At 62.4% G+C, this 56,821-nt stretch carries 52 protein-coding genes, 2 tRNA genes and 1 riboswitch; of the genes, 27 read left to right on the top strand and 27 right to left on the bottom strand.

What is annotated here, in order from left to right; all coding sequences use genetic code 11:
• Positions 1–398 precede the first annotated feature (398 nt).
• Genes DWV48_RS01570 through DWV48_RS01560 form a run of 3 tightly spaced genes read left to right on the top strand, consistent with a single transcriptional unit; the run spans position 399 to position 3,156 of the window.
• Positions 399–734, top strand: coding sequence for a PTS lactose/cellobiose transporter subunit IIA (locus DWV48_RS01570; RefSeq protein ID WP_233546032.1), 336 nt, complete (start codon positions 399–401; stop codon positions 732–734).
• 14 nt (positions 735–748) lie between these two features.
• Positions 749–1,657, top strand: coding sequence for an N-acetylmuramic acid 6-phosphate etherase (gene murQ, locus DWV48_RS01565; RefSeq protein WP_118652777.1), 909 nt, complete (start codon positions 749–751; stop codon positions 1,655–1,657).
• Positions 1,651–3,156 (top strand): glycoside hydrolase family 1 protein, encoded by a 1,506-nt coding sequence (locus DWV48_RS01560; RefSeq protein WP_118652775.1) that lies wholly within the window; start codon positions 1,651–1,653, stop codon positions 3,154–3,156. Before murQ ends, DWV48_RS01560 begins: the two co-directional genes overlap by 7 nt.
• A gap of 284 nt (positions 3,157–3,440) precedes the next feature.
• On the opposite strand, the gene serS is transcribed toward DWV48_RS01560, so the two are convergent.
• The gene (gene serS / locus DWV48_RS01555) at positions 3,441–4,733 is read right to left on the bottom strand and encodes a serine--tRNA ligase (RefSeq protein ID WP_118652773.1); all 1,293 of its coding nucleotides are present in this window, start codon (positions 4,731–4,733) and stop codon (positions 3,441–3,443) included.
• 172 nt (positions 4,734–4,905) lie between these two features.
• Here serS and DWV48_RS09240 point away from each other — a divergent pair, with 172 nt between their 5' ends.
• Positions 4,906–5,073 (top strand): DUF6724 family protein, encoded by a 168-nt coding sequence (locus DWV48_RS09240; RefSeq protein ID WP_199588828.1) that lies wholly within the window; start codon positions 4,906–4,908, stop codon positions 5,071–5,073.
• On the opposite strand, the gene proC is transcribed toward DWV48_RS09240, so the two are convergent.
• Positions 5,070–5,858, bottom strand: coding sequence for a pyrroline-5-carboxylate reductase (gene proC / locus DWV48_RS01550; RefSeq protein WP_118652771.1), 789 nt, complete (start codon positions 5,856–5,858; stop codon positions 5,070–5,072). The genes DWV48_RS09240 and proC overlap by 4 nt on opposite strands.
• A gap of 150 nt (positions 5,859–6,008) precedes the next feature.
• Here proC and DWV48_RS01545 point away from each other — a divergent pair, with 150 nt between their 5' ends.
• Positions 6,009–7,073, top strand: coding sequence for an acyltransferase family protein (locus tag DWV48_RS01545; protein ID WP_118652769.1), 1,065 nt, complete (start codon positions 6,009–6,011; stop codon positions 7,071–7,073).
• A 168-nt stretch (positions 7,074–7,241) separates the two neighbouring features.
• Here DWV48_RS01545 and DWV48_RS01540 read toward each other — a convergent pair whose 3' ends face one another.
• Together DWV48_RS01540 and DWV48_RS01535 are read right to left on the bottom strand one after the other, a co-directional pair.
• A complete protein-coding gene (locus DWV48_RS01540) occupies positions 7,242–7,661 on the bottom strand; it encodes a hypothetical protein (RefSeq protein WP_118652767.1) in 420 nt (139 codons plus the stop codon).
• Positions 7,662–7,795: 134 nt separating this feature from the next.
• Entirely contained in the window at positions 7,796–8,776 is a 981-nt protein-coding gene (locus DWV48_RS01535) for an SPFH domain-containing protein (protein ID WP_199588826.1), read from the bottom strand.
• A 225-nt stretch (positions 8,777–9,001) separates the two neighbouring features.
• Here DWV48_RS01535 and DWV48_RS01530 point away from each other — a divergent pair, with 225 nt between their 5' ends.
• Entirely contained in the window at positions 9,002–10,060 is a 1,059-nt protein-coding gene (locus DWV48_RS01530; protein ID WP_118652765.1) for a hypothetical protein, read from the top strand.
• Between the two features lie 223 nt (positions 10,061–10,283).
• Here DWV48_RS01530 and DWV48_RS01525 read toward each other — a convergent pair.
• Positions 10,284–10,368 (bottom strand) — tRNA-Leu (locus DWV48_RS01525).
• A 394-nt stretch (positions 10,369–10,762) separates the two neighbouring features.
• Here DWV48_RS01525 and DWV48_RS01520 point away from each other — a divergent pair.
• Positions 10,763–10,849: transfer RNA gene (locus DWV48_RS01520), tRNA-Leu, on the top strand.
• 284 nt (positions 10,850–11,133) lie between these two features.
• Here DWV48_RS01520 and DWV48_RS01515 read toward each other — a convergent pair.
• From DWV48_RS01515 to DWV48_RS01505, 3 genes are all read right to left on the bottom strand, one after another.
• A complete protein-coding gene (locus tag DWV48_RS01515; RefSeq protein ID WP_118652763.1) occupies positions 11,134–12,117 on the bottom strand; it encodes a hypothetical protein in 984 nt (327 codons plus the stop codon).
• A gap of 8 nt (positions 12,118–12,125) precedes the next feature.
• The gene (locus tag DWV48_RS09320; RefSeq protein ID WP_233546031.1) at positions 12,126–13,199 is read right to left on the bottom strand and encodes a septum formation initiator family protein; all 1,074 of its coding nucleotides are present in this window, start codon (positions 13,197–13,199) and stop codon (positions 12,126–12,128) included.
• Positions 13,200–13,287: 88 nt separating this feature from the next.
• Positions 13,288–13,857, bottom strand: a complete 570-nt coding sequence (locus DWV48_RS01505; protein WP_158574789.1) for a TetR/AcrR family transcriptional regulator — start codon at positions 13,855–13,857, stop codon at positions 13,288–13,290.
• Positions 13,858–14,034: 177 nt separating this feature from the next.
• Between DWV48_RS01505 and DWV48_RS01500 the strand changes: the two genes are divergently transcribed.
• Complete coding sequence (locus tag DWV48_RS01500) at positions 14,035–14,529, top strand: HsmA family protein (protein WP_118652759.1); 495 nt, start codon at positions 14,035–14,037, stop codon at positions 14,527–14,529.
• Positions 14,530–14,557: 28 nt separating this feature from the next.
• Complete coding sequence (locus DWV48_RS01495) at positions 14,558–15,010, top strand: hypothetical protein (protein WP_118652757.1); 453 nt, start codon at positions 14,558–14,560, stop codon at positions 15,008–15,010.
• Here DWV48_RS01495 and mazG read toward each other — a convergent pair.
• The 5 genes from mazG to DWV48_RS01470 all read right to left on the bottom strand — a co-directional run bounded on the left by mazG (position 14,976) and on the right by DWV48_RS01470 (position 19,346).
• On the bottom strand, positions 14,976–15,848 hold the full coding sequence (mazG, locus tag DWV48_RS01490) for a nucleoside triphosphate pyrophosphohydrolase (protein WP_118652755.1): 873 nt from the start codon (positions 15,846–15,848) through the stop codon (positions 14,976–14,978). The two genes, DWV48_RS01495 and mazG, sit on opposite strands and share 35 nt — an antisense overlap.
• Before the next feature lie 34 nt (positions 15,849–15,882).
• A complete protein-coding gene (yfcE, locus tag DWV48_RS01485) occupies positions 15,883–16,443 on the bottom strand; it encodes a phosphodiesterase (RefSeq protein WP_118652753.1) in 561 nt (186 codons plus the stop codon).
• 227 nt (positions 16,444–16,670) lie between these two features.
• A complete protein-coding gene (gene larC / locus DWV48_RS01480; protein ID WP_118653033.1) occupies positions 16,671–18,065 on the bottom strand; it encodes a nickel pincer cofactor biosynthesis protein LarC in 1,395 nt (464 codons plus the stop codon).
• Between the two features lie 5 nt (positions 18,066–18,070).
• The gene (gene larB / locus DWV48_RS01475; protein ID WP_118652751.1) at positions 18,071–18,835 is read right to left on the bottom strand and encodes a nickel pincer cofactor biosynthesis protein LarB; all 765 of its coding nucleotides are present in this window, start codon (positions 18,833–18,835) and stop codon (positions 18,071–18,073) included.
• Positions 18,836–18,986: 151 nt separating this feature from the next.
• Positions 18,987–19,346, bottom strand: a complete 360-nt coding sequence (locus DWV48_RS01470) for an arsenate reductase family protein (protein ID WP_118652749.1) — start codon at positions 19,344–19,346, stop codon at positions 18,987–18,989.
• A gap of 66 nt (positions 19,347–19,412) precedes the next feature.
• On the opposite strand from DWV48_RS01470, the gene DWV48_RS01465 reads away from it, so the two are divergent.
• Positions 19,413–19,973 carry a Gx transporter family protein gene (locus tag DWV48_RS01465; RefSeq protein ID WP_233546030.1) on the top strand — a complete coding sequence of 187 codons (561 nt, stop codon included), beginning with the start codon at positions 19,413–19,415 and terminating at the stop codon, positions 19,971–19,973.
• Positions 19,966–21,003, top strand: coding sequence for an FAD:protein FMN transferase (locus DWV48_RS01460; RefSeq protein WP_118652747.1), 1,038 nt, complete (start codon positions 19,966–19,968; stop codon positions 21,001–21,003). The genes DWV48_RS01465 and DWV48_RS01460 overlap by 8 nt, the downstream gene beginning before the upstream one ends.
• Before the next feature lie 229 nt (positions 21,004–21,232).
• Here DWV48_RS01460 and DWV48_RS01455 read toward each other — a convergent pair whose 3' ends face one another.
• The 3 genes from DWV48_RS01455 to DWV48_RS01445 all read right to left on the bottom strand — a co-directional run bounded on the left by DWV48_RS01455 (position 21,233) and on the right by DWV48_RS01445 (position 23,298).
• Entirely contained in the window at positions 21,233–21,571 is a 339-nt protein-coding gene (locus DWV48_RS01455; protein WP_118652745.1) for a PTS lactose/cellobiose transporter subunit IIA, read from the bottom strand.
• 9 nt (positions 21,572–21,580) lie between these two features.
• Positions 21,581–22,261 (bottom strand): GntR family transcriptional regulator, encoded by a 681-nt coding sequence (locus DWV48_RS09440; protein ID WP_158574788.1) that lies wholly within the window; start codon positions 22,259–22,261, stop codon positions 21,581–21,583.
• Between the two features lie 113 nt (positions 22,262–22,374).
• Positions 22,375–23,298 carry a haloacid dehalogenase-like hydrolase gene (locus tag DWV48_RS01445; RefSeq protein ID WP_118652741.1) on the bottom strand — a complete coding sequence of 308 codons (924 nt, stop codon included), beginning with the start codon at positions 23,296–23,298 and terminating at the stop codon, positions 22,375–22,377.
• Between the two features lie 344 nt (positions 23,299–23,642).
• On the opposite strand from DWV48_RS01445, the gene DWV48_RS01440 reads away from it, so the two are divergent.
• Positions 23,643–25,325 (top strand): PTS lactose transporter subunit IIBC, encoded by a 1,683-nt coding sequence (locus DWV48_RS01440; protein ID WP_118652739.1) that lies wholly within the window; start codon positions 23,643–23,645, stop codon positions 25,323–25,325.
• Positions 25,326–25,453: 128 nt separating this feature from the next.
• On the opposite strand, the gene murB is transcribed toward DWV48_RS01440, so the two are convergent.
• Positions 25,454–26,404, bottom strand: coding sequence for a UDP-N-acetylmuramate dehydrogenase (gene murB, locus DWV48_RS01435; RefSeq protein ID WP_118652737.1), 951 nt, complete (start codon positions 26,402–26,404; stop codon positions 25,454–25,456).
• A gap of 132 nt (positions 26,405–26,536) precedes the next feature.
• Positions 26,537–26,685, top strand: a riboswitch (FMN riboswitch).
• An 8-nt stretch (positions 26,686–26,693) separates the two neighbouring features.
• On the opposite strand from murB, the gene DWV48_RS01430 reads away from it, so the two are divergent.
• From DWV48_RS01430 to DWV48_RS01405, 6 genes are all read left to right on the top strand, one after another.
• On the top strand, positions 26,694–27,239 hold the full coding sequence (locus DWV48_RS01430; RefSeq protein WP_118652735.1) for an ECF transporter S component: 546 nt from the start codon (positions 26,694–26,696) through the stop codon (positions 27,237–27,239).
• Positions 27,236–28,873, top strand: coding sequence for an ABC transporter ATP-binding protein (locus DWV48_RS01425; protein ID WP_118652733.1), 1,638 nt, complete (start codon positions 27,236–27,238; stop codon positions 28,871–28,873). The genes DWV48_RS01430 and DWV48_RS01425 overlap by 4 nt, the downstream gene beginning before the upstream one ends.
• Positions 28,857–29,657, top strand: a complete 801-nt coding sequence (locus DWV48_RS01420) for an energy-coupling factor transporter transmembrane protein EcfT (protein ID WP_118652731.1) — start codon at positions 28,857–28,859, stop codon at positions 29,655–29,657. The genes DWV48_RS01425 and DWV48_RS01420 overlap by 17 nt, the downstream gene beginning before the upstream one ends.
• 135 nt (positions 29,658–29,792) lie before the next feature.
• Positions 29,793–31,016, top strand: a complete 1,224-nt coding sequence (locus DWV48_RS01415; RefSeq protein WP_118652729.1) for a CHAP domain-containing protein — start codon at positions 29,793–29,795, stop codon at positions 31,014–31,016.
• 162 nt (positions 31,017–31,178) lie between these two features.
• The gene (gene galE, locus DWV48_RS01410) at positions 31,179–32,234 is read left to right on the top strand and encodes a UDP-glucose 4-epimerase GalE (RefSeq protein WP_118652727.1); all 1,056 of its coding nucleotides are present in this window, start codon (positions 31,179–31,181) and stop codon (positions 32,232–32,234) included.
• Positions 32,235–32,388: 154 nt separating this feature from the next.
• Entirely contained in the window at positions 32,389–33,456 is a 1,068-nt protein-coding gene (locus DWV48_RS01405) for a polyprenyl synthetase family protein (protein WP_118652725.1), read from the top strand.
• Between the two features lie 45 nt (positions 33,457–33,501).
• Here the strand turns inward: DWV48_RS01405 and DWV48_RS01400 are convergent, their stop codons facing one another.
• The 3 genes from DWV48_RS01400 to DWV48_RS01390 all read right to left on the bottom strand — a co-directional run bounded on the left by DWV48_RS01400 (position 33,502) and on the right by DWV48_RS01390 (position 37,112).
• Entirely contained in the window at positions 33,502–34,398 is an 897-nt protein-coding gene (locus DWV48_RS01400) for a TVP38/TMEM64 family protein (protein WP_233546024.1), read from the bottom strand.
• A gap of 174 nt (positions 34,399–34,572) precedes the next feature.
• Positions 34,573–36,381 carry a HAMP domain-containing sensor histidine kinase gene (locus tag DWV48_RS01395; protein ID WP_233546021.1) on the bottom strand — a complete coding sequence of 603 codons (1,809 nt, stop codon included), beginning with the start codon at positions 36,379–36,381 and terminating at the stop codon, positions 34,573–34,575.
• On the bottom strand, positions 36,378–37,112 hold the full coding sequence (locus DWV48_RS01390; RefSeq protein ID WP_118652723.1) for a response regulator transcription factor: 735 nt from the start codon (positions 37,110–37,112) through the stop codon (positions 36,378–36,380). Before DWV48_RS01390 ends, DWV48_RS01395 begins: the two co-directional genes overlap by 4 nt.
• A 419-nt stretch (positions 37,113–37,531) precedes the next feature.
• Between DWV48_RS01390 and DWV48_RS01385 the strand changes: the two genes are divergently transcribed.
• The 9 genes from DWV48_RS01385 (at position 37,532) to hypE (ending at position 47,234) form a co-directional block, all read left to right on the top strand.
• Complete coding sequence (locus tag DWV48_RS01385) at positions 37,532–38,395, top strand: PRD domain-containing protein (protein ID WP_158574787.1); 864 nt, start codon at positions 37,532–37,534, stop codon at positions 38,393–38,395.
• Between the two features lie 143 nt (positions 38,396–38,538).
• Entirely contained in the window at positions 38,539–39,969 is a 1,431-nt protein-coding gene (locus DWV48_RS01380; protein WP_118652719.1) for a PTS transporter subunit EIIC, read from the top strand.
• Between the two features lie 110 nt (positions 39,970–40,079).
• Entirely contained in the window at positions 40,080–40,934 is an 855-nt protein-coding gene (locus DWV48_RS01375; RefSeq protein WP_118652717.1) for a Nif3-like dinuclear metal center hexameric protein, read from the top strand.
• Between the two features lie 298 nt (positions 40,935–41,232).
• Positions 41,233–41,481: a hypothetical protein gene (locus DWV48_RS01370; RefSeq protein ID WP_118652715.1), complete on the top strand. Its 249-nt coding sequence runs from the start codon at positions 41,233–41,235 to the stop codon at positions 41,479–41,481.
• A 2-nt stretch (positions 41,482–41,483) separates the two neighbouring features.
• Positions 41,484–41,999 carry a nickel-responsive transcriptional regulator NikR gene (gene nikR, locus DWV48_RS01365; RefSeq protein WP_118652713.1) on the top strand — a complete coding sequence of 172 codons (516 nt, stop codon included), beginning with the start codon at positions 41,484–41,486 and terminating at the stop codon, positions 41,997–41,999.
• Positions 42,000–42,065: 66 nt separating this feature from the next.
• Complete coding sequence (hypF, locus tag DWV48_RS01360) at positions 42,066–44,666, top strand: carbamoyltransferase HypF (RefSeq protein WP_118652711.1); 2,601 nt, start codon at positions 42,066–42,068, stop codon at positions 44,664–44,666.
• An 82-nt stretch (positions 44,667–44,748) separates the two neighbouring features.
• Positions 44,749–44,988 (top strand): HypC/HybG/HupF family hydrogenase formation chaperone, encoded by a 240-nt coding sequence (locus DWV48_RS01355; RefSeq protein ID WP_118652709.1) that lies wholly within the window; start codon positions 44,749–44,751, stop codon positions 44,986–44,988.
• Positions 44,985–46,109 (top strand): hydrogenase formation protein HypD, encoded by a 1,125-nt coding sequence (hypD, locus tag DWV48_RS01350; protein ID WP_118652707.1) that lies wholly within the window; start codon positions 44,985–44,987, stop codon positions 46,107–46,109. The genes DWV48_RS01355 and hypD overlap by 4 nt, the downstream gene beginning before the upstream one ends.
• A gap of 15 nt (positions 46,110–46,124) precedes the next feature.
• Positions 46,125–47,234 carry a hydrogenase expression/formation protein HypE gene (hypE, locus tag DWV48_RS01345; protein WP_118652705.1) on the top strand — a complete coding sequence of 370 codons (1,110 nt, stop codon included), beginning with the start codon at positions 46,125–46,127 and terminating at the stop codon, positions 47,232–47,234.
• A gap of 149 nt (positions 47,235–47,383) precedes the next feature.
• Here hypE and DWV48_RS01340 read toward each other — a convergent pair whose 3' ends face one another.
• From DWV48_RS01340 to acpS, 7 genes are all read right to left on the bottom strand, one after another.
• On the bottom strand, positions 47,384–49,225 hold the full coding sequence (locus DWV48_RS01340; RefSeq protein ID WP_118652703.1) for a carbon starvation protein A: 1,842 nt from the start codon (positions 49,223–49,225) through the stop codon (positions 47,384–47,386).
• 470 nt (positions 49,226–49,695) lie between these two features.
• The gene (gene tsaD / locus DWV48_RS01335) at positions 49,696–52,131 is read right to left on the bottom strand and encodes a tRNA (adenosine(37)-N6)-threonylcarbamoyltransferase complex transferase subunit TsaD (RefSeq protein ID WP_118652701.1); all 2,436 of its coding nucleotides are present in this window, start codon (positions 52,129–52,131) and stop codon (positions 49,696–49,698) included.
• Between the two features lie 85 nt (positions 52,132–52,216).
• Positions 52,217–52,720, bottom strand: coding sequence for a tRNA (adenosine(37)-N6)-threonylcarbamoyltransferase complex ATPase subunit type 1 TsaE (tsaE, locus tag DWV48_RS01330; RefSeq protein ID WP_118652699.1), 504 nt, complete (start codon positions 52,718–52,720; stop codon positions 52,217–52,219).
• A gap of 1 nt (position 52,721) precedes the next feature.
• Complete coding sequence (locus DWV48_RS01325; protein WP_118652697.1) at positions 52,722–53,429, bottom strand: uracil-DNA glycosylase; 708 nt, start codon at positions 53,427–53,429, stop codon at positions 52,722–52,724.
• A 39-nt stretch (positions 53,430–53,468) separates the two neighbouring features.
• Positions 53,469–54,620, bottom strand: a complete 1,152-nt coding sequence (gene alr / locus DWV48_RS01320) for an alanine racemase (protein ID WP_118652695.1) — start codon at positions 54,618–54,620, stop codon at positions 53,469–53,471.
• Positions 54,621–54,623: 3 nt separating this feature from the next.
• Positions 54,624–56,231, bottom strand: coding sequence for an NAD(P)H-hydrate dehydratase (locus DWV48_RS01315; RefSeq protein ID WP_118652693.1), 1,608 nt, complete (start codon positions 56,229–56,231; stop codon positions 54,624–54,626).
• Positions 56,228–56,776 carry a holo-ACP synthase gene (acpS, locus tag DWV48_RS01310; protein WP_118652691.1) on the bottom strand — a complete coding sequence of 183 codons (549 nt, stop codon included), beginning with the start codon at positions 56,774–56,776 and terminating at the stop codon, positions 56,228–56,230. Before acpS ends, DWV48_RS01315 begins: the two co-directional genes overlap by 4 nt.
• Positions 56,777–56,821 lie beyond the last annotated feature (45 nt).

The following is a 56,821-nucleotide window of genomic DNA, read 5'->3' as shown; positions in this document are numbered from 1 at the left end:
GGGCGTACCTCCAACCTGTAAGGCCATTGTAGATAGTGAAAATTATTTGTCAGCTATAAGCATGGTACAAGAAATTTAATTTCAATTTCTGACACGAATGGGCCGTAAACGGTTGAAAATCGCCGGCTGTGGAGGACTCGCGTGACATGTTTTACCCTCAACGGCAAAAGCAACCCGCTAGCGTGCAATCGGAAAAGTCGGTGAACGATTTTGCCTATACCACCGTTTACGTGCGGTTTCGTTATGGTAGATGCCATGACGAAACATGTGAGCGCCGGATGGGGCCACAGCGTTTGACTCGCCTTCGACCGTCCTTGTCGGAGTTTTGCGCATGGTCTATCTTCAACACGAACCCGCATGCGGGATAGTAATGCACACCCCAAAGAAAGGCCCCTCACATGAACGAGCCGACCGAGACCTCCCCCGAGATGATCGCCTTTGGCCTGATCGCGCAGGCGGGCGATGCACGCAGCAAGGCCTACGAGGCGCTCGCGCTCGCCAAGCAGGGCGACTTCGCCGGCGCGAAGGAGCTCATCGAGCAGGCGGAGGCGTCGGTGCTCGAGGCGCATCACATCCAGACCTCCCTGCTCACCAAAGAGGCGAGCGGCAACCACACTGAGGTCAACGTGATGCTTGTGCATGCGCAAGACCATCTCATGACCGCCATCCTCGCCAAGGAGCTCATCGCCGAGATGATCGAGATGTATCAGGCCATGGGCAACCTCAACCAGTAAAGGACGCTCAAAAAATGGTAGACCTCTCCAAACTCACCACCGAACAGCGCAACCCGCTCACCCTTGAGCTCGACACGTTCAGCCCGCTTGAGATCGCGCAGGCCATGAACGCCGAGGACGCCAACGCGGTGAAGGCGGTCGAGTGCGTGCTGCCGCAGGTGGCGCAGGCGATCCAGTGGGCCGCCTCGTGTCTTGCCGACGGTGGCCGCATCATCTACCTGGGCGCGGGAACAAGCGGGCGCTTGGGCGTGCTCGACGCGGTGGAGTGCCCGCCCACGTTCGGCGTCGACAGCGACCTGGTGGTCGGCCTCATCGCCGGCGGCGAGGACGCGTTCGTCAAAGCCCGCGAAGGCGCCGAGGACGACACCTCCCAGGGCGAGGGCGATCTACGCGCGATCGACCTGTGCGAGCGTGACTTCGTGGTGGGCCTCGCCGCGAGCGGCCGCACGCCGTACGTGATCGGCGGCCTCACCTACGCGCGCGAGCTCGGCTGCAAGACGGCGGCCGTAGCCTGCGTGCCCACATCGCGCATCGGAGAGGTGGCGGAGCTCGCCATCGAACCCGTAACGGGCCCGGAAGTTCTCACCGGCTCTACCCGCCTCAAGGCCGGTACCGCTCAAAAGCTGGTGCTCAACATGATCTCGACCGGCGCCATGACGCTCACCGGCAAGGTGTACCAAAACCTCATGGTCGATGTGAAGCAAACCAACCAGAAGCTCCACGCACGCGCACGTAACATCGTGATCGAGGCTTGCGGTTGCACGCCCGAGGCGGCAGCTGCCGCCCTCGAGGAGGCGAACGGCAGCGTCAAGCTCGCCGTCACGAGCATCCTGCTCAACCTGCCCGCCGCTCAGGCGGCCGAAGCACTTTCCGCCTCGAACGGCCATGTTCGCCAGGCACTCGAAGGGCGCTCCGCATGCTAGCCGAGCGCGATCGCAAACTCACCTCCCTGCCTCGACCGGCGTCCTCGCGCGCACTCTTGTGGGGCGGCGCCACGGCGAGCAGTCAGTACGAGGGAGCTTTTGCCGCCGGCGGCAAGGGGCTCGACACACAGGATGTGCGCCCCTACCTGCCGCGCACGAGCGATGCCACCACGGCAACCCGCCTGCTCACTCGCTCGGCTGTCGAGCGCGCCAAGACTGATACCCGGGGCGCCTATCCTTTCCGCACGGCATCGGACGGCTACCATCATCTGGAGGAGGACATCGCCCTGCTGCAGGAACTCGGCATAGACATCTACCGGTTTTCAATCAGCTGGGCACGCCTGTTCCCCATGGGCGATGAGCCCGAGCCGAATCCCGAGGGGCTCGCCTACTACGACCGTGTGTTCTCCGCCGTGCGCAAGGCGGGCATGAAAGTGTTCCTCACGCTCACGCACTATGCCCTGCCCTTGCACCTGGTCGAAGCCTATGGAGGCTGGACCAACCGAGCGCTCATCGACCTGTACGCGCGCTTTGCGCGCGTGGTGTTCGAGCGCTGGGGCGACGCCATCGATTATTACCTGCCGTTCAACGAGATCAACGCGGGCTACTTTAGCCCCTGGAACGGCGTGGGCCTCATTAAGCCCGAGGACGGCGAGTACAACCAGTCCGACGTGTTCCAGTCACTTCACCACCAGTTCGTAGCGAGCGCGCGCGTTATCCAGATGCAGCGTGAAATCGCTCCCGCCTGCCAGTCCGGTTGCATGGTGGCCGACTTTTGCTACTACCCGCACACCTGCTCACCCGAGGACAACCTCAAGACAATCCGCGAGGAGCAGATCAACCAGTGGCTCGCGGTAGACGTCCTCGCCCGCGGGTACTACCCCGGCTACATGGACCGATTCTTTGCCGAGCACGGCATCCTCATCGAGCTTGGCGAGGATGACTTGGAGCTGCTAGAGCGCCACACCTGCGATTTTGCGAGTATTTCATACTACCAGTCGAGCGTGTGCTCCACGAGCGAGACGGCCGAGCACACCGCGGGCAACCTCGTGTGCACCGTCAAGAACCCGTATCTGCAGGCCACCGAGTGGGGCTGGCAGATCGACCCCGTGGGCCTGCGCACGGCGCTCAACAAGCTCTACGACCGTGTGCGCAAGCCGATTTTCATTTCCGAGAACGGCATGGGCGCCCGCGATGTGCTTGAGCGTGACGGCGGCGGCAAGCCCGTGGTACACGACCCGTACCGCGTCGATTACCTGGCACGTCACTTTGAGCAGATCGACGAGGCGGTCGCCGACGGCGTAGACGTGATCGGCTACATCATGTGGGGCGTCATCGATATCGTGAGCGCCGGCAGCTGTGAGATGGAGAAGCGCTACGGCGTGGTGTACGTGGATGCCGATAACCACGGCAACGGGTCCTTCGAGCGCATCAAGAAGGACAGCTTCGCCTGGTACCGCGACTTCATCCGCGCGCGACATGAGGGCACAACGCGCTAGCGAACGGGCCCCTTTTGCCCGACCTCCTTAAAGCGGGTCGCCCGGGCACGTGTTTTCTGAACCGCCTCCCATTTCTTGGACACGAGAAATGGGAGGCGTCTTCATGACGTGCGACCTGAGGGCACAATACGGCGAGGTGCTGAAGAGGAGGGGCTGCGGAGCCGTTCGCCGATGGCCACGGCCATACGAGCATCGCGGGCCTCCTTGGGGCGCCGATGCGAACGGTGAAGGGCTGGTTGCGCATATGGCGCGCCGGCGCTCCATGGGAGAAGATGGCCGCCCCCCTACGCCAGCGGCTCGATCTTCTCGATGCCGCCCATGTAGGGGCGCAGAACCTCGGGCACCGTGATGGAGCCGTCGGCGTTCTGATAGTTCTCCATAATGGCGGCCATGGTGCGACCGGTGGGCAGGCCGGAGCCGTTGAGCGTGTGGACGAAGCGCGTGCCCTTGAAGTTCTCGGGGTCGCGGTACTTGATGTTGGCACGGCGGGCCTGGAAGTCGCCGCAGTTGGAGCAGGAGGAGATCTCCTTGTAGGCGTTATAGCTCGGCAGCCAAACCTCGATATCGTAGGTCTGACGGGCAGAGAAGCCCAGGTCACCGGTGCACAGGCTGATCACGCGATAGGGCAGGCCGAGCTGCTGCAGGAGGTACTCGGCCTCGGCCACCATGCTCTCGAGCTCGTCGTCGGACTCCTCCGGACGGGCGAACTTGACCATCTCGACCTTGGTGAACTGGTGCTGGCGAATGATGCCGCGCGTGTCGCGACCGGCGGAACCGGCCTCCTCGCGGAAGCACGGGGTGCCGGCGGTATAGCGCAGCGGCAGCTGGGAGGCATCGAGCACCTCGCCGGCGTGAAGATTGGTGAGCGCGACCTCAGCGGTGGGGATCAAGAACTGGTCCTCGCCAGTGTGGTAGGCATCGTCCTCGAACTTGGGCAGCTGGCCCGTGCCGTACATGATCTCGCGGTTCACGATCACCGGCGGGATGAACTCCTTGAAGCCACGGGCGATGTGGGTGTTGAGGAAGAAGCACTGCAGCGCGCGGTCGAGCGTCGCGCCGGCACCGGAGAGCACGGTGAAGCGGGCGCCGGAGAGCTTCGCGCCGCGGTCGAAATCGAGGATACCGGTCTCGGTGCCCAGATCCCAGTGGGCCTTCGGCTCGAATCCCTCGGCGGCGAAGTCGCGGGGCTCGCCCACGCGACGGCGCTCGGGGTTCTCGTTCTCGTCCTTGCCCACGGGGGTCGCCTCGCAGGGAATGTTGGGGATGCGGGCCATGAAGTCGGAGACCTCGGCGTCGAGCTCCGAGCGGCGGGCGGCGAGACCCTCGATCTGCTCGTTGACCTGGCGTACGGCCTCCTTGGCGGCCTCGGCCTCCTCGCGCTTGCCCTCTTTCATGAGCATGCCGATCTTCTTGGATTCGGCGTTGCGGGTCGCCTGCAGGTCCTCGACCTGCGAGATGACGGAGCGGCGCTCCTCATCGAGCGCGAAGAAGCGGTCGCGGTCCCAGCTGCCCTGGCGGTTCGCCATGGCGACGTCGAGCACCTCGGGGTTCTCGCGTACAAACTTGATGTCGAGCATGATTCCTCCGTACTTCTCTCTCGTAAAGCCGTTACCGCAGCCCGGGAATCTGGACCGCAGCACGGCGATTCATCGCAGGGAAACGCGATGTGATGCATGTTGATGCATTGCAAGTATATACTGGTGCCCGTTATAACGACAGGCGACCCAGCCAAGAAAGCAGGACGTAACCATGGATGAACTGTTCAATTTTCTCTTTGGCACCCGCACGGGTGTTGCGGTCCTGTTCTTTGCCGGCGTGCTGATTTTCGCCATCGTCGCCTTCGTGCTCGAGAAGCGCACGCACAAGATCTACGTCGACCGAGGCTCCAGGCCCGACGACGAAGACGGCCTCTTCTAGCCCTCGATCACGTCGATGGCGCGGATGAAGGCCGAGCGCATACCCGCCGCCTCGAGCTCCGCCACGCCCTTGATGGTCGTGCCGCCGGGCGAGCAGACCGCGTCCTTCATGGCACCGGGGTGCATGCCAGTCGCCAGCTGCAGCTTCGCCGTTCCGGCAACCATCTGGCTCACCATCTCATAGGCGATCGCGCGGGGAATCCCATGCTTCACGGCGGCGTCCGCCAGCGACTCGATCACCATGGCGATGAACGCGGGCGAGCAACCGCCCACCGTGCCGGCAACGGAAAGCAGGCGCGTCTCGACCTCGATGGGCGAGCCGAGCAGGCCGAGCAGGGCGAACACGAGCCCGTGCTCATCGGCAGTCAACGTCGAAGCCTTCTCGCAGGCGATCACGCCCTCGTTGATGGCCACGGGCGTGTTGGGAACCGTGGACAAGTGATGGGCCCCGGGAATCACGTGCTCGTAATCCGTGCACTTCCAACCCGCCGCCACAGACAGGATCGCCTTGCCCTCGAACGCGTCGGTAAGTGGGGCGAGCACCGACTCGATCATATACGGCTTCACCGCGATGACCACGACGTCAGACGCCTCTACAACCTGCCGGGAGGTCTCGCACGCCTTCATGCCGCGCTGCTCACAGCGGGGCACCAGCGCCTCGTAGCGGCCGGCGCAGGCGCACATGTTGCCCGCCGGAACCGCGCCACTCGCGATCCAGCCGTCCGCCATGGCGCTCGCCATGTTTCCGAATCCGATGAAGCCAATCCTCGCATCGTTCACGTTCATGCCGAAAACCAATCTTGTCGTGCGCTCTTCGCGCGAGCCCGCACTCGCATGGGGCCGTCCATACACATATGCAGATATCTTACTCGCACGCCCCAGCAAGGTGCGTTCACGCTAGGATTGTGAACGCGAGGTGTCAGAAAAGGGGAATGCATGGAGGAGCACAGCTTGGCTCGCGCCAAGGCAACAGGCGGAGTCGGTTCGGATAGCGCGGATGGCGCCACATCGAGCCCCGAAGGGCGCATCGCCCTGTTCGACAACCTCAAAGGACTCCTCATCATCCTCGTCGTGCTCGGCCACATCGCCCATCCCGTGCACAACACCAATCCGGTCCTCAGCTTCGCCTTCGACGTTGTCTACCTCTTCCACATGCCGCTCTTCGTGCTGATGTCCGGCCTGTTCGCAAAGAGCGCATATCGCAACGGCAAACTCAAGATCAATCGCATCATCTCGTTTATCGCCCTGGGCTTTGCCTACCAACTCGCCCTCGCACTCATAAACGGGGCAAAACTCACGCCGCTGCGCATCTGCGCGTTCACCTCGGCGCCGTGGTACCTCATCTCCATGGGCTGCTGGTATGCGATGACACCCGTGCTCGCCCGCCTTGGGACGGTGCGCGGTATGGTGGCCTCGATTGCGATCTCCCTGCTTTCGGGCCTGGTGGACACCTCGAGCGGCTTTCTTGCCATCGGGCGCACGTGCGCTTTCCTGCCGTGCTTCGCCCTCGGTTACTACCTGCGCCCCGCAACCGTCGCGAGCCTGCATGGACGCAACATACCATGGCCCGCCCTCTGCTTTGCGGGGGTCGTGGTGGCAATGCGCCTCATCGACACGGATTCATACAGCTGGTTCTTCCCGATGGTCTATGGAGACAACCCATATGCAAACGGGCTTTTTGAGGGAATCGCCCAAAGGCTCACCGCCTTCTTGATGGGTGCCCTCATGTCACTGGCCGTTCTCAAACTCGCGCCCACCGCCACAGGTTGGCTCACCACCCTCGGCAGGCGCACGCTCCAAGTCTACGTACTCCATCGCCTCGCCCGGGCATGGCTGACCTTCCATACGCCCCTGTACGAGTTCGCATGGATGGACGACCCGTTCGCCGGCACCGCCGTGATCGTGGTCCTCACCGCCGCCACCGTCGCGCTGTGCTCGGCACCGCAGTTGGAGCGGCCGTTCGCGAGGCTCCTCTCGATCCGCTGGATTCGCGGCGAATAAACCGCCCGACGCCCCCGAGGACCCAGCACCACATGGGGAAGTCCCGATCGGCGCATCGCGGAAATCCGACATGAAAAAGGGGCGCCCGCAAACCGCGCGGACGCCCCGAACCGAACCGCCCCGGTGCACCTTAATGCACCGGGGCGGATGTACGGCGGGAATATGGCCTCAGTGCCAGGTATCGTGCTCCTTCTTGACCTTACGTGCGAAGAAGAGGATCGTGAGCGCCTCGAGCACGCCCACAACGAGCAGCACGGCATTCGGAGCGTCGATCTTAACAAAGCCCTGCCACGACCAGAACAGCACCGCAACGGCGCTCACCGCCAGTGAGCCAAAGGCCGTGACAATCGACGTGCCGCTGCGCGACGGCACGTTGGACGCGCGCATGCCCATCAAGCCCATCACCACAAAGCACAGACCCGAGACGCCGGACACGCCCATGTACAGCGGCGCGGCGTCGGTCCCCGAGATCGCCGTCCCGCCGAACAGGCCGGCGCCGGCGACCGCCAGGCCGAATGTCCACATGGCGAGTCCCGTGATGGCCGCCACGATGGCCACAAGCTTCAACATCTTTCGCGAGCTGCTCATCGCTTCCCCTCTCTCTTCAGGCGAAAGGGCCGGATCGTCGGCCCCCTCTTGCAATCATGATGGCTTATACCCAGTTTACCTGCATGCGGGTATAATGCGCCTGCCCCTTTGCGCGCCGTGCACGCACGCGCATCCTAACCCCGCGGCTCCACCGGGGGCACGGGAGGCGCTGCGGGCACCGGGGCCGAGTCGTTCGCCTGACTCGCCGCCAGCATCTGCTCGAACATGCCCGCGCTCTGCGTGAAATCGGTGGGCAGCACCACGGTGCTGGCGCGACCGCTCTTGGCGAACTCATTCATCATCTCGGTCCACTGCGTGAACATGAAGAGCTGGTTGGCCTCATCGTTGCCCACGCCCGTCTCCTGGATGGTCTCGAGCGAGTCCTTGATGCCGATGGCAATGGCCTTGCGCTGGTTGGCGATGCCCTCGCCGGCCTTCTCCATGGCCTCCGCCTCCGCCTTGGCCTCGGTGACGCGGCGGATGCGGTCCGCCTCGGCGAGGTCCTGCGCTGCGGCCTTGGTGCGCTGCGCGGCGTTGATCTGGTTCATGGAATCCTCGACCTCGGCGGGCAGCGCGATCTTGGTGATGAGCGTGCTCACCAGGGTGAAGCCGTAGGCGTCCATCTGCTCGGACACGGTGGCGTTCACGTCCTTGGCGATGTCGTCCTTCTTGGCGAAGACCTCGTCGAGCGTGTAGACGGGAATGGAGGAGCGCAGGGCGTCGGTGATGAAGTCGCGCATCTGGGCGACGGGCTGCTGGAGCATGTAGTAGCTCTTGTACACGCCGGATTCGATTGGCTGCGTGCCCATCTCGTAGCTCACGTGGTACTGCGCCGAGACCTCGAGCCCGATGGTGACGTTGTCCTCAGTCTTGACGTCGATGTCGAAGCCGTTCTTCATCGTGCGCAGAGAGACCGTCGCCGCCTTGCGGTCGACGAAGGGGATCTTGGCATGGAAGCCCGCGGGCACGATACGATGGAACTTGCCCAGGCGCTCGATGATGACGGCGTGCTGCTGCTTGACCACGAAGAACAGATTGCCGGTGACGACGCCGACGATTAAAAAGATCACCAGCAAGCCGACGAGACCGCCGAGAAAGTCGAAAATGAAGAACATGTCCGATCCTTAGAACGAAGGGTTCGTTGGGAGCATAATACCCGCTCGCCGTTCACCCCGTTCCCACATACCGCCTGTTTCCCGCGAACGGCGGGAGAGCGGCCCCCGCGGCGGCGGGCGGTATACTGGGCCAGCCGGGGGTCACTCGCCGCACCGCGCCCGCACCATCGAGGCTCGACGGCGGCACCGCCCCACGGCGCCCCGCACGCATATGAGGGAGGGCCCATGGCACGACGCAGCAAGCACGACACCCAGGTCGACCCGTTCAACGCCGGCGAACCCACCCTCCCGTGGGATGAGCCCGACGCGCCCGATCTGCTCGCAGACCGTCACCATGCCGAGGATTGCGCGTTTGGAGAAGAGCCCTACACCAGCCCCACCAAGATGCGTGACAACTACAGCGCTCCAGATTCCGACGCGCCCAAAAAGCCGAGCGGCGATGGGCTAACCCCACGCCAGCGCAAACAGGCCGCCCGGGCAAAGGCAAAAAGCGAGCGCCGCGCCGCAAAGGCAGCCCCCAAGGACACGACGAAGCCGCGCCGCGGCAAGCGATCGGTCTTTAGCCTGATCATCATCCTCATTGCTCTGGTCAATATCGTGCCATCCCTGTTCAGCACGGCATTTGACCTCGTTAGAGACGTTACGGCACCGTTGGCATCCCTCCTTGAACCCGAGCCCGAGATCGATTTCGACTCGGACCCCATTGGCCCGGATGCGCCGCAAGATGGCGACAGCTCCGGCGATGCGTCCGGCTACGAGCTCGATGAGCAGGAATGCATCGCCCTCGTAGACGAATACCTAAGTGCCGAGCTCGTCAGCGACCACACACGCGACCTGCTAGTGAAAACACTCAACGCAGATTGCGATAGCGCCCTCCTCGGCACCTGTGAAGAGCTTGGCATCGATGCCCAAGCGTGGGCGGACTGGGAGATGAGCCATCTCTCGTATACGATCGACTCCTGCTTTGTGTATACCGAGGACAACACCGCCACGGTCTATGTGAGCTACACGACGGCCGGCGGCATTTTTGAGCTCCAGGATATTTACGATGAAATCGACCGCTACCTCAAGGACATTGACGCCTGGGACGAAGAATGGAACCTCCGCCCACTGAGCGATGCAGAGAAAACTAAGGTCGGAGACATGTTCACCGAGGGAATGGCGGACATCGACGCCGAGCAGGAGACGTTCTTTGGGAGCGAGCTCGTCCGAAAAGACGGCGAATGGGCCATCGACGAAGATGCCATGGCCGAAACGATGAGCATGGTTCTCGGCGTCTGGTAAAACCACAACGGCCCCGTCACCGGGGGCCGATATCGCGCTGGTAGGGGCGGTGGGACTCCGCGTGCGGCTCCGCCGCCCGCGCCCCGCTTCGGGCCCCAGCGGCCCTCGCGAGCTCCGCTGGAAAACGGCGCGGCCGTTTCCTCAGCTCCGCGCCCTCTCGGGTTCGAGTCCCCGCAATGCGCCCAAAACCACAACGGCCCCGTCGCCGGGGCCGATATCGCGCTGGTAGGGGCGGTGGGACTCGAACCCACAATCCCGAAGGCCGAAGATTTTAAGTCTCCTGCGTATGCCAATTCCGCCACGCCCCCATGCCGGGAAAGTGTACCACGGTGCGCCTCGCACGGGCATGTACTTGGTTTCCCCTCACGCACAAACAACGATGCCGTTAACCGCCCCGCTCACCGGTTCGGAAAAATAACACCCTGTCAGGGGGTATCCTGAAGGGGACAAACAAGCCGCACGGACAGGAGGGTTTGTGAATAAGACCGGGAGCGAGACGCTGCACGGAAGCGTCTCTAGTTTTATCCGCTCAAAGATCTACGACAAAGAGCTTGCCGCAGGGGACAAAATACCATCTGAGCACCGGCCACACTTTCGTAGGCGTGGCCCGTCAGACCACCGAGGTCGGCATCGCCCTGGGGCAAAATCCGTTCTAAAAAGTTCTTGAACCGCAAAAGCACTTTCGCTAGTATGTAAATCCATGCGGGCGTGGCGGAATTGGCAGACGCGTATGGTTCAGGTCCATATGGGGGCAACCCCGTGAAGGTTCAAGTCCTTTCGCCCGCACCATAAGATTTGTGAGCCCCAGCGATGGGGCTTTTTCATGTCCAGGCACCACGCATGGACTTGAACCCATTAGGGTCGCGAGGCGTTAAGCGAACAGGCCCTTTGGCCTGTTCGTAGCCGAGCGTGTGAGGGCCGGAAGGCCCGAAGCCGCGAACGCCAAAGGCGGGCGCAAGTCCTTTCGCCCGCACCATAAGAATTGTTAGCCCCAGCGATGGGGCTTTTTCATGTCCAGGCACCACAGGATGAAAAGGCCGTCCAGGAGCCCGTCCGGCGGTGTTCCGGCGGCGCTACAAAGCGCTGAGCGTCGGCGTCCAGCCAATCACGGGGGCCTCGCCCGCCATTGCCTCGCACATCGTTGCCGCGGAACCCGCAAGCAGGCTGTTCTCGCTCACCGTCAGGCGGTCGTAGCCACCCGAGCGCATAAGCTCGCGCATAACGACCGCTCCCGCCAGAATAACCGGAGCGCGCTTTGCCTGAATTCCCGGCAATGCGGCAATTTCCTCGATCCCCATGGCTCGCATCTTGGCAATTGCGTTCTCCACCTGGGATATCGTCAGGTCACGCAAGTGCACGAAGCGGGAATCGTATACGGTCAGCTCATGTACCATCGCCACGAGCGACGTTACCGTGCCGCCAACCGCGATGAGGCGGTCAGGTCGCTCGTCCAGCGCCCGCCAATAAGCATCGAACTGGGGTCGCATCCACGCGACCGCGGCGTCAAGCTCCTCACCACGAGGCGGCAAAGCAGAGAAAAAGCGCTCCGTCACCCGACGGCACCCAATATCGAGCGAACGGGCGCACTCGAGTGCAAAAGCGTCGCCCTCAGAGCTGGGCGCATATGTCCCAACCACGATTTCGGTCGAGCCGCCGCCCGAATCTGCCACGGCGATACGCTCGCCGGGGAAATCGTGCGCAACACCGTAAAACGTCAGGCGCGCCTCGACTTCGCCCGGAATGACCTGCGGCTCAAGGCCAAGGTCGCCCAACTGTTCGAGCAGCGCGTCCCCGTTCGACACATCGCGGGCGGCGCTCGTGAGCGTCGTGCACACCCGAGACGCTCCATACGAGCGGGTCTCATCGACGAACTCCCGGCATGCGTCCATCACGCGCTCGATAGCGGCTGCAGAAAACACTCCCCGCGCATCCACGCCCTCGCCCAAATCGGTAATGACCGTGTGCTTGCGGGATTCGACGATCGCCCCATCGCGCATGGTCGCACACAACAGACGCGACGATACCGTTCCCAAGTCGATGGCAGCGAGCTTTACCATGGACACTCCTATTCCCCCGTTGAGACAACCGCCATACCGTTGACGCCATCAAAGAAGAAGATCACGTCAAGCACCTTCCAGTACCAGGCGGAATTCTCGAGAACCGCCTGTTCGGCGGCCTCCACTTCCGCCGACGTCTTGGGGTTGTCCGTGGACTTGGAGGAGCCATTGTCAGCAGATGAGGCGTCCTTACTGGCCGCATCGGCCCCCTTGATCGTGTCCTTCTCCTGCTTGGATGCGGCGCCATTGGCGTTTGCGGGATCCTCCTCGGAAGCACCGTCCGCGCCAGAGGCACCACCCGAGGCCTCCCCATCCTCGCCCTGCGCGCTGGTATCGACCACAACCGGGTCGCCGTTCTCGTCCAGACCCTCAACTGTGATGGTCTTCTCGCCGGGCATGACCATGCCATAATCCCTGCGCGCCGCGTCCTCAACGCCCTCCTGCGAGAGCAGGGACTCGACCTCTTCTCCTAACGAATCGTTATAGGTTTCGCGAATAGCCTTCTGCTCTTGCAAAATCGCCTCGGTGCGATGGGCGATGTAAAAGTCGCGCACGGGCATGTACACGCCCACGCCCACGATTGCGGCGATGATCAGATAGAACAGGTGACGGCTCGGGCCCGTGGTGAAATCGTACAGCCATCGAACCGCCCGGTTGTCCGTTGCGTACTTCATGGCAGCGCGTTGAGACGCCTGCGATTCCCGGGGTGCGCCGCCGCGGCTCCTGCGACCAACGCCGGCATGCGCTCCGCCAGCAGGCCCTCCCCCCGACGACGAGCGAAAGCCCGCGCGGTCGGAACTGCGGGAGCCCTGCTTGCGAGCATCGCGGCGCTCTTTTTTCTCACGTGCTGCGACCTCGCTCCCCCGTGCCGAACGCCGGGTGGGCTTTGCCGTCGCCGCCCCCTCGTCGCCTGCGGAGCCCGGCTTGCCGTTCATGTGCTCCAGAGCCGACGCGCGCTTGGCCGCGACTCGCGCCTCGGCGGCATGCACCGCTGCGGCCTGACGGGCAGCAGAAAGGTCTCCGGTCTTGCCGGGATCGATTCCGCGAGAGATACGTGCAGTTGTGTTCGAAGTAGATGCCATATGCGCCTTGTGCGGTTGAGGGTGTATGTGCGCTTTGTTTCCCTCATTATGGCACGCGGGGCGAATGCAGATGTGCAGGCTTTGCGAGCTACGTATAGAGCGCGAGCTCCATGAGGGCAAAAAGCGTCTCACATGACCCATCGCCCCGTTTCATCGCGTCGAGCATCGCCTGCCAGGCGAAGTCCACCACCGCATCCATTTGAACGCAATCGCGAGCCCGGCTGGTGATAGCCGCGTCCCTCTCGAATGCGTGCCTGACCGTCTCGTGCAGGTCCCCCAGACATGCTCGCTCCGCCTCCATGGTCCGCTGACGCGTCCTGCCGTCGAGCGCCCCCATGTCGCGGAGCCACGCGGTGCGGAACCCCTCGAGCGAGCTGGACAGGGCATTCGAAAGGCGACGGCAGTAGTCCAGCGCGGTCTCGGCATCGCGCGTGCACGTCTCGAGCTCCGCCGCTTCGATCGCCTCGCGCCAAAAACGCTGCAGCACCTCCGTTCGCAGCTCGGCGACGTCGGGCACATGGTTGTATATCGTGCCGGTCGCCACGCCGCAAGCCTCTGCGATGGCGCGCACGCTGAGCGACGCCAGCCCCGATTCGCGCGCCATGCCAAACGCGACCTCGATAATACGATTGCGTGAAATCGCCTTCTTGCTGCTCATGGCCCCGCCTTCCCTTCTGAACAGAAGCGTGGAACGTTCAGGGTCTTTACCAGCAAGCCAGCCCCCGACTTGTTTCCACAGTGTCATGCTCCTAATATGAACGCCGTTCATATGAACATCGTTCATATTATACACCGCCTCGCGGGGTCATAGCGACGCCGCCTGAAAGGAGCTTTCATGTCCCCCATGCTCATGTTCGCCAGCCTTGCCATCACTGGCGCTCTCATCTTGTATACCATCGGCGTGTTCAAGGAGCGTGCTGACGGTCGCCTGCGCGGGATCCACCTCGCCTTCTTCTGGTGCGGCCTTGCGTGCGACACCACCGGCACCACGCTCATGAGCATCATTGCGCGCGAAAGCGCCGCCACTACGCCCGCCATCCACGGCATAACCGGACTCGCCGCCATCGTCCTCATGCTCTTCCATGCCATCTGGGCAACGGTCGTCTACGTGCAGGGCAGAGCCCATAACGCCAGTGCCCTCAAGCGTGAGCAGACGTTTCACCGTCTGAGCGCCGCCGTGTGGATCGCCTGGCTCGTCCCCTACGTCATCGGCCTGCTTGTGGGCATCCCTTTCATCAAACTTGGCACAACGCCCTCGGTCATCCTGAGCGTGCTCGTCGCCGGCGTTGCCGCCTGTCTCGTATTTCGTCCTCATTCGTCGCGCGCGTAACCGCGGACGAACCATCTAAGGAGGCCCCATGAACCTATTCACCGTCCGCAAGCACACGCTGCTACTCATCGCGAGCATCGTCTGGCTTGCCGCGGGCATCAACATCGCCCGCATAGGCTTCGAAGCCTACGCCAACAACCACGTGACCCCGATCAACATCTTGCTTTCCGCCGCGGTGGGCGCCGTCTTCTGGCTTTTCGTGTTCGGGAAGCTCGTGGTCAAGCACACGGCGCGCATTGCCTCGTACGAAGAGGAGCGCCACTTCTTCCTCAAGTTCTTCGATGTCCCGGCATTCCTCATCATGGCGGTCATGATGACGGGAGGCATCTCGATCAGGGCATTCGGCCTTGCGCCCGAAGTCTTCATCGCCGTCTTCTATACCGGACTCGGACTGGCGCTCACGCTTGCCGGCCTCCGCTTTGGATGGATGTGGATGAGCGCCCGATCTAACCCCGCTTGGAGTGATCCCACAGCTCGTTGAGCTCGTCCGTCGTGAGGCCCTCAATTGGCATTCCTTTGCGATACGCCGCGCCCTCCATGGATTCCCAACGCGCACGGAACTTCGCGGTGCTCGCGCGCAACGCACTCTCCGCGTCGATGCCCTCTTTGCGGGCGACGTTGACGAGGGCGAAGAGCATGTCCCCGAACTCCATGGCGCGCGCTTCGCTGCGCGGATCCTCGGCCTCGAACTCGGCGCGCTCCTCGGCGACCTTTGCCCACACGTCCTCGACGGTCTCCCATTCGAACCCGACGGCAGCCGCCTTGCGCGAGACCTTTTGCGCCTCCATCAGGGCGGGAAGAGCCCTCGGCACCCCATCGAGCAAACCTTGCGGCATCTGGCCTTGGGCAACGGCGGCCGAATCCTTGTCGCTCTTCTCGGAAAGCTTTACGCTATCCCAGATCTCGAGCACTTCGCGGGCGTCCTTGGCTGCGCCGGTGTCATCGCCGAACACGTGGGGATGGCGGCGAATCAGCTTTCGATTGATGTCGCGCGCAACGTCCGTCATGGTGAAGGCACCAGCATCCGCCGCGATCTGCGCGTGCAGAACCACCTGCATGAGCACATCGCCGAGCTCCTCGCGCAGATGGACCTCGTCATTTTGTTCGATGCAGTCGACGGCCTCATAGGCTTCCTCGATCATGTTCTTGGCAATGCTCTCGTGGGTCTGTTCTCGATCCCACGGGCAGCCGTCCGGCTGACGCAGGCGCCAGATAGTCTCGACCAGACTCTGCATGCTCTCCGCCGCATCTGCAAGCGTGGACGTATCACGCGTGAGGGCTGCCAAACTCGACGAGTCCGTCTCTTTCCATTCGGCCATGGTCTTCTCCTCATTTCCGCTCGCAGTGCTGTTTTTACAACAGTACGTGGTCGAAGGCCTGATCCAGCGGTTTTTCGCTGTCGTAGGTGCCACAGCTGTTCGTTCCGTCTTTGGGGATCGACACGCTGCCAGGGTTGAATAACCACAGCCCGGAGTGTTCACTACTCGGGCCGTTCACTTTGACGTGCGTGTGCCCGTACAGCAGCGCGGAGCCCTGAGGAAGGCACGGAACACGGTCGACGCTGTTGTGCATGCCCGCGCCGAACACGTGACCGTGCGTGCAGAACAGCGTGCGGCCCTGCGGGTCAATCAGCGTGGCGCTGTCCGCCATACAGGGGAAGTCAAGCACCATCTGGTCGACCTCTGCCTCGCAGTTACCCCGCACCGCGACCAAGCGGCCGGACAAAGCAAGCTCGTTGAGCAGCGCGATCACGCGCTTGGGCGCATAATCGCGCGGAAGGTCGTTGCGGGGGCCATGGTAAAGCAGGTCGCCAAGAAGCACCACGTGATCGGGGCGCTCATGGTCAATTACGCTCATAAGGCGCTCTGCCCAATAGGCAGAGCCGTGAATATCCGATGCAATGATGAGCTTCATACCGATCCCCCATCTTTTCGTTCTTCCATGCCGACTTCAAAGACTCCTCGACGCGGCGGCAGACACCGACCCCGCAGGCATTCGGACATGTGGCGCGCCCGATTAACTAGTGTATCGTAGCCCCGCGACGCAAAATCGGCCGCGCATGCCGCAAATCGACCGTTTTTGTAACGAATCTCTCGCACAGCCAAGTAGACGGGGTTCTCAGACCCCGCTCACCTGGGGTTTTACCGCGCGGACAAAATGGCGGCTTCGACCACCTCGTGCAGCGGGACCCCACACGTGCGCGCTAAGGCGGCACAGTCCTCGTATTCAGGCTTAACGCGCTTCGTGCCGTCTGGGAGCGTCGCGCGCTTAACCGTAACGGGCCCAAAGGGGGTTTGGACCGTCGCGCGCTCACGCGCGAGAACCGTACGCTCGCATTCGATGCGCCTAATGCCGAGGGTGGGGGTTTCGGCGAAGATGATCGATTCCAGCGCTGGGACCTCGCTGGACTGACACAGCACCTGCAACTGATAAGCGGGGCGACCCTTCTTGGAGAAAATGGGCAGCCAGTGCACCTCTCGCGCGCCGGCACGAGCGAGCTCGGAGGCTGCATACGCCATCTGCTCCGATGTCGCATCGTCGATATCGCACTCGAGCTTGACGATCCTCGTCGGCGCCACGAGCTCGGCGGCGCGCGTCCAAACCCCTTCCGAATCCACCGAGGTTTGCAGCCCCGAGCCGCGCTCCTCTTCTATGAGCACCGCGCGCAGAACCGAAGGCCTGCTGTAGGTGCGTTTTCCGGCGCCAAGGCCGACGGCGCGAACGGTGTACCGCGCAGGCAAATCGAAGGCGGGGTCGAGGGCGGCAACGAGAGCAGCACCCGTTGGTGTGACGAGCTCGCCCTCCACCTCGCACGGGGCGAGCGGCAAGCCGTGCGCGGCGCAAATGTTGAGGGTCGCGGGGACAGGCACCGGGATGACCCCGTGCTGGCAGCGGACCGTTCCGTGGCCCTCAACGAGAACGGGTACGCAGACGCGGCCGATGCCGAGATAATCGACAAGCACCGACGCCGCAACGACGTCCACGATCGAATCGACGGCGCCGACTTCATGGAAATGCACCTGGTCAGCGGGAACGCCGTGCGCCTTGGCCTCTGCATCGGCCAAAATCGCGAACGTCCGCTGCGCCAACTCACGCGCCCCGGGCTCCATGTGCGCGGACTCGATGATCGCGTTGATCTCCGCAAGGCCCCGGTGCTCGTGGGCGTGCTCGTGGGCGTGCTCGTGGGCGTGCTCGTGGAGCGCATGTTCACACGCACCGTGTACGGCGTGCGCATGGCCGTGCAGATATTCCATGTCGTGATCGTGATTCTCATGCGCCTCGTCGAGGATCACATTGAAATCAAGGCACGACAAGCCCGCCTTCACCACGCGCGTCACCGCGATGTCGAATCCCTCCACATGTAGGCTCTCCAGGGCGGCCGTCACGACCGCCTCCGCCTCCGCGCGGTCCGGAGCCGCATCGAGCAGCGCCGCCACGAGCATATCGCCCGCAATACCCGCCTGGCAATCGAGCCACAGCGCGGCACTCGAGTCGCCCACGCGGAGCTCGCCGTCGTCTCTTCCCTCGCACTTCATATGCATCACGCCTCCCCGCTCGAAAGATGGTTGATTAAAGACGCCTGGTAGGCAGCACCAAAACCGTTATCGATGTTGACCACCGAGACGCCGCTCGCGCAGCTGTTCACCATGGCAAGCAGGGCGGTGACGCCACCGAGATTCGCCCCGTAACCCACGCTCGTGGGAACCGCGATGACCGGGCAGCTCGCCAACCCAGCAACCACGCTGGGCAGCGCTCCCTCCATACCGGCGATCGCGATGATTACCTGCGCGCCGGAGATATCCTCACCGTGCGAGAGGAGCCTATGAATCCCAGCAACGCCCGCATCGTGCACCACGCGTACGCGGTTTCCCAAAAACCGCGCAGTCAGCGCGGCCTCCTCTGCAACTGGAATGTCGCTTGTGCCGGCGGTGATGATGAGGACCTCCCCGTTCCCGTTGGGTTCGGGCAGCTCGCCCACCACACCGGCACGAGCGCCTTGGTGATACGAAAAGCCGCATCCAAGACCCCGCAGCCGCTCTGCCTTTTGCGCATCCAGGCGTGTGATGAGCACCCGCTCCTGTCCGACGGCAAGCATCGCGGAAACGATGCCGGCAATCTGTTCGGGTGTCTTCCCCGCCCCGTATATCACTTCGGACACACCGGTGCGAACACCTCGTTGGTTGTCAACGCAGGCGTATTCGAGGTCGGTCACCGCATCCACGCGAACCTGATGTACCAGCTCCTCGGGCGACATCCGCCCATCCGCAACAGCATGGGCAAGCCCTTCCAGTTCGTGTATCTCCATCAGTACCCCCCACAAGACCACCTATGGCAAAACGGAAATTACCTATGGCGTTCTGACGTTTCACTGTCCTCAACAAGACAATTCCCATAGACATTTTTAAGGGAGAGCCGAGGCATGGACCGACGGCGGCCCTCCTATTTCCAACAGACGCTTAGAGCAGCGCCTCCTCCCACGCGGCCTCTTTAAAGCCCGTGAGAACCGCGTTGTCGGTCACGATGATCGGGCGCTTGACCAGCATGCCATCCGTGGCGAGCAGGGCGTACGCCTCCTCGTCCGTCATGCCGGCGTCGAGCTTGGCCTTGATGCCGAGCTCGCGGTACTTCATGCCGCTCGTGTTGAAGAAGCGGCGCAGCGGCAGGCCGGAGCGCTCGTGCCACTCCGCCAGCTCCGCCGCCGTGGGATTATCCTCGACGATATGGCGATCGGTGTACTCGACGCCATGCTCATCCAGCCATTTCTTGGCCTTTTTGCAGGTAGTGCACTTGGGGTATTCGATAAACAGGACGGCCATGAGGGCTCTCCTCTCGTATTGGGTGCCAAACTCCTAACAGCGTACCCAACCCGTATAATGACAAGTATGAGAAACTCAGCTGACACATCCGATAACAGGCGACGCACGGCGCCCACGGTGCCGACCTCCCCCGGACGGCGCGCCGCGCTCTACGGCGTGCTCACCGCCGCCGCGCTCGTATGCGGCTACCTCGAACTACTCATCCCCCTGCCCGTCACCGTGCCCGGCGTGAAGCTGGGCCTGGGCAACGTCGTAATCCTCATGGCACTCGAGCGCCTGGGCGCGAAAGCGGGCCTCTTCCTCATGTTCATCAAGGTCATCGCCTCGACGCTGCTGTTCGCCAACCTGCAGATGCTCGTCTTTTCCCTGGCGGGCGGCCTGCTGTCCTGGGCCGTCATGGCACTCGCCGTGCGCAGCGGGGCCTTTTCCACCGTCGCCACCTCGGTGCTCGGCGGGCTCGCCCATAACGCCGGCCAGCTCATCGCCGTCGCCGTGCTGCTCTCCAGCCGCGTCGCGCTCGCCAACATGCCCGCGCTCGCCGTGTCCGGCGTCCTGTGCGGGGCCGCCGTGGGCGTTGCCGCCCGGCTCGTCCTGCGTGCACTGCCCCAGGAGGCATTCCATGGATAGGGAAAAGGGCACGCCGATCTCGCGGCGCGGGCTCATGTGCGGCGGCGCCTGCTCGACCCTCGCGCTGCTGCTCTCCGGATGCGCACGGCCCGGAAGCGGAGCCTCAGCCGCAAAACCCGTCACCGGGTCGACCTTCGCCTTCGACACCTACTGCACCTTCAGCGTCTACGGTGACGACGCAGCACCGGCACGTCTGGCCAAAGCATGTGCCCACTTCGACTCCCTCTTCGATCTCTATGACGAGAAGTCCGATATCGCCCGCATCAACGCGGCGGCAGGCAAACCCATTCGCGTGCACGCCGACACCGTCGACCTCCTGCTCGCCGCCAAAACGTATTGCGAGCAGGCGGACGGCCTGTTCGACATCACGATCGGCGCAGTTTCCACGCTCTGGGATTTCACCGAGGGCGTGCGCCCGGCACCCGAGACGATCGCCGACGCTTTGCCCCATGTGAATTGGCGCTGCATCGAGATTGACGAGGAGGCGCTCACCGTGCGTCTGGCCGACCCGCAGGCCAAGCTCGACCTGGGCGGCATCGCCAAGGGGTATGTGGCCGACCGCCTCTGCGATCTACTACGCGACGAGACGAGCGCCACCGGCGCCGTGCTCTCGCTCGGCGGCAATATTGCGCTGTTTGGGGAGAAGCCGAACGGCGAACCCTGGGAAACCGGCGTCCGCGATCCCAACGACCCCGGTGGCGACACCGTGGTGGGCACCGCGCGCGTCCAGGGAGGGTCACTGGTGACGAGCGGCCTGTACGAGCGCGTGTTTGAGCAAGACGGCGTCACGTACTGGCACATCCTCGACCCGCGCACCGGCGAGCCCGTCCAGACCGACGTGGCGAGCGTCACGGTGCTCAGCCCGTCCTCGACCGCCGCCGATGCGCTCTCGACCACGCTGTTCGTGGCCGGCAGCCGCCAAGGCGCCGAGATCGCCGACGCGCTCGAGGACACGGCGGCGTACTTCATCCTGCAAGACGGCGGCACCGTGGAATCCTCCCGCTGGCAGGAACTCACCGACTTCTCGTAACGGCGAGGTACGCGAACGGGCGCGCATGGGGCAGGTGCGAATTGCTCCGGTCAGCGCGGCGTTTGTGCGGCATGCGCGTGTAATGTCGAAAAAACGACGTTGAAGCGCATCAGTTTCGACATTTCACGCACGTCGTTGTGTTGTGGCAGAAGTGCCGCCGCAGCTCGTCGCGCCGTCGGCGAAAGCGTTGACCGACGCGCAATTTGCACCCAGCCCCCATCAAAATCCCTTAATCCAGTTTCGCCTCGAGGGCGGCGATGCGACGATACTCATCGATGAAAAAGCGGGTCTGCTTCTCCATCATCATGGCGGTCATGAGGGTATCCTGCGCATGGACCATGATGAACGTCACATCCATCTCGGAGCCGCCCGCCTCCTGCGACAGCAGCTTGGTCTGTGTGTCATGCGCACCGATGAGAGCCTCCTTGGCGGAGGCGTGCAACTCCTCGGCCCGATCGAACTCCCCCCTGCGCGCGCAATCCAATGCCTCAATCAGATCCGTCTGAGCATCGCCCGCGTACGCGACGATTTCGAAACCGATCATAGATATTTCCTGCTTGGTAGCCATGCGCTCTCCTTAAGAAGTAAATCTGTAATTCTGATATGACACGCGATCGGTCAGGACTCGACGCTCCACAAGGGCCACGAGCGCGCCGTTCGCGTCGGACACATATCGAGTGATCGATAGCAGGACCCCGTCTTCGACGCCAAAGGCATCTCGCTCACCCGCTGTAATCGACCGTGCGTGATAGCTTTCGCGAACGGAAGACACACGAGGGCGAATCGCCATGAGTGTGCGGAGCACCGGCTCGGATTCGCAGTCCGGCAACGCGTTGACGTCGGATCGCCGCAAGTAAATGCTCTCAAGCGCGACGACGGAACCGTCGACAAGATACCGAACGTCGGTCCTGCACACTGATGCCCTGGAGGCCCCGCCGAACATTTGGACCGTCGACATCGCGACATCCGGCAGATCACGACAAACCAGTTCGCGAACGATCTCGCCCGGCTCCACACTCTCGCACTGAGCGAGCATATCGAAATCAAGCATGGACGAGGGCTCATCGACCGACGCCTCCGAGGCAATGAAAGAACCCTTGCCCTGAATGCGATAGATCAAGCCCCTCTGCTCCAGCTCCGCGAGCGCCTGACGCACAGTCGTTCGACTCACGGCGTATTCATCGCACAGCTCCTTTTCGGTGGGAAGTTGCTCTCCCTCGCCGCCGGCAGCGACCACGTCGGAGAGCAGAGCGTCCACGAGCTGAACGTAAAGTGGCCGCTTTTCCCGAGAATCCAACACCGCTGCCCCCAATGTATCGCTCTTCCTGTGTCTTCGTCGTGGATAGTATTATACGGGCGGGACGCTCGCGCCTAGCGAATCACCGAGCGACTCGTCATGGCGAGCTGATGGCGAAGGCCGCGAATGGCGACGCCGAGCGTCCAAATGTTCTCGGGAAGGCAGCACCCGTTGAACGAGTCCCCGATGTGCTGCAGATGCGCTCCAGCCGCCTTCGCCGCAAGTCCGATTTGACGGATGGAGTCCGGGTCGCACGAATCTTGGCTTGTGCCGTTCGCCGCAAGGACAAGCACCTTCTCCTCGATGGGCTTTCCCTCATTGAACTTGTACACGTAATCGCAGATCTCGCGCAGGTCCTGCTCCTGGAAATGCGGGACGGTATACGGGGCGGGCACAAGCAAGATATCGACACCAAGCCCGATGAAGGACTTGGCGATCTCAAGGGTCATGACAGGCTCATCCACACCGGCCCCATGCATTTTGCCAGCGATGACCAGGCCGTTGAAATGCTCTTTGACAACCCTGACCGAATGAGCGATCGAGGCATTCGAAACGCCCGTGCCGGGATTGCCGGTGAGGCAGACGAAGTCGAAGCCGAGCTCATTCGCCCGCTCCAGCGTTTTGATGGAGACACGGCGCCCAACAGGAAGCTCGACGCGGGTCTCGACCATTTCGGTTTGGTCATCCACTGGCTCCAGATTCACACCGATCGCCCGTCCGCAAGCGCGCTTGACCCAAGAGATGGGGTTCTCTTCGATCCCCTCAGGCACGCAGGCAATCTCCGGGTCGAAGAGGTCGAGCGCGTTGAACATGAGCAGGTCCGCACCGGCATGCGCCTCGTACTCGGCATTGGTCGCACCCAGCAATAACGGGGAGCCGGGAACGTTCTCCGCCATGATGGTGCGCCCCTCCGACGCAAGAATCGCCTGCTTGAGCTCCATGGGCGTTGCACTCAGAAAGTCTGAGGCGTTGAAATTGAGAAGACGCTTACCTGCCATTGGATCACCTTTCATATAGTCATTCGAGCGTATAGACAATACCGCTCAATTGATACCTAATTGTTACAACAACTAAATAACTTGTCTGCATTCCATCGGTAAACGGTAGAAGGATCCATATCTTTTATTATTTTGGCAGGTATTTATCTTATTGATAAATGTAACTGCTACCGTTCACCGATATTGCCAAATATAACTTGACCTACAATTCCCGAGTGCTTTTCAATTATTGCCGACAATTTGTATCAGTTGTATCTTTCTTGATATGACCGATGCACACTAGGCTCGTTGATTCCGGACGCCGCAGCCTAGCGCCGACGAACGCGTACACGAAAGGACGTGACATGGACTCAATCGTCAAACTGCTGCAAAGGCATCAGGGATTCTTCGACAAGATCTCGAAGAACATGTACCTGGTGGCCATCAAGGATGGCTTCATATCGAACATGCCCATCATCTTGTTCTCCAGCTTGTTCCTGCTGATATCCACCCTTCCGGCATATGTCGGCATCACGCTGCCACAGGAGGCGCTTGACTTCTGCAACAAGGTGTATGCCTACACCATGGGCGTCTTCGGCATCATGGTCGCCGGGCAAACCGCCAACTCACTCGCCACCTCCATGAACCGCCGCATGCCTGCCGGAAAGGCGATCAACCCCAGCTCGACCATGATCGCGGCCATGTGCGGCATGCTGTTGCTCTCCGTGACCAACTCCGTTGTCGCCGTCGACGGAGTTGACACCAGTGTTTTCGACACCGGCTTCATGGGCAGCAAGGGCGTCGTCTCCTCGCTCATCTCTGCGTTCATCATCGTGAACGTCTATAAGTTCTGCATCTTGCACAACGTGACCATCAGGATGCCCAAGGAGGTTCCCGGCACGATCGCCCAAAGCTTCCGCGACATCTTCGCTTTCGGCTTCTCCATCATCATCTGCGCCGCAATCGACTTCGTCTGCCGCGCCACCATCGCGACGCCGTTCGCCAACCTCGTGTCCACGTTGATGTCGCCCTTGTTCTCCGCCGTCGACTCTTATGCCGGCATGGCGTTCATCTCCGGCGCTGTCGCACTTTTCCAGTTCATGGGCATCCACGGCGCATCCGTCGTCATGACTCCGCTCAACGCCGCCCTCTATGGCAACCCGACCATCAACCTCGAAGTGTTCCAGGCGGGCGGCCATCCCACCCTTGCCCTCACGCAGGACTTCACGAGCTTCATCTCCGGCCTGGGAGGATCGGGCGCAACGTTCGTCGTTCCGATCATCCTCATGCTTCTCATGCACTCCAAGCAGCTGCGCGCCATGGGTAAGGCCTCCGTCATTCCCACCATCTTCGGAGTCAACGAGCCCGTCATTTTCGGTATGCCCATCGTATTGAATCCTTACATGTTCGTCCCCTTCCTTCTCGCCCCCATGGCCAACGCCGTCATCGGCAAGGCATTCATTGACTTCCTCGGTATGAACGCCCCCATCTACACCCTGCCCTGGGCGCTTCCCGGACCGGTGGGCATCTTCCTCACCACCAACATGCAGGCCATTTCCCTGCTGCTCGTGGTCGTGCTCCTGGCAGTGGACTTCGTTATCTACTATCCGTTCTGCAAAGCATATGACCTTAGCCTCATCGCCGAGGAGGAGACCGGTGCCGAGGGCGAATCCATCGAACCGGTTGTCGACACCAAAGCCATCGCCGACAAAATGAAGAGCACGGGCGAGCAGATCAAGGTTCTCGTCCTGTGCCAGGGAGCCGGTACGAGCGCAATGCTCGCCAACGCCCTGCGCGAAGGAGCTGCTGCCGAGGGAATCGACCTGGTTTCGAACTCCGGCGCGTACGGCAGCCATTATGAAATCATGAGCGAGTACAACGTGATCGTACTTGCACCTCAGGCCCGCACGTATTACGAGGATATGAAGGCCGATACCGACCGCCTGGGCATCAAATTGCTCACGACCCGCGGTAAGCAGTACATCGACCTCACGAACGACCCGAAGGGCGCTATCAACTGGATCCTCGACGAACTCAACAAGGACTAGTAGTCGCCACCCACCGTTACCGCCCCAAACCGAAGCGGCCGTCTCATCCGAGACGGCCGCTTTTTTCAGACTTTTGAACGATCGCACACAAGGAGACGGCACGCTTACACCAAGGCCTATTCGAGACGTTAGAACTCGCCGATCATGCGGACCTCGGGCTCGAGGTCGACACCAAACTGTGCCTTGACCTCGGCCTGCACATGCTCGATGAGGCCGAGCACGTCCTTCGCGCTCGCGCGGCCGGTATTCACCACGAAACCGCAATGCTTCTCGCTCACCTGCGCATCGCCCACGCGCGCGCCGCGCAGGCCCGCGTCCATGATGAGCTTACCGGCAAAGTAACCTTCGGGACGCTTGAACGTCGATCCCGCGCTCGCCATGTCGAGCGGCTGCTTTGCCTCGCGACGTGCCTGGTAGTCGTCCATCGCGGCTCGGACCATGGCAGGGTTACTCGGCGAAAGTTTGAAGGTAGCGGAAAGCACGATGAGTCCGTCATCGTGCACGCGACTCTTGCGGTACCCCAGATTGAGGTCGCGCGCCTCGAGCGTCACGACCGACCCGCGATTGCCCTGTTTGCTCGGCACGTACACGCGGACCGACTCGAGGACGTCGCCCATCGTACCGTCGTACGCGCCGGCGTTCATAAAGCACGCACCGCCCACCGTCGCGGGAATGCCCCACAGCGGCTCCATGCCGGAGAGCCCCTCTTCGGCGGCGGCGAGGGCCACGTCACGCAAAAGCGCGCCGGCCTGGGCAGTCACGCGCCAGCCGCCGGCGTCGACCTCAACCTGAGCGAGATTGTCACGCAGGAGCACAACCACACCGCGAATGCCGCGATCACCCACGAGCAGATCCGACCCGTTACCCACGATCGTCACCGGAACATCACCCAAATAGCAGGTGTCGAGCACCTTGACGAGTACCTCGGGGGTGCGCGGCGTCACGAGCACGTCAGCCGGCCCGCCAATATGAAACGTCGTGTAATCGCGCATGGGCTCGGTCATGAGCACATTGTCCTCGCCGGCGATTCCCGCCAACACGCAGAGCAGCTCTTCGCTCACATACTCGTGCTCGTGCATAAGGCCCTCCCAATAGGTAGGTGAAAAACAGTCACACCCCACTATACCCAAGCACCCGCCCCCTCCCACGCGACTCCACAACCCTTTCGAGGAGCTCCCCCATTGCGCCCCGCAGAAAGGCGCGTTATAGTCGACATGTTTCAGGGCGGGGCGCAATTCCCCACCGGCGGTAAATGCGCGGCGTATTCCTCGCCAAGCGCATGAGCCCGCGAGCCGCAAACAGCGGCCGACCCGGTGCGATTCCGGGGCCGACGGTATAGTCCGGAGTGAAGAAACGGAAGGTATTCCCATGAACAATGCTATCGATTCAAAGAAGATCGCCCTCGCGGCGCTTTTCACCGCGGCCTCGCTCATCTTGAGCTTCGTGCAGATCCCCATCTTCCCCGCCGCGCCTTGGCTCATGTACGACCCCTCGGGCATCGCCTGCCTTATCGCGGCGCTCGCCTTTGGCCCCAAGCTCGGAGCCGCCGTCGCCATCATCTCGTGGATGCCCCGCGTGTTCCTCGATCCGTTCGGTGCGCCCATGGGCATGCTCTCTACCTGTGCATTCGTCATCCCCGCGGCAATCATGTACGCAAAAGGCGGACATTCGCGCCGCGCATCCGTTGTTGGCATGGCACTCGGCTCCGTGGTGTCCGTTGCGCTTGCATGCGCGATGAACCTCGTGGTGACACCCCTCTACACGGCCATCACCGTCCAAGAGGTCGCGGCCATGATCCTGCCGATCCTGCTGCCCTTCAACATGCTCAAAATGATCATTAACACCGCTGCCGGCCAAGTGCTGCTCGCGCCGTGCGCAAACGTCCTCAAGGCACAGGGGGCAATGCGCTCGTGACCGCCGACGCCATCGTCTTCGAACACGTACACGTCACGTACCCCGGCGCTGCGACCGAAGCCCTCAACGATATCTGTCTGCGCGTCCCCAGCGGGCAACACCTCTGTATCTTGGGCGGCAATGGGTCGGGTAAGTCGACCTTGCTCCAACTCGTCAACGTCTTGACCATCCCAACGGCGGGCCGCGCCGTCATTCACGGCATGGACACGAGCGACCCGTGTCGCACGCTTGCCATACGCAGCCGGACCGCGAGCGTCTTTCAGCATCCCGAGGACCAAATGGTGACGAGCGTCGTGGCCGACGACGTCGCCTTTGGTCCGGAAAACCTGTGCACCCCCCAGCCGGAGATCGCGAAACGCGTCGACGCCGCCCTCGCCGCCGTCGACATGGCCGAACGCTCGCAGAGCGACCCCGCCGATCTATCCGGCGGGCAGATGCAGCGCGTGGCGATTGCCGGGGCACTCGCAATGAAACCGGAAATCCTGCTGCTCGACGAGCCATGCGCCATGCTCGATGCCGAGGGCCGCTCGGGCGTGCGAGGCATCATCGCCGAGCTCAGCGCCCGCGGCATCACCATCTTGCATGTAACCCACTTTATGGAAGACGCCCTCGCGGCCGACCGCGTTCTCGTGCTCGATCACGGACGCACGGCGTTCGACGGCACGCCGAGCGAGCTCTTCTCGCAGCCCAAACTGGTGGAGAGCCTCGGTCTCGAGGTGCCGAGCGCATGGAGTGTAAGCGCTGAGCGCTCTGGCGCTGCAGGAGCCCATGGCGGCGCGGAAGGCCACGGCAGCCCTTCCAACCAGCAACGTGCCGTGGCGGCAACGCGCGCCGACAGCGCGGCCGAGCCCATCGACAAGCCCAGCGTCGTATTCGATCACGTCTCGTTCTCCTACGCAAAAGCCGTGAACCCGCGCAAGCGCACGCGCCGCCGGAGGCTGTTCGGCGTCCGCGGAAGCAGCGACGCTTCCCGCAGCTCAGTTCCGCTCGCGCTCGACTCCCTCTCCTTCCAGGCGCGGCCCGGCACCATCACCGCTCTCATTGGGCGCACGGGATCGGGCAAGTCGACCACCGCCGAGCTCGCTTGCGCCCTCAAGCTCCCCACCCGGGGAACGGTACGCATCGCGGGCATCGACACCGCCGACCTTGCGCGCCGCGGCGAGCTTCGTCGCAGCGTTGGATACGTGGCGCAACTCCCCGAGCGCCAGCTGTTTGCCGAGACCGTCTACGACGATGTCGCGTTTGGCCCGCGCAACCTCGGGGTGCCGTCGGACGAGATCGACCGACGCGTGTGCGACAGCCTGCGCTCCGTCAACCTCGAGCCCACCGAATCCCTCCTTCAGGCGTCGCCCTTCGCGCTCTCGGGAGGCCAGCAGCGCAGCGTCGCGATCGCCGGCGTCCTGGCGATGGGGCAACCCGTCCTCGTGCTCGACGAACCCATGGCGGGCCTCGATCCCACCGGACGCAAACACATCCGGAGGCTTCTGAAGCAGCTCAAGCAGGTTGGGACCACACTGATTATGGTCACCCATAGCATGGAAGACGTCACCGAGCTCGCCGACCAGGTCATCGAGCTCGACCGCGGCCGCCGTATAGACCATGCGGAGGTGAGCCGCCATGGCACTACGCGCTAGCATCGGCCAGTACTATTCCGCCGACTCGCCTATCCACCGGCTCGACCCTCGGGTGAAGCTCCTTGGGACCGTTGTCTTTATGGTGAGCTGCTTTTTCGTGAGTTCCTTGCCCACACTGCTCCTTGCGGCGTTGGCCGTGGGCGGCGCCGTGGCCTGCTCCCATGTGCCCGCGCGCCGCCTCCTGTCGCAGGTCCGTCCCATCGCGCTCTTCCTCGTGGTCACCTCGCTCATCAACCTTTTCTTCGTCCAATCCGGCGAGGTCGCCTTAAGCATGGGGCCGTTGCACATCCATTGGAGCGGCGTGCACGCCGCCGTGCTCTACACCGCCCGTTTCTTCCTGTTGCTCCTTGCCGGGTCGCTCCTCACCCTCACCACCACGCCCGTCGCGCTGACCGACGCCGCCGAGTACCTGCTCGCCCCGCTGGAGCGCGTGGGCGTACCCGTGCGCCAGGGAACGCTCGTGCTCTCCATAGCCCTGCGCTTTGTGCCCACGCTCTCGCAGGAGGCCGAGCACATCGTGGCGGCGCAAACCGCTCGCGGCGCCGATCTGGAAAACAAGGGCGCGCTCGCCTATGCGCGGGCGTGCGTACCGCTCATCGTTCCGCTATTCGCCAGTGCCCTTCGCCATGCCGAGAACCTGGGGCGCGCCATGGATGCACGCTGCTACACCGGCGGCGAACGAACGCACTACCACGTGATGCGGCTCGTCGCGAGGCGCGACGCCCCCGCGATCGCAGCGCTTGCACTGTACCTTGCGGCCCTCATCGCGTTCAGCATGCGGTAACCGTCCCTCTCCGCACCACGACCATGTCCATTGGCCGACGCGTTTCCGTGAAATTTATACCGTGCCCATTATCTTGCGGTATCCTTTATCCCTGATATGTGGCGTACATCATTCACAGAACCAAACGGAGCACCCATGTCGCACATTCCCAACGCGCCCGCCTCGGAAGTCGAGAAGCAGGAGCGCATTCAGAACGCACTTTTCAACGTGGGCTATAATGCCGAGTTTTCGCGCCGCGGTGCCATCAAGGCGGCACTTGCGCTGACCGCTTCCGCCGTGCTATTCGGCCTGCCCGGACGCGCCTATGCTGCACGAGCCTCGCAAAAGACCCTCGACGCACTCGCCACGGCAGAGGAGAAGCTCGCCGCCGTGGAAGCCGAGCTCGAGCAGCTCGCCGCCGAGTTCCAAGCGCTAAGCCTGGAGCAGGAAAAAACCATCGCCCAGATCGATGACGTCCAAACCCAAATCGACGAAACGCAAGAGCAAATCGAAGAGAAGCAGCAGGAACTCGAGGACAAGCAGAACGTCCTCGCCGGCCGCGTGTCCGACAGCTACAAGGACGGCCCCGGCAGCACCCTCAAACTCCTGCTCGCCGCGAAGTCCTTTGACGAGTTGCTCTCCAACAGCCGTTACGTCGAGAAGATCAACGATGCCGATAAACAGGTCATCAGTGAGATCCAGCAGATCCGCGAGAGCCTGGAGCAGCAAAAAGCAGAACTGGAGCAGCAGAAGACCGAGCTGGAGACCCTCAGGCAGCAGCAGGCCGACCAGCTCTCCGACATGCAGGCCAAGCAAGGCGAAGTCCAAACTTTGGTCGATGGCCTTTCCAGCGACGTCAAAGAGCTCATGGCCCAGCGCGATGCCGAATACCTCGCCGCGGTCGAGGAGGAGCGTCGCCAACAGGAGGCTCAGCAGCAGCACCAGCAGAGCGGCGGGGGAACGACGTATCTGCCCGGCAACGCCCAGGTCTCCGGCTCGTCCCGCTCGCAGGAGCGCGTGGTTTCCTGCTGTTACGCCGTGCCGAGCCCCGGCGCCGGATATTGCGCCATGTGGGTCTCGCGCGTGTTCGCTGCGGCGGGCTTCTCCTACCTGGGCGGCAACGCTAATGACATGTACAACCGCTGGTGCACGAGCTCCAACAAGGACAACCTGCGCGTGGGCATGATCGTCGCCGTCTCCACCTACTCCAAGAACACCATGGGCCGCATCTACGGCCACGTGGGCATCTACGTGGGCAACAACACCGTCATGGAGAACATCGGCGGGATCGCCTCCACCAACCTTGACCGTTGGATCTCCTACTACGGTGACACGGTGAGCCCTCGCTGGGGCTGGGCGGGCGGCTGGGCCCTCGAGTAGCCCACATCCAACAGGTCTTGTGAACAACGCCTGCCGCATGAAGCCATCTTGGCATGCGGTAGGCGTTTTGCGTTAACGCGGACCGCGAGACGCTCAACGGACGGGGCAACCATGTGAAGCGGTATACTCTCCCCAGCATCATCCCCCGAAAGGAGCGCTTGCATGACCCAGACCCTCACCCCTGCCGATACCTGCGTCCTTGTTACCGGCGGCGCCGGATTCATTGGCTCCCACACCGTCGTCGAGCTGCTTCAGCGCGGCTACCAGGTTGTCATCGTCGACGACCTGTCGAACGCCTCGGCCAAGGTCGAGGACCGCATCAAGACCATCGTCGGCGACCAGGCCGCGGCCAACCTCACCATGTACGTCGCCGACGTCAACGACCGCGAAGCTCTCGAGCGCATCTTCGACGCCCATCGCATCGACCGCGTGATCCACTTCGCCGGCTACAAGGCCGTGGGCGAATCCGTGGCCAAGCCCATCGAGTACTACAGCAACAACATCGGCAACACCCTCACGCTCGTCGACGTCATGCGCGGCCATGGGTGTAAGTCCATCATCTTCTCCAGCTCCGCGACCGTCTACGGCGACCCCGACAGCCTCCCGCTCACCGAGGAGAGCCCCAAGAAGATGGCCACTAACCCCTACGGCTGGACCAAGTGGATGATCGAGCAGATGCTCACCGACCTCCACACCGCGGACCCCGAGTGGAACGTTGTGCTGCTGCGTTACTTCAACCCCATCGGCGCGCACGCGAGCGGCCTCATGGGCGAGGACCCCAAGGGCATTCCCAACAACCTGCTGCCCTACGTGGCACAGACCGCCATCGGCAAGCGCGAGGCCGTGCACGTCTTTGGCGATGACTACCCCACGCCCGACGGCACCGGCGTGCGCGACTACATCCACGTGTGCGACCTGGCCTCCGGCCACGCCGCCGCGCTCGCATGGATGAACGGCCGCGAGGGTGTCGAGGTGTTCAACCTGGGCACCGGCCGCGGCACCTCCGTGCTCGAAATCATCCGCGCCTTTGGCAAGGCGTGCGGACACGAGGTTCCTTACGTCATCGACCCGCGCCGTCCCGGCGACGTAGCCGAGAACTACGCCGACTGCTCCAAGGCCCGCGAGCTCATGGGCTGGGAGGCGCAGTTCGACATCGACGACATGTGCCGCGACGCCTGGAACTGGCAGTCCAACAACCCCAACGGCTACGAGGGCTAAAACGCGGCCTCATCGCGTCCGCTCCGCGCAGTCATTGCGCCGGCAGGACGTAGGAGCTGAGGGCGTTACAGAACGAACCTGGACGGGGCGGCCAACGGTCGCCCCGTTTTGCTAGCATTACACGGTGAGATCAACAGAAACGAAAGGGCCGCACATGAGCGATGCAAACACCAACACGGGAGAGGCCTTCGTCGCGTACCTGCGCGAGAAGCTGCCGCTCATCGAGCGCGCCCTGCACGAGGCGAACGCCGCGCCCATGGCAGAGGTCGACGCCCCCGCGCGAGACCTCGACCGGTACCTGTACGAGCCCCTCGCGCACTTCACCGCCGGTGGCGGCAAGCGCGTGCGCCCCGTCCTCGCCCTGCTAGGAGCCGAGGCCATGGGAGGCTGCACTGAGCAGGCGCTTTCCTCCGGCGTGGCCATCGAGCTGTTCCAGAGCGCCGCGCTCATCCACGACGACATCGCCGATGCCAGCGAGCTGCGCCGCGGCGAGCCCTGCCTTTACCGCACGCACGGTGAGGGCCTTGCCATCAACGCCGGCGACCTTGCCCTCACGCGCGTGTTCGAGGTCGTCCTGAACGATGCCTCCCTGCCGGGCGATCGTCGCCTGCGCGTCCTTGACGAGCTTGTGCGGATGGAGCGTCACACGCTCGAGGGTCAGGCGCTCGACCTGGGCTGGGCGCGCGACGGACGCTGGGACGTCACGAGCAGCGACTACCTGTACATGATCGAGGGCAAGACCGCCTGGTACACCGTGGCGAGCCCCCTGCGCATCGGAGCGCTGGCCGCCGGCGCGGCGGACGAGGCCGCCCGCGAGCTCGTCGAGCTGGGACGCCCCGCCGGCCTTGCCTTCCAGCTGCAAGACGACCTGCTCAACCTCGTGGGCGACGCCAGCGCCCAGGGCAAGGACTTCCGCTCCGACATCACCGAGGGCAAGCGCACGCTCGCCGTGGTCTGGGCGCTCGAGCACCTCGATGACGAGCCGCACCGTGAGCTCGTCGACCTGTTGGAATCCAAGACAACCAACCCGGACGAACTCGCGCGTGCCGTGGAACTCATCGAGCAAGGCGGCGGCATCGAGGCGTGCCGCGACCTCGCCCTCAAGCTCACGCGCGACGCGCAGGGCAAGGCACGCGCCCTCGCCACGTCCGGCACCATCACGCCCGAGTCGGCCGAGCTCCTCTGCTCCATGGCAGACTTCTTCATCAACCGCCGCGCGTAGAGCGGCGCAACGCAAAAACGCCTTTCGTGCTTCCCCTTGCAGGATCTACTTCGCCCGTGCACGCACGCGGCGATACATCAGGCCACCCGCGGCGACGAGCAGTGCAGACGCAACCAAAACCACGCCGACCATCACCCAATTGCCGCTACCCACGGCAGAAGCCGCAGCCGTCGAGGTCACGATGGACGGAATGCGACCGAACGTGGCAATAAGAACGACGGGGGCAAAGCGCATCTTGGTGAGCCCGGCGAAATACGTGAGGAAGTCCTTCGGCGTGCCCGGGATGAGGAAAATGACGAGCATCACCAACTCAAGGCGCTTGGCATTGTTGAGCCAAGAAAACCGGTCGAACAGGCTTCGATCGAAAAACAGCCCCACCAAGCGCCAGCCCCAACGGCGCGTCGCCCAGTATATTGCCGAAGTCGCAACCGCCGAAGCCACGAGACACAACGCCGTACCCTCCCAAAAGCCAAAAGCGTAGCCACTCGCCAACTCGACGGGTTCGCCGGGCAGAAACGCCAAGAAGATCTGCGTCGCGTTGATTCCCAGCATGGTGAGTCGGCTCATCACTGCGTTATCGGCGACGAAGGCCCGCACTGCCTGCGGGTCCGCAAGCCATGTAAGCACGCTCGGGAGATACTCCCAACACGCAGCGGCGATTCCAATCGCGGCGACGGCGAGGACGATCACGACGCGGCGGCGCAAGGTCTTTCGGCGGGCGTCGAGATCGCTTCCAGACTCAGCCTCCGCCGGCGCGAAACCCGCCACAGGCATCGCATCTGCAGCCAGTGACGCGGAGGCCGCGCGCTCTCGAGCCTCCTCCACCTCGGGTTTGACGCGACGGCGCAGCTCGCCGAGAATGCCCGTATCCACACGGCGCACAGCTCCCCCGCAGGAGACCTGACCGGTGTAGCTTTCCGCTTCGGGCTGCATTTCCATCATCGCGATCCCTCCTTGGTTTTAGGACAAGGATAGTTTCTCAACCGCGTGTCTACCTTTTGTCTACCAGTGATGACAATTCAGTAAGCCTTACGTTAAGGTAAGCTTTTCTTAAGGTAAGGTCGGCGCATCACCGAGAACAAGCTCCCCCTTCTTCAATCGTATGCAGGAACGCGGTCACCCCTCTCGCTCCGTGCCATCCACGTCAAACGTCGCGGACGCACATGCGCCACCCATTTCGCCGTTCGCCAAATCAAGCGCACCGCCGTGCAGCCCACACAGGATGCTCGACACGTTCAGCCCCAAGCCAAAGTGCACGGCAGACTTGTTCTCGCTGAAAAACGGATCGCATCCGCGGCGTAGCGCCTCGGGCGTGAAGCCCGGACCGTCATCGCTCACGCGGAGGACGAGCTCACCCTCCCGCACGACTGCCTCCAGCCCAACGACACCGCGCGCGTGTCCACACGCGTTGCTCAGCAGGTTATCGAGCACCTCCTCGACGAGAGAAAGGTCGACATACGCGAGGCCGCTCCCCATATCCGCGGCATGCGGGCTGGGCCTCTTCACGGTCGACATCGCCGACTCCACCGTCGGCGTCGCCAGCGCCATGTCCGTCCCCTCGCATGGAACCGGCGGCATCTCCCGCTTCACGTGCAGCTTGAGGCCCTCGCCACGTGCCGCGACAACCTCCGCGGCATGGGCGGCGAGCTCGTCAACGAGCTCGCTTGCCGGCATGATGCGGCGCTCGACGGGCCGATCCTCCAGCTTGGTGAGTCCGCCCATTTCTGTAGCGTATCGTTCAAGCCTCATCACCTGCGACGAAAGCGCGTTAAGCGACTCCTCTGCAAGCGCATCCCCACGGCGCAGGCGCATCTGCGCCATCTCGACCGTGCCCTTGAGTACCGTAATCGGCGTGCGCATATCGTGCGCGAACGCCGCATTGAGGCGGCGGCGCCCTTCCGCCGTGCGCCACAGCTCCCGCTGGGCATCGAGCAGCGAAGCCCTCATGTCTTCGAGCGTCTCCGACAAGCGGCCGAGCTCCTTGCCCCGAACCCGCTCAATCGAAAAGTCCAAGTCTTGCCCGGCTATGCGCTCCGCGGCACCCGAGAGCTCGCCCAAAGGATCGGCGATATGCACCCGATAGAACCTACGGAACGTGATCCAGCCCAACCCGCCGTAGGCCAGCACCGGAGCAAGGCCGGTAGCAATCGCCAGAATCCACGGCATGGGGCCGGCGGGGCGCTGGGACGCCGCATAATATGCGGTGTTCGAGACGAGGTTCTCGCCAAAGGTCTCCTCCAGGTCCGCGCCGGTCATCGACTCGAACAGCTCGACACTCTGCAGGCGATTCGCGCGGCTAAGCTCGTCATATCGCGCCAGATTGTCCGCGGAGATCGAGTTGTTCACCTCGAGGACTTCCTCCTGCGGATACCATTCGTTGTAATTGAGACCCCAGTCGTACAGCTGGACCTGTCCGTCGCGAACCATGTCGACCGTCGCGTGTATCACGCTGGCCGCATCTGCACCCTCAGGTGCGTAATCGCCTCCGGCCTCCCAGTCCCCCGTGGCGATGAACACCGCAAGCGGACCGTTGCCCGGCAGGTCAAGCTCGGAGGCGGGAAGCAATTCTCGCGCCACGGGGTCATAGATATATGGCCCCGAATCAACCACGCCGCGCTGCGTCAGGCCGTTTTCGAACGTCACCTCAAGTTCGTAGTAGCCGTTGTTCCAGGTGGAAAGAAGCTCGATGAGCCCCAGCGTCAGCACCGTGGCGACCGCGAGGTACGCACCCAGGTACACCGCGAACGTCAGGCCGAGCGGGCGCGTGCGCCACCATGCGCCGAGACGCTCCCGTCGAGGAAGCCGCTTGAGGACCCCGCGCTCACGCGGCCGGCTTTCGCGACGCGACGTGCGGCGGGCGCGGCGCTCATCCCCGCGCGCGGCCAGCCGGGAATGCCATCCGCCCGCATCTCCCGCGCGCCTCACTTGGCCACCCACTTATAGCCGACGCCCCACACCGTTGCGATGGGGTCTTCGGCCACGCCCGCGGCGGCGAGCTTGTTGCGAATACGGCGGATATGCTCGCGGACCTGCGAGGGATCGCCCGCGGCATCCCAGCCCCATACGCGCTCGTATATGGCATCTCGGTCGAACACTTGGCCGGGGCGCTTGCTCAGCAGGGCGATGATGTCGAACTCAAGTTTGGTGAGGTCGACGGCCGCCGTGATCGAGTCATCCGCCTCGTATGGCTGCCGCCCGCCGTTCGCTCCGTGGACCTCCACAAGCCGCTGCGCGTAATCGATGGTAAGTTCGCTAAAGAACCGTGCGGCATTGCCGCTTTTGCCGCCACGGGCCCTCCCCTCGCGCGCCATGTGGGCCGCCACACGACGACCCAGCACCTCAAGGGAAAAGGGTTTGAGCACGTAATCGTCGGCGCCGGCGGCGAAGCCATCGAGCTGGTCCACGTCCTCGACGCGGGCGGTCAGAAATATGATGGGACAGCTCACGTGCTCGCGCAGGCGGCGGCAAACCTCAAAGCCGTCCATGCCCGGCATGTTCACATCGAGCAGTATGATGTCGAGCGCAGATTCGGCCGAGGCGGCGGCAAGCGCCTCTGCGCCGCTATGCGCAGTCGTGACCTCGTAACCCTCCATGCGAAAATACTCCGCAAGCATATTCGCGATATCGACCTCGTCATCAACGACCAGCATGTGCATGGCGTCCCCTCCGCTCTTCCAACAGCAAGACGCTCCCAGGTGCCCGGGCTTCGTGCCGCATAATCTCCCACCCGTAATCTTGCTCCAAATCTGTCTACTCTTTGTCGAGAGTTAACTCTCGGGGAGCTTTTGTCGACTTACGCCCGAAAAAGCGCCGCGAAAGTTAACTCTCGCGGCGCCATACCCAGGCGGCACGAGAGCCACCCCTCCCCAAGGGTCTCCAGTAATCCGTGAGCGGTACGCCCGAATCGGCTAGCGGCAAATTCCCCCATCTCCAGCCATTCGCTTGACGCCCTACAATCTCGGCAAGTATTATGCAATGCATACACAGGGTGTTACCCACGCTTTTGCGACGGGGCAGACTGGGCGCATCAGGGCGCATTATGTCTGTTCCGTTTTTTCATGCCGAGGGAGGGCCCGTGATCGTACTCAAGCGCATTAACAACAACGCCGTGCTGTGCATCGACCCCGCTGGCCACCAGGTCGTCGCCCTCGGTAAAGGCCTGGCGCAATGCACCGTGGGCAAAGACGTTGACCTCAACCTTGTTGACCACACCTTTTACGACGTCGAGCCACGCTATGTTGAGCTCATGCGCGACCTTTCTCTCGACTACCTTGAGGTAAGCGCCCAGATTGTCAACGTAGCAAGAGGCATGCTGGGCTACGACCTGAGCCCGAACATCGAGGTCGCCCTGGCCGACCACATTCAGTTTGCCATCCAACGTATGCGCGAGCATATCTATCTTTCGGCTCCGCTTTCGTACGATCTCCAACAAAACTATCCGCTGGAATATAAGATCGCGCAATGGTCACTCGGCCTGATTCGGCAGCACTTCGGCGTCGCGCTACCCAGCAACGAGATATCCGGCATTGCCATGTGCCTGATAAACGGTGCTTACAGTTCAGCAGGAGCCTCTTCAAGCGATGAGGCAGAAAAGCAGGACAACCTGCTTGAACAGACAATCTCGCTCATTGAATCCAACATGGGGGCCTCCGTCAACCGAGAGGGATTTGGCTTTGCTCGGTTCGCGACCCACCTGCAATACCTTATCCGCCGCGTGGCCTCCGGCGACTCCATATCCTCTGACAACTCCGAGATGTACCAAATGGCTGCAGCGGACAACCGGGCTGTCTCCTCGTGCGTCGACGCCATTGCGGCTCTCATCTCAAGCGCATATCGCCAATCACTCACCGATGAAGAAAAACTCTACCTCATTCTTCACGTCAACCGTATCTGCTCGCGCTCCGATGTAGCCCGCCCAGGCGATAATCCCAGCGCGTAAAGATAGCTATCCGGGATCGGCACGGCGCGCACGCCGATCAGGGCATAGAGACTGTTTCGTAAGGCATCCGCATACGCTCGCGCGATGCCCGCGATGGTAAACGCATGCTCGCCTGCCATCGCAATACGTGAAAGGATTCCACTGTGGCCAACAACAAACAGATCGCAGCCGACGTCCTCGAGGCAGTCGGCGGCAAGAGCAACGTCAGTTTTGTGACACACTGCATGACCCGTCTGCGCTTCACCCTCAAAGATCGCACCGTGCCGGACACCGCAGCCGTCAAAAAGCTCAACGGCGTCCTCGGGGCACAGGAGTCCGGCGGGCAGTTCCAAGTCATCATCGGTCAAAATGTTCCCAAGGTTTACGATGAACTCTGTATCCTTGGAGGTTTTTCCAAGCAGGCGGCGATTGACGAGAATCTGGATGGCCCAAAGGAAAAGCTCACCATGGCAAGCGTCGGCAAAAACATCATGAACTATCTTGCCGGCTCCATGACGCCGATGATCCCCGTCCTTCTTGCCGCTGGCCTGTTCAAAACCATTGGCGTTGTGTTTGGGCTCACTATGCTTGGCGTCATGGCCGCGGACAGCGACCTCGTTCGCTTTATGGACATGATCTACAATGCCGCATTTTACTTTATGCCCATCTACCTTGGATTTAATGCTGCCAAGCAAATCGGACTCACGCCGATTCTCGGTGCGTTTTTAGGAGGCATGCTCATCGAGCCAACTTTCTCCTCACTCGCTGCCGAAGGGGCAGACTTTAGCATCTACGGTGTCTTCCCATGCGCTCCTGGTGCCTATGCGCAGACCGTTCTGCCCATTCTCTTGACCATCCCTGTTGCCTATGCAATTGAGCGCATTATGCGTAAACACATGCCTGATGCACTGCAAACCGTGTTCGTTCCTTTCCTCACTCTCGGAATCACGCTCCCCATATCCTTCTGCCTACTCGCCCCTGCTGGCTCTTGGCTCGGGAACGGACTCGCCGGCGCGTTCGAGTTCCTAGGGACCTCCGGCGGCGTCATCTCCATCCTTGGCGGCGGCATCCTTGCAGCGGCATGGCTCCCCATGGTCATCACCGGCATGCATGTTGCGCTCATCGGAATCGCTCAGGTCGCCTTCCTCCAAGCTGGTTTTGACCCATTTATCTTCGTTGCCATCACCATTAGCCTCTGGCCTGCGTTTGGTGCGGAGATCGCCGCGTTCCTCCGTCTTAAGCTTCGCGACGAGAAGAGCGCTTGCGCCGGTTATCTTGTGGCACAGCTGATTGGAGGCGTCGGCGAGCCCTTCATCTACGGAATGACCTTCCGCTACCCCAAGCTCTTCGCCTGCTGTATGGCGGGGAGCTTCGTTTCCGGCGCGCTCGCACTCGCACTCGGCGTCACTGCATACGTAGCCGGGCTTCCGTCGAGCGTCCTGTCTATCCTCACCTTTGTGGGCGGAGGTACGGAAAACCTCCTGTTCGCCTGCATCGCTGCGGCGGCGGGCTTTGCAGTCTCCTTCGCAGCAACGTGGTTCTTCGGCTTCAGCAAGGACGAGATCGAGAACGGGCCCCTTAGCGAACGCGACTAGCGTCGCCCGTTAAACCCCACAGGGTAGCCATTACCATTTAAGAGGGCGACGGGGCATAGCGCTCCTCGCCCTCTTCATCACGTCAACTCACGAATCCGGGAGGCCATACCATGCTCATCAGCGAGGCAATCCAGAAGACCAAGGACTTTTGTTGCGGCATCGACGCTTTCACGGGCAACCCGATCGACCCCGTCACCACGCGCGACAAAGTCACCTACGGCAACACCGATCAGGAGTGCACGGGCATCATCACGTGCATTTGGCCAACCGCGCACATCATCGATGAGGCGCGAAAGAGCGGGGCGAACCTCATCATCACCCACGAGGCCCTCTTTTGGAATCACGGGGACCATCAAGATGTTGTTGCCGACAATAGCGCATTTATAGCCAAGAAAGAACTGCTCGATAACTGGGGCGGAGCCATCTGGCGCTGTCATGACTATATCCACGCTGGAGTTCCCATCGAGGAAAACGGATCGATGGCCGATGGCATATTTTACGGCTTCGCTTGGAAACTAGGATGGCTCGGCTATCGAACGGGAAAGCTGTTCAACAGCATGGATTACGTAATCCCTCCTACGCCCGCACGGTCCCTCGCCAAGCAAATCGTAAACAAGCTCGGTTTAAACGGGGTGCGCGTAGTGGGAGACCTGGATACAGATGTTGAACGAGTCCGTATTCCCATGCACATCATGGGAGGACCTGGCGACACCGCTACCGCCAACGCCATGGATTCCGAGCGCATCGACGCCCTCCTTAGCATGGAGATGATTGACTTCACCACCTGCCAATACGTGCGCGATGCCGCTATGCTCGGCCACGGCAAATGCGCCATTCAAATCGGACATTTCAATCTGGAAGAGCCCGGCATGGAATACATGGCAACATGGCTTCCCAAAGCGCTCGAAACAGAGGAAGTCCCTGTAACATTCGTCCCCATGGGTGACACCTACCAATACGTGTAGAGGAACGCTCCCAAATAACCGGAGCTGCCGATTGGTCGCCATGCACAACGTGCCAGCCATAACCAGGCTGCAATTTGCGAGGAATTCTCGCACGGCCTCTCACCGCTGCCGAAGCTCCCCGAGAGTTAACTCTCGGGGAGCTTTTGTCGACTTACGCACGAAAAAGCGCCGCGAAAGTTAACTCTCGCGGCACCATGCCCAGGCGGCACGAGAGCCAAAAGAGTACACTTAACCCATATCGACCGTCCCGTCACAACGGGGGGCTGCACAGCGGCCCGAGCGTATCGAGGAGCACGACATGCACGACGCAGGCATGAATATGGGGCAGCTCGAGATGAGCATCAAGCAGGTAGACGACGCCATCGCGCTTGCCCGCGAATGGAGCCACACGCTGCTGCACGCCACGGAGACCTATGACATGGAGCGCATCGGCGGCAAGCTCGAGGCCGCCATGAGTGCCCTTGATGAGGCGCGCGGCGCGCTTGAGGGCTATCAGGAGGCCATCGAAGCCGACCACAACGCCGTTGGCACTATCAAGCTGGTGTAGTCATGGCGCACGAGCACGCCCACATCGGCCACAGCCATCATGCATGCGCCGAGAGCAATGCCCGAAGCTACACCGTGCAGCCATCGAGCGGCTCCGGGGAACTCGCCCGCTTTTCCGTCACCGTGCCCGAAGACCTTCTCGCCACCTTTGACGAGCAGATTTCCCGACGTGGCGACGTCGCAAACCGTTCCGAGGCCATTCGCGACTTGATTCGCGCGTCCCTTGTCCGCGAGACTACGCGCACTCCAGAAGAGCAGGTCATTGGCTCGCTCACCATGATTTACGACCATCACACCGGAGACCTCGCACGTCGTTTAGACGAGGTCCAGCATGACTACACGGATGAAATCGTCTCTACCATGCATGTACACCTCGATCACCACAACTGCCTCGAGATTCTCGCCCTCAAGGGAATCGGCGCGCGCGTCTACGAGCTCGCCGACAGGCTCTTGGGCCTGCGCGGGGTCAGCCATGGCGAATTCACCTGCGCGGCGACCACATCCAGCCTAGAACTCTAGGCGACCCAAAGCCCGTCGCCACGCAAGCGAATCCGCAATGGCAAACAAACACGAAAGCACCTGGCGATGAAACACGTGCGCATACATATCACCGGCATTGTCCAGGGAGTGGGCATGCGCCCGTTCGTGTACCGCGAAGCGGTGGCGCATGGCATTTCGGGATGGGTGCTCAATGCCGGAGACGGAGTTCATATAGAGGCCCGTGCGGCAGAAGATGCACTCGAGGTGTTCGTGCGCTCGCTGCGCGATCACGCGCCGGCGGCATCCCGTATCGATCACATCGCCGTGGAGGAGCTCGACGCACACGACGACACAGTGGTGCAGGCATCGACGACATCGGGCGGGACGAGCGCGCGCAGAAAGCACTCAGAGGCCCACGAGTCTTGCGGCATGCCCGCGTTCCGCATCGTCGCCTCCCGCGATGCGACGGCCCACACGACGCTGGTTTCCCCCGATATCGCCACATGCGACGACTGCTTGCGCGAGCTTTTCGATCCCGCAGACCGACGTTACCACTACCCCTTCATCAACTGCACCAACTGCGGACCGCGCTTCACCATCATTCGCGATCTGCCCTATGATCGCGCCAAGACCTCCATGAGCGCTTTTCCCATGTGCCCCGACTGCGCCGACGAATACAGCGACCCCCTTGACCGGCGCTTTCACGCGCAGCCGGACGCCTGCTTTGCGTGCGGCCCTCACATCACATGGCGCGAACGAGAAGATCACGAGACCACAATGGGCGATAAGCTCGAAGCAAGCGATGCCATCATCGCGCGTTGCGCCGAGGTCCTCGCCGCCGATGGCATTGTGGCGATCAAAGGCTTGGGCGGTTTTCACCTCGCTTGCCGCGCCGATTCCGAGCAGGCCGTGCGCGAACTGCGCCGCCGAAAGCGCCGAAGCAATAAACCGCTCGCCGTTATGGTGCGCAATATGCAGGTCGCACAGGAGCTGTGCCACATCAGCCAGGTGGAACGCGACCTGCTTACCGGAAGCGTCCGTCCCATCGTCCTGCTCATGCGGCACGCCGAAGAAACGTGCCCCACAAAAGAAGACAAGGTGCTGCTCGCCCCCGCCGTCGCGTTCGACCTTCCCGAGCTCGGCGTCATGTTGCCCTACACGCCGCTCCAGCACCTGCTCATGGAGGAATGCCGAACGCGCGGGGTCGATGCGCTCGTTATGACCAGCGGAAACGTAAGCGAAGAGCCCATCGAGATGGACGATGGGCGCGCATGGAATCGCCTGGTAGTCAATGGGTTGGCGGACGCTTTACTGGGCAACGACCGAGCGATTCTCTCCCGATTCGACGACTCCGTCGTGCGGGTCGTCAACGGTAAGGTCCAGCTCGTGCGGCGGGCACGAGGTTTTGCCCCGCGCCCTATTGCGCTGCCCGTTCCGCCCGCTTCGCGCTCATCCTGCATTTTGGCATGCGGCCCCGAGCAAAAGGCGACCCTTGCGCTCACCCGCCCCGGCAGCCACGATGCGGAAGAGTGCTTCGTTTCCCAGCATATCGGCGACCTTGAAAATGCGGAGACGTTCGATGCGTGGAAAGCGGCGCTCGATCGCATGTCGCAGCTCTTTGATGTGCGCCCCTCCGTGCTCGCCTGCGATGCCCACGCGGGATACCTCTCCAGCCAATGGGCGCAGGAGCAGGCACGGGCACTGGGCCTTCCACTCGTCCGCGTGCAGCACCATCATGCGCACATCGCCTCCGTCATCGCGGAGGCCGCCGTGCACGGAGAGATCGATCCCGCTGCACGTGTTATCGGTATCGCTTTTGACGGCACGGGGGCGGGGGCGACTCCGAACCCCGAAGGTCCCCTCCGCAAACCTGTGCTCGATAGCACCATCTGGGGCGGAGAGATTCTCCTCGCAAGCCTCTCGTCTTATGAGCGCGTGACGCATCTCGAGCCTTGGCGCCTTCCCGGCGGGAGCACCAGCGTGCGCGACCCGCGCCGCAACGCGTTTTCTCTGCTTGAGCAACACGGCCTTCTTAACCACTCCGGCGCCAGCACGCTCCTTGCAACACTGGGCTCCGATGAGCGCGCGCTCACTTCCCGCATGCTCGAGCGCGGCATCAATTGCCCAAGCACCAGCAGTATGGGTCGCCTGCTCGATGCCATAAGCGCCATCCTTGGCATATGCCACGTGGCGACATACGAAGGCGAACCGGCAATCGAACTCGAGGCCGCCGCGTGGAAACACGCTCGGAGGTGCGGTGCCGTAAGCGCGCAGCGCTTCGGCGCAGGCGCGCACCACGACGAGGGCAACTGCTTTACCGCAAGCCCCCGGCCATCGCACGGCCACACGAACCGCCTCGGGGAGCATCTGCCCACCGAAGAGGCCACGATCGACGTCCACCCGCTTCTCATCAAGCTCCTCGACGGAATGGCGCACAGCGCACCCGTCGAGGAGCTTGCATGGGACGTCCATCGGGCAATCATCAACATCACCGCAAAAACCGTCATCGGCATTTCAAGTGCCACCGGCGTGCGCACCGCTGCGCTTTCCGGCGGCGTCTTCATGAACCGCCTGCTCCTTGACGGCGTTTCCTCCGCGCTCGAACAGGAGGGGCTCACTGTCCTCACACCTCACAGCCTTCCGCTGAACGACGGATGCATAGCCTACGGTCAAGCGGCAGTCGCCGCGTGGATCGTCGGCGCATAGCACCCGCGGCACGCCGGTTCGTTGCTTCGTTTTTCCCGTAGCGTTACCATCTAGACCGATGACGCGACCCTGGGAGGTTGGCATGTGTCTCGCGGTTCCCGGCAAAATACTCTCGCTACACGATGACGCGCGCGGAACGGTCGATATGCTCGGCGCGCAGCGCGAGGTCTCCATACGCCTCACACCAGACGCCGCGGTAGGCGACTATGTGCTGGTGCACGCCGGCTTTGCCATCCAAATCATCGATGCCCAAGAAGCAGCGGAAACCCTCAGCATCGTCGAAGACCTTGCCGATCTGATTGATGAGGAACTTCCGGCATGACCCAGGGCACCGCTAAAGACGTCGCGGCGAACGCAGCACCCCCACTCGACGCTTTTCGCGATCCGGCGCTTGCCCGATCGCTCATCGACACCATCCACGCACTCGCCGGCGGTCACGCCATCAACCTCATGGAGGTCTGTGGCACGCACACTGTGAGCATCGGCCGTTATGGCTTCCGCTCAGTCATGCCCGATGGACTGCGTCTGCTCTCCGGACCAGGGTGTCCCGTGTGCGTCACCGCCAATCAAGACATCGACCACGCCATCGCCCTCGCGCGCGTGCCCGGAGCCATTATTGCGACATTCGGCGACATGATGCGTGTGCCCGGGTCAACGAGTTCGCTCGCGGCGGAGAAGGCTGCGGGCCGTGACGTGCGCATGGTGTATTCGCCACTCGATGCGCTTTCGCTTGCGCATGACAATCCCGGCAGCGAGGTCATCTTCATGGGCGTGGGCTTTGAGACCACGACACCGACTATAGCCGCCGCCATCCTCGAGGCGCAGGCGCAGAGCCTCAGGAACTTCTCAGTCTTCTGCGCCCACAAAACCACGCCACCCGCACTCCGCGCGATTGCAGGAGATCCGCATACGCACATCGACGGGTTCATCCTTCCCGGACACGTCTCGACCATTACCGGCATCGAGCCGTACCGGTTCCTTGTCGATGAGTTCCGCATCCCCGGCGTTATCACGGGTTTTGAGCCCGTCGATGTCTTGGAGGGCATCGCCGTGCTCGTCAACATGGTCGAAAGGGACGAACCCGCCATCCAAAATGCATACCGTCGCGGTGTAGATACGAAGGGCAACGCAGTCGCTCGCGCACTCGTCAATCAGGTCTTTGAGCCCTGCGACGCGATCTGGCGCGGGCTGGGCCCCATCCCGCAATCGGGACTGCGCATACGGGACGACTTCGCGGCATTCGACGCCACACGCCGCTTTGAGGTGGAAGTCGAACAGACCGTTGAGCCACAGGGATGTCGCTGCGGCGATGTACTTCGCGGGCGCATCGCACCAACCCAATGCCCGCTTTTTGGCCGGAAGTGTGCGCCCGAGGACCCCGTCGGCCCCTGCATGGTGAGCTCGGAGGGCAGTTGCGCCGCGTACTATCGATACCGCGCATAGCACCAAGGAGGCATCATGGGCATACAAGCAGAAACCGTGCAGCTCGGCCATGGATCGGGCGGGCAGATGATGAAGCGCATTATCGACGAGGTGTTCCTCGAGGCCTTTGGCTCGCCCGAGCTCCTCGCCGGCAACGACGCAGGCGTTGCCGAGCTGTCCCCATCAGCCACAATCGGCACTTCGCCGTCCACCCGTGAACCCGCCACCCACGACGACACGACCGCGCAGGCGCGGCTCGCCATGTCAACCGACAGCTTCGTAGTTACGCCACAGTTCTTCCCCGGCGGCGACATCGGTCGGCTGGCCATCTGCGGCACCGTCAACGATGTGGCAACTTCGGGGGCGCGACCGCTCTATCTGTCGTGCGGATTCATCCTGGAGGAGGGCTATCCGCTCGCAGACCTGCGACGCATCTGCCAATCCATGGCCGTAACCGCCCGCGAAGCGGACGTGCGCATCATCACCGGCGACACCAAGGTCGTTGAGCGCGGCAAGGCGGACGGCGTCTACATCAATACCGCCGGCGTGGGAATCGTGCCCGCGGGTGTCAACCTCTCCGGCTCGAATTGCCTGCCGGGAGACCTCGTTCTCGTCTCGGGCACCCTTGGCGACCATGGCATTGCCGTCATGAGTCAACGCGAGGGCCTCACATTCTCCACGCCCATCGAGAGCGATGCCGCGCCACTCAACCACCTCATCGCAGACGTGCTTGCAGCGGCACCTCACACCCGGTGTTTCCGCGATCCCACCCGCGGAGGTCTTGCGAGCACACTCAACGAGTTCGCGCAGGCAAGTAGCGTCCTTATCGCCGTTGATGAAGAGGCCATCCCCGTCAAACCCGCCGTGCGCGGCGCGTGTGGGATGCTCGGCTACGACGTGCTCCAAGTGGCAAACGAGGGCAAGATGGTTGCCGTCGTGCCCGCAGAAGAGGCAGAAGCTGCCCTTGCCGCCATGCGCGCATCGCGCTACGGCGAAAACGCCGCCATCATCGGCGAGATCGCCGCGCTGCCCGATGGCTCCAGCCAACCCGCGAGCACAACGGGCTCCGTCCGCGTGCGCACCCCGTGGGGTTCAACGCGCATCCTCGACATGCTCGTGGGCGAGCAGCTCCCCCGCATCTGCTAAATCGACTGCAGCAAAACGACCGAAGAAAAACGGGCTTCGTCGCGCATACGACGAAGCCCGTTCACGTGGGGGCTATGCTGATGCGAGGACGGGGCAAGAACGCCCCAGACCGTGCCCTTTCGGGCAACCCGCAGGCGTCCTAAGAGGATTTATGCCTCGACGCCCATACCCTCGGGAACCTCGGCCTTACCGGAGAACTTACCGGCGCGGTAATCGCGGGCGCCCATCTCGGACCACTCGGGCTCCTCATCGGGCATGGAGCCAGAATCCTTGCCCACGAGCTCCTTGAGGCAGTTCACGGCCACGATCAGGCCCAAGGCGACCAGCAGCACGGCGAAGACGAGCTGCAAACCAGAGGTTGCCATCACGGCCATACCGCCCGCCTGGAGCGCAGTGACGCAGCCCATGATGCTCATGCCGAGCGACGTGAAAGTACACACGAGCAGGAACGCAACGGGAACGTAGAGCATCCAACCGGATCGGCCGGTGCACTTGCAGAACACGGCCAGCGTGATCATGGTCATACCGCCGAGCAGCTGGTTGGAAGCGCCAAAGAGCGGCCAGATGTTGAGGTAACCGCCAAAGGTGAGGGCGAGACCGGGCAGCAGCGTCACAACGGTGGCCACCCACGGGTTGCCGAGAACCTTCATGACGCCGGTCTTCTCGTTCTCAACGGCGAGGGCGTCATTGCTGGTGGCAAAGAACTCGGAGAAAGACGTGCGGCCAATACGGGCAACCGCGTCAAGGGAAGTCAGGGCGAGGGCGGAAACATTCATGGTCATGAACACGGTGGCCACGGTGCCGTCCACGCCAAATGCCTGCATGCCGCGGGCAATGCCGGTGGCGAAAATGGCAAACGGAGTGGAGGCGACGCCGGCGTTGAGCGCGCCGGTTCCCGCGGTGTTCATGTCGGAGAACATGATGCCGGCGACGATGATGGCAAGGACGCCCACGAAGGACTCGACTACCATGGCACCGTATCCGACCTTGACGGCGTCGGCCTCGTTCTCAACCTGCTTGGAGGAGGTTCCGGAAGACACGAGGCTGTGGAACCCGGAGAGCGCGCCGCACGCAACGGAGACGAACAGGACCGGGAACATCATGCCGGAGGCGGTGGTGAAGCCCGTGAACACCGGTGCGGTGATGGTGGCCTGACCCTTGGCCCCCAGAACGACGATGCCGAGCACGGCGCACGCGATCATGACGATCATCATGATGGAGGTCAGATAGTCGCGGGGCTGCTTGAGCATCTGGATGGGCATGGCGCCAGCGAAGACCAGATAGACCATCACGACAGCGATCCAGCCGTTGAGATCGAGGTAGACCGGGAACTGCATGCCAACGGCGAACATGGCAACCATGAGCACGACGCCGGTAACGAACTGCTTGGCACCCGTGAGGTTGAACTTATTGCAAGCCCAGCCAAAAACCATCGCGACGAACGTGAACAGGATGGAGATGGTGCCGGCGCAACCCGCGGCGTAAGACTTGGCAACATCGACCGCACCGGCGGCGTCGGGTGTGAACTTGAAGGTGCCGGCGACCATCGAGGTGAACGCGGCGATGACGATCAGGCAGAACAACCAGCTGAACAGCAGGAACAGGCGACGGCCCGTGCGACCGATGTACTTCTCGATAAGCTGTGCGAGCGACTTGCCGTTATTCTTCATCGAGGCGTACAGCGCACCGAAGTCGTGCACGGCGCCAAAGAAGATGCCGCCCACAAGAACCCACAGCACGACCGGAAGCCAGCCAAAGGCCATGGCGACGATGGTACCCGTAACGGGACCGGCTCCGCAGATCGAGCTGAACTGGTGCGAGAACACGGTGAACGCCGAAGCGGGCGAGAAGTTCTTGCCGTCCTCCATGCGGCAAGCGGGCGTAAGAGCCTCACGGTCAACGCCCCACGTATTGGCGAGCCAGCGACCGTATCCCAGGTAGCCGACGGCCAAAACCGCCGCCGCCACCACCATCAATACAACTCCGTTCATGTTTTCCTCCCCCTCGTGAGTTTTAAAGCCAAAAAAATGGGCCGTCGAACGATACGACGGCCCACAACCTATAAGCCGCCCGTGAAAATGCACGGGCGGCGACACCACGCCAACCCGTGCTAGCTAATAATTAGGCGAATGTATAGGCTGAACTGATGCATGACTTCAAAAACCCTCTTGGTCCTGACGAAAGCCCTTCTGCTTTCATCGACTAAAGTGAACATAGTGCAGTATCACGCTTTAGCAAGATGGAGTCAACTATATTTCTCACGTGTTTCGAACTATGAAACACCCTGTTTCCGCCGCGCTCGGCTCAATGGCCACAAGTCTGCCTCTAGGCCCGCCACCGCAGGGGCGTTTTGTCCGGCGCTCGGGCAGTCCTGCTCGCACGGAGGGTCCACTGGACCCTCCGGCTCGTGCGGAACTCGCGGCGGACAAAACGCCCATGCGGTGGCGGGCGGCCGGGGTCGCTACAGCGTCATATTGGGATCGGCGTCCACCGTAAAGTCGGAGCTTTCTCCGCGCAGGAACTTCTCGCGGGCCACCACGGCAATCATCGCCGCGTTGTCAGTGCAGGCGTTCTGCGGTGGCACGGTCACGCGGATTCCCTGACGGCCGAGCTTCTCGATCATCATCTTCCGCAGGTGCGGATTTGCGGCGACGCCACCTCCGATGCAGTACTCGCGAGCACCCGTCTCACGCAGTGCGTTCTTCGCCTTCTTGTACTGCACGTCAAACACCGCCGCTTCGAACGAGGCGGCCAAATCGGGAAGATGGATTGTCCTACCGGCCGCAGTCTCCTGCTCAATGTACAGCGTCACGGCGGTCTTCAGGCCCGACAATGAGAAGCGGTAGTCTCCCTTGCTGTTAAGGGCGCGAGGGAAGTCGATCGCTTTGGGATTGCCGTCTTCCGCGAGGCGCGAAATCACGGGGCCGCCCGGGTAACCCAGACCCAACGCCTTGGCGACCTTGTCGAACGCCTCGCCCACGGCGTCATCGAGCGTTTCGCCCATGACCTCATAATCGCCCCAAGCCCGCACATGCACGAGCATGGTATGACCGCCCGAGACGAGCGTGAAGATAAACGGCGGCTCAAGATCGGGCGTGGTGAGCTTGTTGGCGAACAGATGCCCCTCAAGGTGATTCACGCAGATAAGCGGTTTATCCGCGGCGAAGGCAAAGCCCTTCGCGAACGCCACGCCCACCACCAGCGCACCCACGAGGCCCGGCCCCTGCGTCACGCCCACGGCAGCAAGCTCGAAAGGAGCAATGGCACCGCCCTTGAGCCCCAGCGACACCGCGGCTTCCCCCAGGGCAGCATCAACAATGCCCACGATGACCTCGACATGCTTTCGCGAGGCGATCTCGGGCACAACGCCGCCAAAGCGCGCATGGAAGTCGATCTGGGTCGACACCTGATTTGCCAGCAGATTGCCTGCGGCGTCGATGATGGCCACAGCCGTCTCGTCGCAAGAGCTCTCGATGGCGAGCACAAGTTGACGACGGGCGAGCTCGGCGGCCTCGTCGTCGGTGCGTTCAGGTGCAGGCAGGGGCCATTCGCGCACCGATGCCGCGGTCGGCTCGGGCGAGGCGGCATCCACGGGCAGCACCAAGGGCAAGGAGGCCCCCATCACAAGCGCGTCGACTCCTGCCCCATAATATCCACGACGACGCCCCACCTCGACGAATCCCAGGCTCTCATACAGGGCGATCGCCGACGCATTGCCAGCTTCGACTTCGAGTGATGCCGAGGTGCACCCCAGCATCTGCGCGTCATAGCTCACATGCGCGAGCAGTTTGCGCGCGATGCCCTCACGGCGGTGCTCGGGCGCGACTGCAACGTCCAGGATCTCCACGTCCTTGTCCACGACCATGCCGCCGGCAAATCCAATCAGCTCGCCGTTGTCGTGAGCGACCCACCACGAGCGGGCAGCCGGGGCCTCAGGGTCAAGCTCCGCCAAAAACATGGATGCGCTCCACGGCTCGTGACCCGCGCCGACAAAGCACGTACGCTCCAGCGCTGCCATGGCCTCCGCATCCGCCGCCGCCATGGGGCGCAGCTGCAAGTGGCGACCCGCCAGCTCGTCAGCCACGCCGGTCGTGGCAGTATTAACGCTTTCGGCGAGCCCCAAGCGTTTACGCTCGTTCTCCTCGGCATCGGACAGCCTGGTGTACACGGGCAGCACGGCGGCAGGATCACTGCTGCCGGCGGCCATGAGGCCCTCGGGGCTCGCGGCAGCCAAGAGCAACCCTTCGCCCGTAGGCCACCAAAGCTCACGCGGCAACGCGCGCGCCATCATGCCCGATGGCTCAAAAAGCTTCCCATAGCGCACCAGGCCGTCACCCGTGAGTTGGATATCGGCGGCATCTGGCCGAGATGTCCACTCCTTGACGACGAGATCCGCTTTGATCACGCGCTCTCGCTCAAACAGGCGCTTGGGGCCGCCATCGCCCACCTCATACAAAGCCGGGTAGATCTCGCCACGCATGGCATCTGCCGCAACGCCGATCATGCCGCGAACGCCGGAGCGCCACGCCGTCCAAGCGTAGGCGTCGAGCGTCGACGCGCCCATCAACGGCACATTCGCGCCACAGGCGAGACCCTTTGCCGTCGAGATGCCAATGCGCACCCCCGTGAACGAACCGGGCCCGCGTCCAACCAAAAACCCGCCCACGTCCTCAATCGTCTTACCGACATCCGACAGGGTCGCCTTCACCGTATCGACCAACTCGACGTTCGCATGCCTGCGGCACCGATGGTCACGAGAGGCCAGGACCTCCACGCACGCACGCGAGGGCGTGTCGTCAAAGAACACCTCGGGCGTCCACCAGGCAACCGAGCACGCGAGCATGTCCGTCGAGGTGTCAATCGCCACAATCAGCGTGCGAAAATCGTCCAACTTCATCGGAAGCGCCCTTCCAAACTGCAATCGTTCATCCAAATCATCCCCGGGATCAAACGGGGGGTGCCGCGCAGCCGCAGCCACGCACCTACCGCGCGGCCAGGACCGCAGCGTCGATGGCTTGCGCCAGCTCCTCCGCGCGTGCGCCATGTGGCACAAGCTCGATACTCCGCCCAGCGGGCTCACCCTCGACGCGCGATATGACTACGCCCAGATACTCATCGGTCAACTCGTTCTGGAACTGTTCGCCCCATTCGAGGAGACATGCCCCCTCGTAGCCGAGCACATCGAAGATGCCCGTGTCTTCGAGCTGATAGGCGTGCTCAAGGCGGTACAGGTCAAAGTGAAACAAGGGAATGCGTCCGCCATCATGCACAGCCATCAGGGCAAACGTGGGGCTCGTCACGGGATGGTCATCACCCAGTCCAGCCGAGACGCCCTTGGTGAAATGCGTCTTGCCCACACCCAAGCCGCCGGTGAGCACCAACACGTCGCCATCGGCCAAACAGGCAGCGACAAGCTCTCCCAAGCGAACCGTATCCTCAACGGACGCACTCTCGTAGAGCCGGTCCCCCTTGCGCGAAAGCGCCATACTACTCTCCCATCCGTGGCAGGGCATCCGAGTTGGAGGCATCTACGGTCGACGTCCCTGCACCCTCGCCCTTGGCACGTGCCTCATGGGCGGTGCGCAGTCCGGCATCGATGGGATGCTGCGCCAAATACTCCCCCAACATGCGGAAGTCCGCTTCGAGCAGCTCTTGCCACGCCGGGTTTCGCAACGCGGCCGCAGGATGGAAGGTTGGCATGACGGTGAAATGCCCCATTTGGTGGAAGCGGCCGCGCAACTTGGTGATGCCGACCTCCGTCTTGAGCACGAAATGCGTCGCCGGATTTCCCAGCGTCACGATGACATCCGGCCAAATGCTCCTAATCTGCTCGCGCAAAAAAGGAGAACACGCCAAGACTTCGTCCGCCTTGGGGTTACGGTTTCCCGGAGGCCGGCACTTGAGCACGTTGGCAATATAGATATCCTCACGGCGCAGACCAGCGAGCGAGAGGATTCCGTTGAGATTCTCGCCCGCTCGCCCCACAAACGGCTCGCCCTGCAGATCCTCGTTCTTACCAGGAGCCTCCCCCACAAACATCACGCGCGCGCGAGGATTCCCAACGCCGAACACGATATTGGTGCGCGTCTGGCACAACTCGCACAGCCTGCAGTCACCCAAGACAGAACGAATCTCATCGAGCGAGACTTCCCGTGGCTTCTGATTCTCATGTCCGGGAATGTGCATGACACCCATTGCGAAGTCCCTTCGTCACCTCGAGCCCGGCGAGCCCCTTTATACGTAAATCTTCTCCAAGCGCATGCCAAACCCGCATGCCAACTCATAGTTGATGGTCTGGCACGCGGCAGCGAGCTCGTCGAGCGTAATCCGCGCCTCGCCATCGCGCCCCACAATCGTCATAAGGTCTCCCACCTCGGCCTCGGGTGCCGGGCGCATGGGGTTTTCGCTGATGGCGACCATGCACTGATCCATGCAGATATTTCCCACCTGGCGAACGCGTCGCCCATCGAACAGCACTTCCATACGATTGGACAGAACGCGCGGAAGGCCGTCGGCGTAACCGATCGGCAGGGTGCAAATCTCAACACGCGTGCGCGGGACACGGTAGGTAAACCCATAGCCGACTCCCTCGCCCATGGCCGGATGACACGCATGCGTCACGCGAGCCTTGATGCTCATCACAGGTTCAAGCGGAAACACCGTGGCGGTGCGGTCACACGGCTGCAATCCATACAAACCGATTCCCGCCCTGATCATGTCGAAATGCATCGACGGGTTCAAAATCGATCCCGGCGTATTGTCGCAATGCACAATTCCCGGATCAAAGCCCGCCTCGCGCAAGCCGGAGATCGCCTCGGAGAACCGCTTGCACTGCAGCTGATGATCCCATCCATCGGGTTCGTCGGCAGTCGCGAAATGCGTGAACGTGCCGTCGCATTGCAACCCGGAATGAAAGTCGACGCTGCGTCTGAAATCGATGGCCTCCGTATAGTGCACGCCAATTCGATTCATGCCCGTGTTGATGGCCATGTGGTACTTGCCCACCTTGCCAAGGCTCGCCGCCCGCTCACCATATGCCCATGCGAACTCCGGTGAATACACGGAGGGCATAATCTCGTGTTCGAGCAGCGCATCGATGGCATCGGTGGGAGGTTCGCTCAGAAGAAGGATGGGGAGCTTCTGCCCCGCCTCGCGCAGGGCGACGCCCTCGAGTACCGTTGCGACGGCAAACATGTCGGCACCTGCTGCATGCATGACTTTTGCGCATGCAGCCGCTCCGTGTCCATAGGCGTCCGCCTTGACCACGCAGCAGAGGCGCTGACGCGCTCCCACAAGCCCCTTGAATGCTCGCGTATTGCGACGCAGGGCGCCCGTGTTAATCTCGGACCACGCCCAACGTGTGGGTGGTTCGCTCAACGTCTGCATGACCTACTCCCCCAATTCGATCCCGGCATCCTTGAGCGCCTCGCTCTCGACAAGGTGCATGGCATCGCCCAATACGTCGACCAGGTCGGTCGCGATGACACTTCGCTCGCCCATGGCAGCCGCGGCGGCATATCCGGTATACGAGTGCACGGCGACCGCATAGGCGCAAAGCAGCTCCCAGCGATCGACCTCGCCGTGACTCACCGCGACGTTAGCGGCAATGATGCCGGCAAGCACGTCACCAGAACCCGCGGTCGCCAATGATGCGGGACCGCTCATAGGCAGGAGCACCTTCTCAACACCCACGATTGCCGTGGAGGGGCCCTTTGCAATCACGATGAGGTTGTCGGAACCAGCGGCCCATACAAGCTTTTGCGCCGCATCGATGGCGGAGCTCAAATCATCGACGCGCGCATCTCCCACAAGTCGCGAAAGCTCGCGATTATGCGGCGTCAGGATGAGCGGTGCCTCACGACGATACACCTCCGGCGTCTCCTCGATTCCACCGATTGCCAGCCTGCTCATGCAGTTGAGTGCATCGGCGTCGAGCACCAAGGGAACTTCGGTACGCAGAAGGTCGGTCACCACCTGCATACCGCCCGCCGTCACCGTCATGCCAGGACCACACAACACGCAATCAAATTTCTTTGCAAGCTCACGAACGGGGGAGCTCGCCGCCGCACCGAACGCACCGCGGGAGTCGGAGGGAATACCCACAACCGGAACGCACGGAAGCGCCATTCGAATCAGGTTGGCACATGGCTCGGGGGCGGCAACCGTCACATAGCCGGCACCAGCGCGCGCGGCCGCCTTGGCCGCCAGAATTGCCGCTCCTGGATACGTTGCAGAGCCAGCGACGACCAAAACGGATCCGCGACTATATTTATTGACGTTGGCAGGTAAATCTGGAATATACTCCACCAAGTCCGCCGGCTCTATGATCTCTGCCGCATGCTCGACGTCGTCAATCACCTCGTCAAGCCGGTCATACAGCTCACCGCAGGAGATCTCTCCAGCAACTTCGGGCCCCTCTCCGCTATACAAACCGATCTTGGGAGCGAGAAGCGTGACAGTCGCCATGGCCTCTACGCAGACGGAATCAACAACACCTGTCTCAGCGTTGAGACCCGAGGGGACATCGATGGAAACAACGGTGAGGCCAAGCTCGTTGAGCGCGGGAATCCAGATGGAAAACGGCGCGCGGACAGACCCCGAGAACCCGGTTCCCAATATTGCATCGAGCACCACATCGGCTTTAGAGAGAATAGCGGTAAGCTCATCACGAGAAGGGCCCACAACGACGCGAACATCCCGCCCCGCCGTCCTTCGAGCCACATGGCGAGCAATGGGACTCTTGATCTCGTTGGGCTCGATGGGCGTGACAACATCAACCGTGACGCCCTTATGACTGAGGATATCGGCAGCGACCCATCCATCACCGCCGTTGTTGCCAAAGCCACAAAGGACAACAACGTGTTTGGGCGCGAATTCGTACACACGATCAGCAGCAAACTCGCCAGCATGCTCCATAAGCGCAGCCTTGGAGGTGCCTTCCTTTTCAATGAGGTCCTCGAGACGTAAAACCTCCTCGACATTCAGCACAGGCTTCATGCGGCACCACCCTTCTCGACAACCGGCGCATCGCCAGTCGATTCTAGCAGCTCAGTGTTTTGAACGCGTTCCAATTCGTCGAGAACCGAACGCGCCTCGCGAAAAGATTGCGCGAGACGTTCGCGTTCGGAAACGCGCTCCTCCTTAGCTTTAGGCCTGAAATCAGGAGTAATCGCCATGGCATTGGCAACGGCAAGCTCACCCGTGAACGAAAGGGAAAGGGCCACTTCCTGCACGCCAAGACGCTGGGCAACGGCCAAGGCCCCACCAGACAAGACGGCAAGCGGGCGACCATTGGCATCACGAGAGACAGAGACGTCCTTACGCCCAATGCCCTCTTGGCCAAATCCGACACCGAGAGCCTTTAAAACGGCCTCACGCGCGGCAAACCGGCAGGCGTAGTGTGCTGCCGGCCTTGCACTGGCCTCACAATACTGTCGTTCTTCTTCGGTGAACATGCGCGGGAAGAAGCCGGGAGTGTCGCGCATGATTCGTTCCATGCGGGCAATCTCGACAATATCAACGCCGATGCCAGCCTCGGCCATAGGCACCTCCCGATATCAATAGGCATACCATCACTATTGTATCTA

Source organism: Collinsella sp. AF08-23, from assembly GCF_003479805.1.
GTDB lineage: Bacteria > Actinomycetota > Coriobacteriia > Coriobacteriales > Coriobacteriaceae > Collinsella.
Note: the sequence above shows the minus strand (reverse complement) of the source record. Positions and strands in the feature narration are given on the sequence as shown.

What these genes read in the sequence shown, in the direction of transcription:
- DWV48_RS01570 (WP_233546032.1), top strand. Translation starts at nt 399, where the DNA reads ATGAACGAGCCGACCGAGACCTCCCCCGAGATGATCGCCTTTGGCCTG.
- murQ (WP_118652777.1), top strand. Translation starts at nt 749, where the DNA reads ATGGTAGACCTCTCCAAACTCACCACCGAACAGCGCAACCCGCTCACC.
- DWV48_RS01560 (WP_118652775.1), top strand. Translation starts at nt 1,651, where the DNA reads ATGCTAGCCGAGCGCGATCGCAAACTCACCTCCCTGCCTCGACCGGCG.
- serS (WP_118652773.1), bottom strand. Translation starts at nt 4,733, where the DNA reads ATGCTCGACATCAAGTTTGTACGCGAGAACCCCGAGGTGCTCGACGTC.
- DWV48_RS09240 (WP_199588828.1), top strand. Translation starts at nt 4,906, where the DNA reads ATGGATGAACTGTTCAATTTTCTCTTTGGCACCCGCACGGGTGTTGCG.
- proC (WP_118652771.1), bottom strand. Translation starts at nt 5,858, where the DNA reads ATGAACGTGAACGATGCGAGGATTGGCTTCATCGGATTCGGAAACATG.
- DWV48_RS01545 (WP_118652769.1), top strand. Translation starts at nt 6,009, where the DNA reads ATGGAGGAGCACAGCTTGGCTCGCGCCAAGGCAACAGGCGGAGTCGGT.
- DWV48_RS01540 (WP_118652767.1), bottom strand. Translation starts at nt 7,661, where the DNA reads ATGAGCAGCTCGCGAAAGATGTTGAAGCTTGTGGCCATCGTGGCGGCC.
- DWV48_RS01535 (WP_199588826.1), bottom strand. Translation starts at nt 8,776, where the DNA reads ATGTTCTTCATTTTCGACTTTCTCGGCGGTCTCGTCGGCTTGCTGGTG.
- DWV48_RS01530 (WP_118652765.1), top strand. Translation starts at nt 9,002, where the DNA reads ATGGCACGACGCAGCAAGCACGACACCCAGGTCGACCCGTTCAACGCC.
- DWV48_RS01515 (WP_118652763.1), bottom strand. Translation starts at nt 12,117, where the DNA reads ATGGTAAAGCTCGCTGCCATCGACTTGGGAACGGTATCGTCGCGTCTG.
- DWV48_RS09320 (WP_233546031.1), bottom strand. Translation starts at nt 13,199, where the DNA reads ATGGCATCTACTTCGAACACAACTGCACGTATCTCTCGCGGAATCGAT.
- DWV48_RS01505 (WP_158574789.1), bottom strand. Translation starts at nt 13,857, where the DNA reads ATGAGCAGCAAGAAGGCGATTTCACGCAATCGTATTATCGAGGTCGCG.
- DWV48_RS01500 (WP_118652759.1), top strand. Translation starts at nt 14,035, where the DNA reads ATGTCCCCCATGCTCATGTTCGCCAGCCTTGCCATCACTGGCGCTCTC.
- DWV48_RS01495 (WP_118652757.1), top strand. Translation starts at nt 14,558, where the DNA reads ATGAACCTATTCACCGTCCGCAAGCACACGCTGCTACTCATCGCGAGC.
- mazG (WP_118652755.1), bottom strand. Translation starts at nt 15,848, where the DNA reads ATGGCCGAATGGAAAGAGACGGACTCGTCGAGTTTGGCAGCCCTCACG.
- yfcE (WP_118652753.1), bottom strand. Translation starts at nt 16,443, where the DNA reads ATGAAGCTCATCATTGCATCGGATATTCACGGCTCTGCCTATTGGGCA.
- larC (WP_118653033.1), bottom strand. Translation starts at nt 18,065, where the DNA reads ATGAAGTGCGAGGGAAGAGACGACGGCGAGCTCCGCGTGGGCGACTCG.
- larB (WP_118652751.1), bottom strand. Translation starts at nt 18,835, where the DNA reads ATGGAGATACACGAACTGGAAGGGCTTGCCCATGCTGTTGCGGATGGG.
- DWV48_RS01470 (WP_118652749.1), bottom strand. Translation starts at nt 19,346, where the DNA reads ATGGCCGTCCTGTTTATCGAATACCCCAAGTGCACTACCTGCAAAAAG.
- DWV48_RS01465 (WP_233546030.1), top strand. Translation starts at nt 19,413, where the DNA reads ATGAGAAACTCAGCTGACACATCCGATAACAGGCGACGCACGGCGCCC.
- DWV48_RS01460 (WP_118652747.1), top strand. Translation starts at nt 19,966, where the DNA reads ATGGATAGGGAAAAGGGCACGCCGATCTCGCGGCGCGGGCTCATGTGC.
- DWV48_RS01455 (WP_118652745.1), bottom strand. Translation starts at nt 21,571, where the DNA reads ATGGCTACCAAGCAGGAAATATCTATGATCGGTTTCGAAATCGTCGCG.
- DWV48_RS01445 (WP_118652741.1), bottom strand. Translation starts at nt 23,298, where the DNA reads ATGGCAGGTAAGCGTCTTCTCAATTTCAACGCCTCAGACTTTCTGAGT.
- DWV48_RS01440 (WP_118652739.1), top strand. Translation starts at nt 23,643, where the DNA reads ATGGACTCAATCGTCAAACTGCTGCAAAGGCATCAGGGATTCTTCGAC.
- murB (WP_118652737.1), bottom strand. Translation starts at nt 26,404, where the DNA reads ATGCACGAGCACGAGTATGTGAGCGAAGAGCTGCTCTGCGTGTTGGCG.
- DWV48_RS01430 (WP_118652735.1), top strand. Translation starts at nt 26,694, where the DNA reads ATGAACAATGCTATCGATTCAAAGAAGATCGCCCTCGCGGCGCTTTTC.
- DWV48_RS01420 (WP_118652731.1), top strand. Translation starts at nt 28,857, where the DNA reads ATGGCACTACGCGCTAGCATCGGCCAGTACTATTCCGCCGACTCGCCT.
- DWV48_RS01415 (WP_118652729.1), top strand. Translation starts at nt 29,793, where the DNA reads ATGTCGCACATTCCCAACGCGCCCGCCTCGGAAGTCGAGAAGCAGGAG.
- galE (WP_118652727.1), top strand. Translation starts at nt 31,179, where the DNA reads ATGACCCAGACCCTCACCCCTGCCGATACCTGCGTCCTTGTTACCGGC.
- DWV48_RS01405 (WP_118652725.1), top strand. Translation starts at nt 32,389, where the DNA reads ATGAGCGATGCAAACACCAACACGGGAGAGGCCTTCGTCGCGTACCTG.
- DWV48_RS01400 (WP_233546024.1), bottom strand. Translation starts at nt 34,398, where the DNA reads ATGATGGAAATGCAGCCCGAAGCGGAAAGCTACACCGGTCAGGTCTCC.
- DWV48_RS01390 (WP_118652723.1), bottom strand. Translation starts at nt 37,112, where the DNA reads ATGCACATGCTGGTCGTTGATGACGAGGTCGATATCGCGAATATGCTT.
- DWV48_RS01375 (WP_118652717.1), top strand. Translation starts at nt 40,080, where the DNA reads ATGCTCATCAGCGAGGCAATCCAGAAGACCAAGGACTTTTGTTGCGGC.
- DWV48_RS01370 (WP_118652715.1), top strand. Translation starts at nt 41,233, where the DNA reads ATGCACGACGCAGGCATGAATATGGGGCAGCTCGAGATGAGCATCAAG.
- nikR (WP_118652713.1), top strand. Translation starts at nt 41,484, where the DNA reads ATGGCGCACGAGCACGCCCACATCGGCCACAGCCATCATGCATGCGCC.
- hypF (WP_118652711.1), top strand. Translation starts at nt 42,066, where the DNA reads ATGAAACACGTGCGCATACATATCACCGGCATTGTCCAGGGAGTGGGC.
- DWV48_RS01355 (WP_118652709.1), top strand. Translation starts at nt 44,749, where the DNA reads ATGTGTCTCGCGGTTCCCGGCAAAATACTCTCGCTACACGATGACGCG.
- hypD (WP_118652707.1), top strand. Translation starts at nt 44,985, where the DNA reads ATGACCCAGGGCACCGCTAAAGACGTCGCGGCGAACGCAGCACCCCCA.
- hypE (WP_118652705.1), top strand. Translation starts at nt 46,125, where the DNA reads ATGGGCATACAAGCAGAAACCGTGCAGCTCGGCCATGGATCGGGCGGG.
- DWV48_RS01340 (WP_118652703.1), bottom strand. Translation starts at nt 49,225, where the DNA reads ATGAACGGAGTTGTATTGATGGTGGTGGCGGCGGCGGTTTTGGCCGTC.
- tsaD (WP_118652701.1), bottom strand. Translation starts at nt 52,131, where the DNA reads ATGAAGTTGGACGATTTTCGCACGCTGATTGTGGCGATTGACACCTCG.
- tsaE (WP_118652699.1), bottom strand. Translation starts at nt 52,720, where the DNA reads ATGGCGCTTTCGCGCAAGGGGGACCGGCTCTACGAGAGTGCGTCCGTT.
- DWV48_RS01325 (WP_118652697.1), bottom strand. Translation starts at nt 53,429, where the DNA reads ATGGGTGTCATGCACATTCCCGGACATGAGAATCAGAAGCCACGGGAA.
- alr (WP_118652695.1), bottom strand. Translation starts at nt 54,620, where the DNA reads ATGCAGACGTTGAGCGAACCACCCACACGTTGGGCGTGGTCCGAGATT.
- DWV48_RS01315 (WP_118652693.1), bottom strand. Translation starts at nt 56,231, where the DNA reads ATGAAGCCTGTGCTGAATGTCGAGGAGGTTTTACGTCTCGAGGACCTC.
- acpS (WP_118652691.1), bottom strand. Translation starts at nt 56,776, where the DNA reads ATGGCCGAGGCTGGCATCGGCGTTGATATTGTCGAGATTGCCCGCATG.